This is a genomic window from Bacillus cereus group sp. MYBK227-1 (assembly GCF_051916325.1).
GTDB lineage: Bacteria > Bacillota > Bacilli > Bacillales > Bacillaceae_G > Bacillus_A > Bacillus_A cereus.
Genome location: NZ_JBQAGK010000003.1, coordinates 115344 through 173014, shown reverse-complemented (window position 1 = coordinate 173014; position 57671 = coordinate 115344). Strand labels below are relative to the sequence as shown.

The window sequence follows — 57671 nt, the reverse complement described above, 5'->3', positions numbered from 1 at the left end:
GCTACCTAAACCGTCTTGTACAATTTCATCCGCATATTTGCTTAATTCTTGTTTCATAAAACGGCGTACATCATGTTCAAAACCTGATGCACCTTGTAATTCTGTTAACGTACGAAATAATTGTAATGTCTCTTTATTCACGAAGTCCCCTTCTTTCAAACCTTAGTAGAATACCTCTTTTATTGTAACGAAATTTTCGAAATGTTTCTAGTTTCTTCTTTTTTAGCTGTATTTGCTTTATAATTATTATCGGTACACTATTTTTATTTTATAGAATTGAGGTGAATATATGAGCTGGAAAGGTTTAGTAGCAGGTCTTGGCGTTGGGTTCGCAGCTGGTTATCTCGTTGCAAACAAAGTACAAGAACAATCCCATATTTCTTCAGAAAAAGCATTGAAAATGGTGAAACAAGCATTAAGTCATAAAGGTGAAATTACTGGCTCTTGGGTACATATGGTTCCAGAGACATTTGAAAAATATGATGTCGCATATGAAGTTTATCGCGGCGGTCTTACAACGATGTTAAATGATATACAAGAACGATTTGAATTTTTAGTTGATGCTAAAACAGGTACTGTTTTAGAGGTTATAGCAGCATAAAACGGAGGGTTCCCATTAGGTGAACCTCTTATTTTTTTGAAATTGCGGGTATTGATTAAAATTATATCAGCGATTTTTTAAATATATCGACTTACCGACAAAACCCGACAATAAAAAAGAAGCTGCTCCAATAAATATGATGGAACAACCTCCTATTTTTATGCTTCTATACTCGTTTTCCGTTCTATTTTTTCTACGATATGACCTTCCTCATTCCACTTCACAGCTCGATAATATGCGTCATGGTAAAACGTAAACCATGCCTCTTTTTCAGCACCATACTTCATCCACTTTTGCTTATTTTCAATCGAGGTCATCGGATAATCATCGTATGCCATTACCCATAATACATTTTGATGCGCGTGCGTCGGCAAGAGATCTGCTAAATGTAGCATCGTTTCCCCTTGACTCTCCAAAATGATGACTGCATGTCCATCACTATGCCCACCCGTATGTGCCATCTTGATTTCATCTGTAATTTCTATTTCTTGCTGGAACGTAACAACTTGATCTACAATTGGCTCCCAATTTTCCTTCCAATATGTATTACGTGATCTAATATTTGGACTTCTCATTTCATTCCATTCTGTTTCACTTACGTAAACTTTCGCATTTGGAAATGCCGGTACAAGGTGATCATCTTCCCATTTTGTTAGACCAGATGCATGATCAAAATGAAGATGTGTCATCAAGACGTAGTCGATATCTTCAGGCTTTAATCCTAATTTTTCTAATGATTCATAAACCGATGATTCTTCTGTTACACCTTGATTGCGTTTCATCTTCTCATTCAACTTACCGTTTCCTATCCCGGAATCAATGAGCATATTTCCATCTTTTGTTTGCAAAAGTAACGGATCTGTTCGTAAATAAATATGATTTGTATCATTATGTTTATATTTACGTGACCAAAGTACTTTCGGCACGACTCCAAACATTGCTCCTCCATCTAAATGTGTATTCCCGCCTTTTAACCACGTTACTTTTATATCTCCAATTTGTAACTGTTCCATTACACATCCCCCTTTTTAATTAATCTTAGCATAAAATTCTGATTATTTTAGGTGTAAAAAAACCTACGCATTACTGCATAGGCTCTGTACGATATTTTGCTTCAACTCGGTAAATACGATGACCTTTACTAGAGAATTTCTCTTCGTATTCAGTCATGATGTTACCTTCAAAGTCGCTGTTATGAAGATCTAAGCTTAAGTACGTTAGTAACATACCATACTCAGCCATACTCATAAGAGAATATTCAAATAAACCTTGGTTATCTGTTTTGAAATGAATTTCTCCGCCTTCTACTAACACTTCTTCGTAATTACGTAAAAATGTTTTATACGTTAAACGACGCTTCGTATGACGTTTCTTTGGCCATGGATCTGAGAAGTTTAAATAAACGCGATCAATTTCACCTTTCGCAAAGAAAACTGTTAAATCTTCAGCATCTTTATTAATTAACTTTAAGTTTGGTAATTCTTCTTCAATTAATTTATCAAGTGCATCTACAACAACACTTGTGAATTTTTCAATTCCAATATAATTAATATGTGGATTCGCTTTCGCCATATCATACATGAAGCGGCCACGACCTGTACCTACTTCAATGTGAATTGGTTGTTCGTTTCCAAATACTTCTTTCCAGCTACCAGCGCGCTCCTCTGGGTTTCCGATTACGATATGTGAATATTCATTAATTCGATCCATTGCATACGGTTTATGTCTTAAACGCATAGATGTTTCCCTCTCTTTACATAGCTATTTTAAAGGAATAATTCCTTCTTTCTTTTCTAATCAATCTACCAAACAAAAAACCAAGTACGTACGAGCACTCGGTCCGTTTCTTTCAAGTATAAGATGTACCATTTTGATAAAAACTACATACAGCATTAAACATTCCATGACGAAACAGCTTTTTCTCTTACATTTGAAGAGAAAAACAATCGAAAGGATGATCCGTTCATGCCAATTAATCAACAACATCAATTAGAAGTGCTGAAAGATATTTTAGTCAACCACCAAAGTGATTGCTGCGGGACAGTTTCAGAATGCGAGCAATTAGAGCGCCTCATTCAATCGTTACTCGCAAACGATAATATAAGTAGTGACGCTAAAACAATGCTAAACGATGTATATTCTTATAGTCAATCGGGTAAATCTTCCTCTAATTTGGACAACCATATTTCCAATAATCAAGAACAACTTACTCAGTGGATTGCTGGAATGGACAATTTTTCTTAAGTATCATTCTGAAGCAAGTAGTTGCTGTAAATATTGATGCCAATATTCAGCTTCTGCTTGCTGTTTTTTTGTTGTATGCCATTGAATAGACAAAATCGTTTGTGCTATCACATACCATCTCATACGCCTAAGCAGCGATTCATCCATTTCAATATCATAGTAACCGAGCCACTCACTCCATTCCTGGCGCGGAATGTACCAATATAATAACATACCGAGGTCTAGAGCTGGGTCAGCAATTACAGCTCCATCCCAATCAATTAAAAACAATTCATCTTCATCCGACAATAGCCAGTTGTTATGATTTACATCACAATGGCATACAACGAATTCATTGTATTCAATAGCTTTTAATGAATCCATTAAATATTGAAGGCCTTGCTGAATTGTTTCATCATCCCTTATATCTCCTCTTAAAACGAGTTGCAGTTGTTGTAATAACTCTTGTGCGTGAAGCGGCTGCTTCCCAAGTCTTTGAATCATCTGTACAAGCGCTTTAGAGGAGTGTATTTTCTTCAAAAGTTTCGCAACACGTTCTAGTTTCATATCCTCTGGCTCTAGCTTCTGTCCCGGAAGCCATTTTTGAGCAGAAATTACATCACCATTCGTTACCCTTCTTGTCCAAAGTAATTTTGGAACAATTCCTTCTGCTGACAATACCGCTAAAAAGGGCGATGTATTCCGCTTTAAAAATAACTTCTGTTGTCCGTTTTGCGCAATATATGCATCGCCCGTTACTCCACCAGCCGGTACAAGACTCCACTCTTTTCCTAATAATTGTTCCAACCATTCCATATTCATTACCCGTTAACAAATCCTTATCTTTTATAGTTATGAAAAGAAAAACCGCAACATTTCTACACATGTTGTGGATTCATATATTTTACTGTAAATGAAAAGAAAAATTAGCCTAAGCCAAAAATCCTCTATTTTATTTTACAAAACCTGTCATAGAATGACAACTTATCAAAATCGTCACCTTTGTCAATTCTACATTTATTACATTCTCATCGTCAAGTAGCGATTTGTCACATTATCGTCAATATATACGTGCTAATTGGAGCGAGCTTAAGTTCCTTTCCTCTAAATGAAGAAATTGGCTCTATTTTCGCTTCGTTTTCGTTTACTAACACATGCCACGTTGCTTCTTTCGGAAGTTGCACAGTTTTAGCTTCTAAACCGCTATTAAATAAGACGATAATCTCTTTCCATGGCCCAAACGTTTCTACATGCTCTAGGTGATATGCAAGTACTTCTGTAGATGTTTGTAAAAAAGTCATATGTTTTTTTATAAGGTCTGCGCTTTGTAATCGGAATGCCCCATGCTCTTTACGAATCGCAATTAAACCTTTTATATAGTTAACAGTCTCTATCTCTTTCTCTTTTTGATCCCAATCTAATTGATTGATCTCATCATTTGCATTATAACTATTTTCATTTCCTTTCTTCGTACGATAAAACTCTTGCCCTGCGTGTAAGAAAGGGATGCCTTGTGAAAGAATAACCATTGCGCTCGCTAACAGGTGACGTTTTTTCAAAATCGTTTCTGATTCTTCATTACTGCGCACTAGTTTATCCCACATCGTCATATTATCATGACATTCTACATAGTTAATGCTTTGCGCTGGCTCTAGAAACAGCCCTGTTTCTTTCATACTTAAAAGACTTCCTGCTGCAATATACTGCAAATGATTACAGTCTACATGCCCACCAAATGCAAAACCACGCTTATTTATATGAAATGTACTCCCTTTTATCCCATCACGAAATTGATCATTAAACTGCGCGATATGTGGCATTTTCTTCGCATTATTTAACGTTGCTTTTTCTTTGGCAGGAAGCGGTGTTTGTAAATCCCATCCTTCTCCTAATAACAAAGCATCTCGTTTTATGTTTCGCACTTCTTTTTCTATCATATTCATTGTATCAACATCTAAAATTCCCATTAAGTCGAATCGGAATCCATCGACATTGTATTCAGTAAGCCAATATAAAATAGACTCTACAATGAATTTCCTCATCATTTTCCGTTCAGACGCTATATCATTTCCGACTCCCGTCCCATTAGAAGGCATACCATCTTCACCATGACGAAAATAGTATCCTGGAACAAGCTTTTCAAATGATGATAGCTCTCTTTCATAAACATGATTATAGACAACATCTATAATCACCCTAATACCTTGTTCATGAAATGTTTCAATTAGTTGTTTGCACTCAACTATCCTGTTATACGGATCAGAGGGGTTTGTAGCATAATATCCTGTTGGTGCATTGTAATATAATGGATTATATCCCCAATTATAGGCGGACGAAGGATTCGCCTCATCTACACCACCGAAACAATATAAAGGTAATAGTTCAACATGTGTAACACCTAAATCTTTTATATGAGACAACCCTGTTAATGTCCCATTCCGTCCTGTTGTTCCCTCTTCCATCAATCCTTTATATGTTCCCTTTTGAATTACTCCACTATTTGGATGTATAGTCGCATCACGAATATGCAGTTCATACAATATGGCATCTGTCATTGATTGTAATGTTGGTAATCCCTCTCGTCTTGTTACATTGGTTTTTTCTAAATTGATAACAACACCATGTTTTCCATTTACCGTCACCGACTTTGCATAAGGATCCACAGCTTCGTTCCATATTAAATTAATACAAACAAGAAATGTATAGCGTGCTCCGTCTAAATCACCTTGTAATGTTTGAATCCAAACTCCGTTTTCTCCCCTGTACATTTCATGATCGGTATATTCTTTATCGCTCTTATAAATTCTTACTTTCGCAAGCCTTGCAGTTGGGGCCCATACTTTAAATGTCGTTTCTTCTTTTTGATAAACAGCACCTAAATCTGTACCTTCGTAATAATACTTTTCATCGAAACTTTTTGTTCGAATAACAGCACCTATTTGTAAATCAGTTTCTTCATTCCGTTCATCTCGTACTGTATAATACTTCCCCACATCTAGCGGCTCTTCTATAAAGCACTCATACTTCGTTGCATCTGGAAGCGCAATAGTATGAGCAATCGGTAAATCTTTCACATTACTTCCTTCTTGCAAACGAAATGTCCGACTTGTTCCATACGCATGTGGGAGCAAAATTGTAATTTTATTCATTTCATCTAAATAGGCATCAAATGGACGTTTTACTTTCAACATAAAAAAATCACCATCATTCTCAAAGTTAAAATAAAGTGAAACTTTAATGAGCGAGAAAATTTCTCCATCCTCACTTATTATTAGCCTTCACCAATTAGGCGAGATAAAATGAGCTGCAAATGATAAGGCTTTTCTTATCAACAAGACTCTATACAGTAACTCCATTCTTCTCTATAGTATATTCACCTGCATAAAAAACGTTTTCAACATTCTATTTTTGTAATTTTATTTCAGCAATCGATTTATACTTCGGGGTTTCTTTCACGTGGGATTCGTATAAAGTAATTGTATCTGCTTGAAATGATATTTCAGGCACTTCTTTTATACTTTCTAAACGAAACTTTTCTTCTCCTATCCATTTACGAGCAACGGTAATATGCGGGTGATATGGGCGTGTTTCTAGAGAAAATCCATTTTCTTCACAAATGGCATGTATTTGCTTTTGCAACTGAAACAAATCGTGATTCTCACTTACCTTCGCCCAAAAAATACGAGGCTGATCTTCCCTACCAAACGTTGAAAAACCTTGTAATGTGAACGATAGTTCTTTTGTTTCTGCAATTGTTTTTAATCCATTCTTTATTCCCTCTAATTGTTCCCCCGTTGCACTCCCTAAAAATGAAAGGGTAATATGATAGTCTTCTTTATGTACCCATGAACGAAATTGTAATTCCTCTTGCATATCCTCTTTATAGTTAGACAGCATTTCTTTTATATGATTCGGTAACGTAATTGCGACAAAATAATGCAGTTCCATGTACATCTTCTCCTTCTTTTCTATTGTTGCTTTTCTTTCTTATCTCATTCAGGTAAAAAGAAGCCGCTCTCCAAAATAGAGAGCGGACATTATTTATATATCCATTACTTCGCTAATTCATGAATTGCTTGCGCGTAAATTGCTGTTGCTTTCAATAAGTCTTCAATTTCGATATACTCATCTTTTTGATGCGCAAGTTCTTCTTTTCCAGGGAATAGCGGGCCAAATGCCACACCAGCTTTTAATGAACGAGCATAAGTACCGCCGCCGATTGCTAATAGTTCTGCTTTTTCACCTGTTTGTTCTTCATACACACGTTGTAACGTACGGATTAATACGTGATCTTTATCGACGTGATGTGGGCGAGAATTAGAATAGTCAGCCACTTCAAAACCATGCGTACCAACATATTCTTTCAACTTCACAATTGTTTCTTCAAAGTTAGTTGTAACTGGGTAACGTACGTTTAGCCCTAAGTTACCACCGTTTTCTTTCGTATAAGAAATGCGACCGACATTCACTGTTAACGGACCGCTAATTTCATCTTTGTAAGCAATAGTAGCTTTTTCACCAAAAATATCACCAGTAAATGTTTCTGTTGCAAATGTCGCAAATGCAGTTGCTTTTCCATCAAGTGAAACTGTAGTTAAGAAGTTTGCTAATAATAAACCTGCATTTTCTCCTTTTTCAGGAGTAGATCCGTGCGCTGAAATTCCTTCTATTTGCAACGTCACTGTATTTCCTTCTATAGTCGATTTCCCTATTTTTTTAGCAGTTTGTAAATACTCTTCATATGCTACTGTAAGTGCATTTACATCTTCTCCTGTGATAACTGCTTCTGCAAAATCAGGAACCATATTTAAACGGCGCCCTGAATCAAATGAAACAAGTTCATATGTACCTTTTTTCTCTTCACTACCATTTTGCACAACTTGTATATCAGAAATTCCTTTTTCTGCATTAATAATTGGAAAGTCTGCATCCGGTGCAAAACCAATTGTTGGCATTTCTTCATTTTTAAAGTAGTGATCTACACATTTCCAATTGCTTTCCTCATCTGTTCCTATAATCATACGAACACGTTTTGAAAGAGGTAAGCCTAATTCTTTCACAATTTTCATTGCATAATATGCTGCCATCGTTGGGCCTTTATCGTCAATTGCACCACGTGCAAAAATCTTTCCATCGCGAATATTCGCACTATATGCGGGAGTCGTCCAGCCATCTCCTTCTGGTACAACGTCAACGTGACAAAGAATACCTACTAATTCTTCTCCTTGTCCCATTTCAAGATGACCTGCATATCCTTCTAAATTTTTAGAAGCAAAACCTTCAGCTTCTCCTTTATGTAACATGAAAGATAGAGCTTTTTCTACACCTTCACCGAATGGTGCGCCCTCTTTCGCAGATTCTTCTTCCCATACACTTTTAATTTGTAAAAATTGTTGTGTATCACGAATTAAATCATCTTTTCGTTTTGCAACTTCTTCTGTCCAATTAATCGCTGACATCACGCATCCATCCTTCACTATATTGTTTCTTTCATCATAACAAACAGAAATCTCTTATGCCATACACGAAAACTAAATACCGAACAATTGTAATATTTCAGATATTTCTTATTAGTTTTTCTTTTGTTTTTCCAAAAAATTTGCAGGAATTTGGCGTTTTACGTAGAATTTTATGTGTTAGTTGACTGACCATATATACAATGTCAACTACCAATATTTTTCTATATGAATATTTGTTAAATTTCTGTAAAATTTAAGTAGATTAAAGCATGAATTTTATCATGTAGAGTACAATGGTAGTAACGACCTTCTTTCCTGAATGGGGTCAAAAAAACTAGTAGAGGAGTGGTTTTCTCTTGAAACCTACAACTACTCGTATGCTAACACGCATTAAATCAATTTATATGTACATCAATGAAAACGGAACGGTAACGACGAAAGACCTTGTAGATGAGTTCGGGATCACACCGCGAACGATACAACGTGATCTAAATGTGTTGCAGTTTAATGAACTCGTGTATAGCCCTTGCCGCGGTAAGTGGACAACAACAGGAAAGAAAGTGAGAATGACCTCATAACGAAAAATAATTGTATGGTAAATAAATACATACCCCTTTCTAATAATTAGAAAGGGGTCTTTTCTGCGCCTATAAAGGTACTACTTTTCAGTATCTACTTGATATGTTTTTAACATTTCTACTTCTTCATCTGTTAGCTCTCGGTATTGTCCAAGTTCTAGTTCTTCATCTAATACTAACGGACCCATCTCTGTTCTCTTTAGGTAGACTACTTTTTTTCCTACCGCTTCAAACATACGCTTCACTTGATGGAATTTCCCTTCCGTAATCACAAGCTCAATTTCAGAAATATCATCGCTTTTCAATATTGTAAGTGCACCTGGCTTTGTTTCATAGCCATCGTCTAAAATAACACCTTTAGCAAATTCTTTTACATCCTCTTCTGTTACTACTCCTGCAACGTGTGCATAATATTTTTTCGGCACATGCTTTTTCGGAGATAATAATTGATGTGATAACTTCCCATCATTTGTTATCAATAAGAAGCCTTCCGTATCGATATCAAGTCGTCCAACTGGGAACGGATCAAAGATTGCATCTTCTAATTCTAATAAATCTATTACTGTTTCATGATTATCATCTTCCGTCGCTGAAATAACACCTTGTGGTTTATGCATCATTAAGTAAACAAATTCTTTGTATTCCACAACTTCACCGTGAATCATAACTTCTTGCTCTTCTACATTTACATGAACTTTCGCATCTTTTACTGGCGTTCCATCAATTTTCACAACGCCATCTTTCAATAATTTCTTTACTTCTTTTCTACTTCCATATCCCATATTTGCTAATAATTTATCTAATCTCACGTTTTTCACCTTCTTTATTTATCATAGAAAAGGGGACGTAATTACGCCCCTCTTGATTTCAACTTTATTTTAAATCTACTACCAAGTTTACGTTGAATTTTATCTAATGCTTCTCCACCAAATACTCTTTCAAGTACTCCTGTGCGAATTGCTAACAATCCGTAAACAAGACCGCCAATACCTGCACAAATCGCAACTGTTATAAGAGCACCAATACGGCCATCAGGCGAAATCATGAAGGATAGAATCCATTGTGATAGTTTTACAGCAACGACCATTATAAGTGTCAGTACTGCAATTTGGAATGTTCTTTTATATACAACACCGAATGAATAGTGTGCGTATTTTTTAATTTGTTGATTTGTGTACCAAACAGAAGCTAAGAAACCAACTGCTGTCGCTAGAATTGCTCCTACTGTACCGAAATAACGAATAAAGATTACGTTACATACAAATTTCAAAATAACGCCCATTATAAGCGCAATAATCGCATGCTTCTGCTGGTTAATACCTTGCAGGATTGCTGCTGTTACTGTAAATAAAGCGAATAACAACGCAACTGGTGCATACCACATTAATACTTGTCCACCTAGTGGATCTGAATCGTAAAACGCAGTATAAATTGGATATGCAAGTGAAGAAATACCGACAACTGCTGGCAATGTTAAAAACATATTTGCCTGGAATGTTTGTGTAATTTGTAATTTCAAATAGCGGTATTGTTTTTCAGTAAATGATTTTGTGATTGCTGGTACAAGCGTTAAACTAAACGCTGTTGCAAGTGATACAGGAATCATAATTAACTTATGCGTCCACATTGTGAAAATACCGAGAGCTCGCTCTGCGATATCACCTTGACCAATCGCCTGCATAATTGAGTTAAATGTCAATGTATCAATTTGTTGATATAAAGGAATTGTTAACCCAATTACAACGTAAGGAATCGCATATGCAAATAACTCTTTAAACAATTGAACGGTGCTTACTGTTGATTCTGGTACAGTTTGTTCAATTAAATATTGATCCAAATATTTTTTACGTTTTAGCCAGTACCAAATTAACACACCGAGTGCTCCAACCGCTGAAACGAACGCAGCAAATGTCGCTACTCCAACTGCTGTTGCAACTGTACCGCCAAGTACTTTAATAACGATAAAACTACCTGCTAATAAAAAGACGATACGAATAATTTGTTCAATAATTTGTGAAACGGTAGTTGGTCCCATAGACTGGTGACCTTGGAAATAACCACGAATTAAACTCGCTGCTGGTACAACAATAAGCGCGAAGCTTACAAGACGAATGATCGTCGTAACTTCTCCTACATTATTGTGTATACTTTGTTTACCAAGCATCGCTTCTGCAAACAATGGCGCCGTCATGTACAGTACTAGGAACGAAAGAACTCCTGTTACTATCATCATAACCATTCCCGAGCGGAACATTCTCCGGCTCGTTTTATAATCGCCAAGCGCATTATATTTGGAAACAAATTTTGAAACAGCAAGTGGCACACCTGCCGTTGCGATACTTAAAAAGATTGTATATGGAATGTATCCATATGTATAGAGCGTTCCGCCTTCTGTTCCTACTAATGCATGAAACGGAAAGACGTAAATCATGCCTAAGAACTTTACTAAAAATGTCCCTAGCGTAACAATAAGCGTTCCGCGCAGAAATTTCGAATCGGACATACAAAAATCCTCCTACATCTACATAAAGTGAAACTATAATTAGTTGGAGACTTCTCTCCTACTCCTTATTAGTTGAACCATTCGAGCATTTACAGGCTAACAGACTCCCTATTTACTTCTCCTAAATCTTGAGGTTTTAGTCTTATCGCCTACAAATGGCAGGATAGTGCTGAACTCTAACTTTTGTATTGTACCACAATTCTCTCATTAAGCAGTACTTCACTCTATTTTTCTTTTAAGGGAAAACATGCTATTCTTTTAGGCAGGAAATGTAGAAAATGAGGTCGATATATTATGCATTATGATGTTATTGTCATCGGCGGCGGTCCTTCTGGGCTAATGGCTGCAATTGGTGCTGCAGAAGAAGGCGCAAATGTCTTACTTCTTGATAAAGGAAATAAACTTGGGCGTAAACTTGCAATTTCTGGTGGCGGACGCTGTAACGTAACGAACCGTCTACCACTTGATGAAATTGTTAAACATATACCAGGAAACGGTCGCTTCTTATACAGCGCTTTTTCTATTTTTAATAATGAAGATATTATTACATTCTTCGAAAATCTCGGTGTTAAATTGAAAGAAGAAGACCACGGTCGCATGTTCCCTGTGTCAAACAAAGCACAATCTGTTGTAGACGCACTTTTAACACGATTAAAAGACTTAGGTGTAAAAATTCGTACAAATACGCCTGTTGAAACAATTGAATATGAAAATGGTCAAACAAAAGCAGTTATACTGCAAACAGGCGAAGTGTTAGAAACAAATCACGTCGTTATCGCTGTTGGCGGAAAATCAGTTCCTCAAACTGGATCTACTGGAGACGGATATGCTTGGGCTGAAAAAGCGGGTCATACAATCACAGAATTATTCCCAACAGAAGTACCTATCCTTTCAAACGAGCCGTTTATACGTGACCGCTCATTACAAGGTCTTGCTTTACGTGATATAAACTTAAGTGTATTAAATCCGAAAGGAAAAGCTATCATTTCTCACAAAATGGACATGCTCTTCACTCATTTCGGCCTATCTGGACCTGCTGCTCTTCGCTGTAGCCAATTCGTCGTGAAAGCACTGAAAAAGTTTAAAACGAATACAATACAAATGAGTATTGATGCATTGCCAGAGGAACATAGTGAACAACTATTTCAGCGCATGCTGAAACAAATGAAAGAAGATCCGAAAAAAGGAATTAAAAACGTTTTAAAAGGTTATGTTCCTGAACGTTACTTCCTATTCTTATTAGAAAAAAATGAAATTGACGGCAGCGAACAAGCTGGACAAGTTTCTCACGAAAAGATTCGTGCACTTGTGAAAGACTTTAAAGAGTTTACTGTGAATGTAAATGGTACGCAGTCAATTGAAAAAGCATTCGTTACTGGCGGCGGTGTATCCGTGAAAGAAATTAATCCGAAAGAAATGTCTTCTAAATTTACGAACGGCTTATATTTCTGCGGAGAAGTTCTTGATATTCATGGTTATACTGGTGGCTATAATATTACATCAGCCCTTGTTACTGGTAGAATTGCCGGAACGACAGCTGGAGAAAACGCGAAAATGCAGTATTAAAAAAAGAAACAGGGATTCCTGTTTCTTTTTTTATAGGTACATGAAATTATATGAGCGATTCCACAAATATATCAGCGATTCCGCAACTTATATCGGCTATTTTCCAAATTTATCAGCGATTCTGCAACTTATATCGACTTACCGACAAGAAACGACAAATATAGGCTCCACTTAACTTCCCATTGCTTTTTTGTTGCTTTATATACCTTAGTACCTTTATATTTTATATTGTTGAATATTTAAAAAAGGGTAAGGGGAAAACAAATGAGAAAAAAAGTCATGATGTCTTTAATGTTAATGACGTTTCTTTCTGCGGTAGAAGGAACGATTGTTAGTACAGCAATCCCTCGTATAACGAGTGATTTGTCAGGCGTCGAACTTGTTAGTTGGGTATATGCAATTTATATGCTTGCAACAGCTGTTTCGACTCCAATATACGGAAAGCTCGCTGATTTATTTGGCCGTAAAAAAGTTTTACTGATCGGAGCTACAATCTTTTTAGTCGGTTCTGCACTTTGCGGAGTCGTTACATCGATGGAACAATTAATCTTCTTCCGCGCGCTTCAAGGTATCGGTGCTGGTGCTGTTATGCCAATCACAATGACGATTATTGGAGACTTATATAGCGAAGCGAAAGACCGCGCGAAAGCACAAGGTTGGATGAGTGCCGTTTGGGGTGTATCCGGTGTTATCGGACCGTTAGTAGGTGGATTTTTAGTTGATTCCCTTTCTTGGCGTTATATTTTCTTCCTAAACGTTCCATTCGGAATTATCGCTTGCTTAATGATTGCAATTTACTACAAAGAATCTATTAAACCTGCTAAGCATCATATCGATTATCTTGGTGCAACAGTCTTCTCATTAAGTACAATCGCTCTACTATATGCATTATTAACAGGTAGCAGTAAGCAAAACTGGGGAGACATGACAATTATCGGCCTATTAATCTTTGCCGCTATTTCATTTATTATTTTCTTATTCATCGAGAAGAAATCTCCGGAACCATTAATTCCGCTAGCACTTTTCTCTAACCGTACATTATCTACGATAAATATATTAACTCTTATTGCTGGCGCAATGATTATTAGTATTACAATGTACCTTCCAATTTGGAGCCAAGGTGTATTAGGGAAAAACGCTACAGAAGCTGGACTTATTTTAATGCCAATTCCTGTTATGTGGACATTTGGCGCTATTTTCTCTGGTAACTTAGTAGGCAAATTAAAAACGAAACAAATCATTTTACTTGGAGCTAGCATTTTATCAGTCGCTACGTTCTTATTATTTACACTATCAACAAATTCACCATCGTTCCTTATTTATGTAGCAGTCGGATTATTCGGCTTAGGAATGGGGCTTGTGACACCGATTTACATGGTAACAATTCAAGCAGCTGTACCAGCTCATACACGCGGAACAGCTGTTGGTTTAAACACATTTATTAATACATTTAGTCAAACGTTAGGTGCTGCAATATTCGGTACAATCTTCAATACGATGATTCACGCACGTGGTATTAAAAACCTTGATCTTGTATCTGGCGGACACGGCAGTACTACAGCAAACGTAGTAACCGAATCGCAATCTGCATTAGCATCAAGCGTACACGTCATTTATATGAGCACTTTCGTATTAGCAGTATTTACATTAATTATCGCTTGGCTCTTATTAAAGCCAGCTACACAAACAAGTGAGCAACAATAAAAGGATGACCATTTTGGTCATCCTTTTTATTCTTCATTCTCCACAATATGTTTCAGCATGGATAATTTATTATCCCAAAAACGTTCATAATACGAGAGCCATTGTTGTAATTCTTCTAATGGTTCTGGATGCAAACGATATATCTTCTCTCTTCCGCTTTTTCTTCCACTTACTAAATTCGCTTCTGAAAGAATATGAAGGTGCTTTACAACCGCAGTACGACTCATCGGAAAATGATCCGTTATTTTGGAAATCGGTAACTCTTTGTCACTTAATAACCGTATTACTTCTCGGCGGGTTGGATCAGCAATTGCTTGAAATACATCATATTTCGCTGCTGACGAGGACACTTAGCCTTCGACAACCTTTTTCAGTTTTTCATTTACAATCGCTACCCAACCACCGCTCATTCTATCGCGAATAATAGAGCTCTTCGCATTTGCTTTCGGAAGAATTTCATCAGGATGTTTCCAGCCGCCGTGAATTAACATAAATTCTGTTTTGTTATCTCCTAAGTCTTTCAAATCAAATGAAACAACCCAGCCATCTGTATCCCATGAGAAAGATAAATGGTTTGGTTCATCAATTTCTAATACTTTACATGGTGATGGCCCAAATGGTGATTGCACATGAAATTCATGTCCTACCTCTAATACAAAATCATTTGGCATAAACCATGACGCAATCCCTTCTGCAGTTGATACTACACTCCATACCTTTTGAATAGACGCGTTAAAAACGATTGTTTGTTTAATATCATTTAATGTATCTTGTTGTTCCATTTTCATTCTCCTTTACTCGGCGTTACAACATAACACCTTTTGGTTATACTTTGATAATATAACACCTTTTAGTTTCATGTCAACGCTAATTCTTTTACTGTTGAGAAATTCTCAACATTTTTTCAACAGGACAAACACCCTCTTAGCATTTCCTCATAATATACTCACAAAGGCAATACAAAATAAAAACTTCTCTCAACATGAAACTCCATCATTCATATTGAAAGAAGCGCCTTACTTATATCATGCGTACTTCGTCTCTCCTCCTTCCCTCAAGGGACAATACGCGAGATATGACAAATCAGAAGGAATATGCCCACCATTTGAGTAGGTAGTTATTTCTCTTCTCCTCAACATTTCCTTAGGAGCGAAATGACTACCGACTCACTTTTTTCAAACAAAATAAAAAGGGGTTGAACGCTATGTTCTATTGCATTAACTGCTCTGATATTCACCATGAAAAACATCCAAATGATAAAGTATTCAAAAACGGTTTTTATATTGATCCATTTTTAGGTGATCGTTATCACCTTGGTATGTGTAAAGATGCCCAAAACCATGAAACAGGGGAGCCTCTTTTAACGACAAAGAAATTAGGCACAACCCAATCTATTATGAACGTATTACCGACACATGTTGTCCCAACATAAAACATAAAAGAGAGCTGGGTGAGCCAGCTCTTTTTTATGCTTTATAAACGATCATTGCTGAAAAACAATAAATTTGGTTTTCATCGTCGTTAATAGAAACACCAACTTGATACTTAATATCTACAAAGTTGCTATCATCAATCTTTTTCAAAAACACATTCACAGCGTCTTCTAAGTCTTTTTCGTGACTTTCATCAAATACTTTCACACGAATCATGTTAACACCGTCCTAGATCGCAGCCCTCGGCCGCTTGATTATTGCCACGGTGCGTATCTATGATGCGATAAAACTTTCCATTCTCATATATATATCCGTCTTCTAACACATATTCTTTATCTTCAGTATAGACATAAAACTTACCTATCATAAATTTACTCGTATATAATTCCAAATAATTTTGTCTAAATTTAGCTACAACTTTATTTGTAATATCAATTTTTATTGTGCGCCCCACCTTCTCTCCCTCCTTTGCAAAGAACGGATTTAGGTATATTGTATTAGCGCTTTTACATTTTATGCTTAAAAATAAGTGGATATGCCTTCTTTCTTCACCTGTACTATTTTTCTAAAAAAATCACGATAAATAAGGTCCAAAAAAAAAAACATAAAAAAGCACTTCATCTTATTGACTCGAATATAAATATTATGTTATTATATAAAATTTGACATTTTTAAATACGTATGCTATCATTAAAAGTGGTTACCACATATGGAGGTGGATGATTTGTTTCAAATTGGTGATAAAATCGTTTATCCAATGCACGGTGCAGGAATCATCGAAGCAATTGAAGAGAAAGAAATATTAGGTACTTCACGTCAATATTGTGTGATACGCATCATTAGTAAAGATATGCAAGTAATGCTTCCGATGGATCAATTAAAAAAATCAGGTATTCGTTATATCGTTGATCGAGGTACGTTAGATGATATACTTCTTGAATTTCAAAACGGGGAGTCAGACACATCACTCTCATGGAAACAAAGATATACAATGAATATGGAAAAAATGAAAAACGGCAATTTACAAGATAGCGCAGAAGTTGTTCGGGATTTACTTCGCCGCAATAAAGAGAGAACTTTAAATGCGAGTGAAAAACAAATGCTAGATAACGCCCGAAAAATGATGATCAGTGAAGTTGCACTCGTACAAAATGTTTCTGAACATCAAGCAACAGAATTTCTTCAAGATACAATTAATCACTAAATTTAAAATAGCTGGCCGCTATTTTTTTTTGTAAAAAAAGGACGAAGAGTTTTATCTCTTCGTCCTTTTTTATTACCCACGCCCAGCTTGAAACGATGGATATAACGTCATTCCACCATCTGCAAATAGCGTAATGCCCGTTACATAACTCGCCTCTGAAGAAGCGAGCCAAGTTGCTACTGCTGCAATTTCTTCAGGGTTTCCAATATAGCCCATCGGTATCATACTTTCTACGTCAGCACGTTTTTTAGGATCAGCAAACTTTTCTGCATTAATCGGCGTATTAATTGCACCTGGTCCAATATTATTTACTCGAATACCTTTTGGCGCATATTCTAGCGCTAACGTTTCTGTCATCAGTTTAATACCACCCTTACTCGCTGCATAGTGCACAAATAGTGGCCACGGAATTTTCTCATGAACACTAGACATATTAATGACAGAACCTTTAATATCATGTTCTACAAAATATTTAATCGCTTCACGACTTCCTAAAAAAGCACCTGTTAAATTTGTATTAATTACCCTATTCCAATCTTCAAGCGGCATTTCATGCGACGGTACCGCGTTTTCTATCCCTGCATTATTAATCATAACGTCAAGCGTACCAAACTCTTTCACAGCAGATTGAATGAGATTCACAACATCTGATTCGACGGTTACATCACCTTTTACAGCAATCGCTTCGCCGCCTACTTTTTTAATTTCTTCTAACACATCATTCGCTTCTGATTCTCGTGAGCGATAATTAATAACCACTTTCGCTTTTTCCTTAGCAAACCTCACTCCCATCGCTCTTCCAAGACCAGTTGCTGATCCTGTAATAACGACAACTTTCCCTGCTAAATCACTATACATTTCCATACCTCCTTTAACTTTTGGCTATACCTAACATAATTCCGGCTGCGATAATAAAAACGATACCGACAACGATACCCGTTAATTGACGTTTCGTTTTCTTTTCCCCTAATATAAGGATCCCACCAAGCGTGGAAATAATAATTCCCATTTGCGATAGCGAGAAACTTGTTGCGACTCCAACACGCGGCTGCGAAATGAATAAAAACATATTTCCAGCTGCCCAAATTAATCCTGGAATAATATTTCGGATTGCATATTTATTAAATGGATGATGTTTAAAGGTAAGCAAAATCCCACCTAACACCATACCAACTGCTTGTGGCAACAAAGCTGACCAACCATCTACGTTAAATAGTCTAATCACTACTACGTAAACTAAATAGCCGACTGTTGAAATTAATAAAATTACGATACCTCTTTTAAAGTTTGCTGCTTGCTCTGCATTCTTTTCTTCTTCACTTTGAAGCGATGTTAAAATAACACCGATAATAATACAAACGAGCGCTAAAATCCCAAGGACGACCGATATTGTCGTGGACCATTCATGAAATACGATAACGCCAAATAAAGTCGTCGCGACTAATTGAAGTCCTGTTGAAATTGGCATCGTCCTCGAAACACCCATTAAATCAATACTTTTCAATTGATTTGCCTGACCAAGCGCCCAAAATAAACCTGACACAACTCCAACTCCGATAACGGTAGGTGTTAATACTGGCTTCATAAAAATATAAACAACAATTGAGAAAATAAGTGCTCCAAACGTTGTTCCGAGCGTTTGACTATACGGTCCCCCGCCCAGTTTTACGTTAAATAGCACAATACTTCCCCAAAATATAGCTGGTAAAATCGCTAAAAATATATCCATCACTCATTACCTTTCTTTACTAAATGCATAGGTTATCACTCTAAGTCATTAGAGTGAGCTTTTATTTTTTCTTTTTCCCGTTCACAAACTTTTTCTGCAATAGCGTCAGAAACATTCTTTTCTCGCTCCACTTTCTTTATCTTTACGTGATCTAAATGGTCTTCCAAAGTAAGCGTAACTTTATCGTTCGGGGGATTATGCGCTCCTTGAAATGTAAGAAATTGTAGCTTCACTTCATACCTAGGAACAAATTCATCTTTCTTGCCGAGACGCTTTATATTTATAACTGAAGCACATTCATATTGATCTTCTGTCACTTGTCTAATAACTGAATAGTACCTATTTGATAATGCACTCTCTAAAAGCTGTTCTCTTGATTCTTTCGCGAAAGAATCACTTGGAGAAGAGAAAAAAGACGCACATAGCATTGTCATAACTACACATATTTTTTTCATAATTCCCTCCTTGTTCTATAGATTAGTGTTCTCAAAACTGCCATAAAAAAACGACTTTCCCTATATAGGAAAGTCGTTTTAATGAATCCAATATTAACCACCGCTCACTGGTGGGATTAGTGCAACAACATCACCAGATTGGACCCTGTCATCTTCATTTGCATATTCTTCATTAATCGCAACCATAATTGGCTCTGAAACTGGTACATTATATTCGTTCGCAACAACATCTTTTAACTGTGCAACCGTAATATTTTCTTTCTCTATTTGTAATTCACTTGTCCCTGCTTCTTCTTGCAAGTGCGCAAATAACAATACTCGAATCATACTTATAGCTCCTTCCCAGGCTCTCCCGCCGGATATGGTGTTTTTTCTAATTGATCACCAATCCATGAGTCACCATCTTCCCAAAACTCCTTTTTCCAAATCGGAACAATTTGTTTTATGCGTTCCATAATATATTCGTTCGCTTCATAAGCCGCTTTACGGTGTGGTGTTGAAACAGCAACAACAACCGCTATATCAGAAATTTGCAACGTACCGATGCGATGTGTAATCGCAACGTGTGTACCTGGCCATTTCTCTTTCACTTCTAATCCGATTTTCTCTAGCATCTTTTCTGCCATCGTTTTATAAGCGACATATTCTAAGTATAATGTACGACGCCCTTTCGTAAACTCTCTAACCGTTCCAATAAATGTTGTAACAGCACCGCATTCACGTCGAATTACTTTCTTCGTTACCTCTTCAATCGAGATTTCTGTATCAATTACTTCATAATATGTATTTGTCATTTCGCACTCCTAACCGTTTGTAAAAACCAGTCTATGTACAACTCTTCTTCTGTTATATGAAATACTTTATATTCTTCTCGTATATTTACTGGGACATCATACCACGTAATAACCGCCACTATATTTTCTACTTTATGTAAAAGCTCAGCATCTTCCGCAGAACGAAGTAACACTACTTTCGGGTAGTTCTCTTTTTTATAGCCCTCTATTAAAATTGTATCCACTTTAAAAAACTCATATAAGCGAATAATTTCTTGCAAGGACCATTTCTTTCTTAGTGAAGAAAGTGAAAGTAATCCAGCACCTTCTACACTACTTACGACAGCACCAGCTTTACGGTGTCTTTCGCTATCTTTTTGCGCTACTTCTGGAAAACCTCCGTGCCCGTGATGTTTAATTGTAGCAACTTTCATTTCGCTTTCGGCTAATGCATGCACAATTTTCTCTACAAGTGTCGTTTTGCCGCTATTTTGATACCCTACTATTTGTAAGATTGAAGGGGCTTCGCCCATGGCCACTCACATCCCTCAGAGTGCTCTAACAATAATACGGATACTTTCATTCCGGTCTCAAATCCTCTCGTTCCTCCGGGTAACACGATAAAAGCATTCGCATCTGCAAGTGAAGATACCGCACTCGATTTATCTAAACCAACCGGCATCGCTTGTAACGCCCCATCCACAATTGTTACGTTCGCTCTTACGAAACGAGTAAATGGATTTGGCTTCGGAAAATCTTTTTGTAAAATAGCATCCGCTCTATATACGTGAGGTTCCTTCGTATACAAATACGTTTTTATAGTTGGATGCACAAATAATTCAAAGCCTACATAACAAGCAGACGGATTTCCTGATAAACCAAAGAGTAACTTTCCATCAACTTCAGCTACTGTCGTTACACTTCCGGGCCTCATGGCTATCTTATTAAAGAGTACATTTGCCTGTAATCTTTCATAAATAGCTGGTAAGTAGTCATAATCTCCTACTGATACACCGCCTGTTGTAATTAAAATGTCGACCTCATTCATCGCTGATTGAACAGCTGTAAAACATGCATCTAACTCATCCGCGAGTTGACCATAATAACGAACTTTCCCGCCAGCTTTCATAATTTGAGCTGCGATCATATACGAGTTACTATTTCTAATTTTCCCCGGTTCTAACGGCTCATGTACTTCTAATAATTCACTTCCTGTCGTTACAATACCGACAACAGGCTGTTTTACAACTTTCACCGTGCTATATCCAAACGTTGCTAGTAAGGCCGCAACACCTGGATTAATTGCAACACCTTTCTTAACGAGAACTTGATTTTGTTTTATATCTTCTCCTTTAAACGACACATTGTCACCGTTATTAAAAGGGCGTTTTAACTTCATATATGTTTTCCCGTTCTTCTCAAACCCTTCTGTCAGCTCTAGCATTACGACTGCATTGCAATCTTCTGGAATAGCTGCTCCTGTCATAATGCGAATTGCTTCAAAAGCTCCTACTTCCTCTAAAAAAACGGAACCCGCCCCGATTTCTCCTATTACTTCAAATTCAACTGGATTCTCTTGAGTTGCTTCTTTCGTATCTTCTGCTCGAATGGCGAAACCATCGTAAGGGGAACGATCAAAATGAGGAACGTCATGATCTGAGACAACATCTTCCCCGAGAATTCTCCCGTAACTTTCCGTAATAGAAATTTCTTCTACTTCACCATGCTTCGCATATTTCATTACCCGTTCTACTGCCTCAGCAACTTGAATTGGAATTCGTTTTTCTACCATCGTTTCTCACCTCATATTTGCAATTTTTTTTATCTCGATTAAACTTTATATATTCAATAGAAATTACTTCAAGGAGGAATTCCATGTCTTCATTTACACATTTCAATGACCAAGGACGCGCAAAAATGGTTGATATAAGCGAAAAAAAAGCAACCGTTCGAACAGCAATTGCGTGCTCTAGCATTGTCGTTACGAAAGAAATTTACGATAAAATCTCTCACAATGAAATTGGGAAAGGTGACGTATTAGCAGTTGCGCAAATCGCAGGCATTATGGCTGCGAAACGTACTTCTGATATTATCCCAATGTGCCACCCTTTATTATTAAAAGGTGTTGACGTTTCTTTCGATTGGAAACAATCAGAAGAACAATATCGTTTACTCATTGAAGTAAAAGTTAAAACAGAAGGTAGCACCGGTGTTGAAATGGAAGCTTTAACAGCTGCTTCCGCTACCGCTCTTACTGTGTATGATATGTGTAAAGCTGTCGATAAAGGTATGATTATCGGTGAAACGTACTTACTTGAAAAAACAGGTGGAAAAAGTGGAGATTATACGAGAAATTCATAATCCTCTCTCCGTTGAGCCTAAAGGGTTTCCTTTAGGTTCAACCTATATATCTTGCATATAAACTTTTCGCTACATTCATATCATTCGTCCCATGAATGAACGCCCTGCCATCTGTAAATAAAACAAAACGATATTCTTCTACCGGAAATGATAATAAATAAGGTGTCGCCTTTATCTCTACGCTTCTTTGTAAGCGTTTTTTAATTTCTTCTAAATTAAAATTCTTCCGCACACCCGGGCGAATTTGTACTGTATTCCGCCCACATAACACTTCTGTTTTCGTTTGTCCTTCAAATGTTAAACTCGGATATGTACGTAACCTTCCGCAAGATAAACAAGTATCTTTTTTCTGCCTATTCACTTTAAATGCCATCTGTTGATTATTCCAAAGATCAAACGATAACATCGTTTCACGAAGCGCACCAAAGTCTTCTACTAATATTTTCAGCGCTTCCGTAATTTGATGCGCAACTACTAATTGTACTGCCGGTTGTATAATACCAGCTGTGTCACATGTTGCACCGCTCGCTGGATGCTCCATTAAACAGCGAAAACACGGTGTTTTCCCTGGTAAAATTGTATACGTTACTCCGTAGCTTCCGACACACCCACCATATATCCACGGAATATTATACTTTTGTGAAATATCATTAATAAGAAGACGCGTTTCAAAATTATCTGTCGCATCTAATATTAAATCTACATCATTCACTAATTCTTCCATTTCTTGCACCGTTACATCCATCACAACCGGATTTATTTCCACCTCAGAATTAATCGCTTTTAAATGTTCTGCAGCCGCTATCGCCTTCGGTTTATACTGCTTTGCATCTTCTTCTGTATATAGTTGTTGCCTTTGTAAATTACTCCACTCTACATAATCACGATCAGCAATCGTTACTTTTCCAACACCTGCTCTAACAATCGCTTCTGCATTTGCCGCACCGAGAGCACCAGCACCAATAATAAGCACATGCTTCTCTCTTATTTTTCTCTGTCCTTCTTCTCCAACACCAGAAAATAATATTTGTCTTGAATATCGCTCCTGCATGCGATAGCCCCCTTTCTTATCCTCCTATATAAGACATTTCGATTTTCGGACGATTTTTTGCACTTTCTTCTGTTCGTTCATCCGAATACCTATCTTTTCTATTCATCCATACATCTTGTATAACACTTAATAACTCCTCATCCGAAAGATTTCCTCTAAGAAGTTCTCTTACATCCAAACCCTCTGTCGCAAATAAGCACGTATAAAACTTTCCATCTGCCGAAATTCTCGCCCTCGTACAAGAGACACAAAATGACTCAGAAACAGATGTAATAAAACCAACTTCAACATTTGTTCCAACGTACCGATATCGCTTCGCAACTTCACCAAAGTAATGCGCTTCAGCTGGCTCAAGTGGATCCATCTTATGAATCATCTCAATCAATTCTCGTTTTGTAACGACTTGATCAAAATTCCACCCATTTGTACTACCAACATCCATAAACTCAATAAACCGAAGCGTGATTCCTTGCTCTTTAAAATACGCAGCCATCGGAAGTACTTGATGATCGTTCATCCCTTTTTTCACAACCATATTTACCTTTACTTCCAGCCCCGCCTCTTTAGCTGCTATAATTCCCTTAATTACCGGTTTCGTATTAATATTTCGACCATTAATATTCTTAAATATGTCGTCATCTATTGCATCTAAACTAACATTCACTCTATGTAATCCAGCTTCTTTTAATGCCTTCGCTTGTTTCGTTAAATGTACGGCATTTGTCGTTAACCCTATATCTATTAGCCCATCAATTTTCACAAGACGTGCAATAAGTTTTGTTAAATCTTTACGAAGTAGTGGCTCACCGCCAGTAATTCTAATTTTTCGTACACCAATGTTAACAAATAATTTTGCCAAACGCTCAATTTCATCAAAAGTTAGTAAAAACTCATCTTTCAAAAAAGCATAATCTGACCCAAATATTTCCGCTGGCATACAATATGTACATCTAAAATTGCAACGATCAATGACAGATATACGCAAATCTTGAAGTGGGCGTCCAAAAAAATCTTTAACCATCTCCTGCATCGCCACCCTCCCTTTCTGCCAAATTTCTTTCTTTTCATTCTATTATAATATATTTTCGAACTGCGATGTTTTTGCTCAAGAGAATAATGTGAAACTTTAAATAATTAGAGGGGATCCACTCCCCTGGTTAACGAGGTTTACTTACAAATACAAAGATAAAAAAACCTTGAAACATAAAAGTTTCAAGGTTTTCTGCTTATTAACTTAATCTAATAATAGTTAGGGTAGCCCCTGGCGTTGCTGTAGATAATGTAGCTACTGCAACTACTCCAAATAACTGTAAGCTAACAGCGGCTCCAGCAGGCAAGTTAGCGATTATTGTTGCACTAAATGAACCAGTAGCCACTGTCGGGGCATTTATCGTTCCCGCAAGCGGACTGCCATTTACAGTTATACGAGAACTTACAAGTAAACCTGCCGTTAAATTAATTGTATAGGCTATATAATAGTTTCCTGCATTCGCAACTGTAAATACAGTATTTCCACCACTAACGGTTATTCCTGGGCCAATATTTTGATTGTTCGGTAACGGTACGTTCGTACCCCCTAATAAAACGGAAATAGCGGTTCCTGATGTATTATTCGCAAACGCATACGTTGCAGTTGTACTAACTCCAGTCGCCCCGGTCGCTCCAGTGGCTCCAGCTCCGGTTGGACCTGTATCTCCAGTTGGACCTTGTGAACCGGTTGCTCCTGTAGCCCCCGTTGGACCTTGGATTCCTTGGGGACCTTGAATCCCTTGTGGACCTGTCGCTCCGGTTGCTCCTGTAGCTCCCGTTGGACCTTGAATTCCTTGCGGGCCTTGAATTCCTTGTGGGCCTTGAATTCCTTGTGGACCTGTCGCTCCGGTTGCTCCTGTAACTCCCGTTGGACCTTGAATTCCTTGCGGGCCTTGAATTCCTTGGGGACCTTGAATCCCTTGTGGACCTGTCGCTCCAGTTGCTCCTGTAGCTCCCGTTGGACCTTGAATTCCTTGCGGGCCTTGAATTCCTTGTGGGCCTTGTGGGCCGGTCGGACCTATCTCTCCTTGCGGACCTTGGATTCCCTGTGGGCCTTGTGCCCCGGTTGCCCCTGTCGCTCCTTGGATTCCTTGAGGACCTTGTGGACCTTGAATTCCTTGGGAGCCGGTTGGACCTATGTCGCCTTGTGGGCCTTGAATTCCTTGGGGACCTTGTGCTCCGGTTGCCCCCGTTACTCCTTGGATTCCTTGGGGACCTTGAATACCCTGTGGACCGGTTGGACCTATCTCTCCTTGAACACCTTGGATTCCTTGCGGGCCCTGTAAACCCGTCACTCCGGTTGCTCCCGTTGCTCCTGTTGCTCCTGTCACTCCAGTTGAGCCTGTCGCCCCGGTATCTCCTGTTACTCCTGTCGCACCTGTTGCTCCTGTCGGGCCAGGTGGTCCACCTGATGGACCTGTCACTCCTGCCGGACCTGATGGCCCCGTTGGGCCGGTCGGTCCTGCTGGTCCTCCTGACGGGCCAGTCACCCCTGTTGGACCGGTTACTCCTGTTGGACCGGTAGTTCCTTCTCCCGTCGCTCCGGTTGCCCCCGTATCTCCTGTTGCTCCCGTCGGACCTTGCACTCCTTGAATTCCTTGTGGTCCTTGCACTCCTTGTGCACCTGTTGCTCCTTGAATCCCTTGTATTCCCTGTACTCCTTGTGCGCCCATCGGACCGGTTGGACCAATCGCCCCTTGTATTCCTTGCACTCCTTGGGGCCCCTCTAGACCGGTTGCTCCTATTTCCCCTTGTATCCCTTGAATTCCAGTTGCTCCTTGTGCTCCAGTTGCTCCCGTTATCCCTTGCACACCTTGTATTCCCTGTATTCCTTGTGGACCTTGTGGGCCGGTTGCTCCTTGCACTCCTTGAATGCCTTGTATTCCCTGAGGACCCTCTGGACCCGTTGCTCCAACTGGCCCTTGAACACCTTGTATTCCTTGCGGGCCCTGCAGTCCCTCTGGGCCTTCTGGGCCGGTTGGACCTATCTCTCCTTGTATCCCTTGGATTCCAGTTGGACCTTGTGACCCAGTCGGACCTATGTCACCTTGCGGACCTTGGATTCCCTGTGGGCCTTGTGCTCCTGTTCCCCCTGTCGCTCCTTGGATTCCTTGAGAACCTTGTGGGCCTTGAATTCCTTGTGGGCCAGTTGGACCTATGTCGCCTTGTGGGCCTTGAATCCCTTGCGGACCTTGATCTCCTGCGGCCCCCGTTACTCCTTGAATTCCTTGGGGACCTTGAACACCTTGTGGCCCTGTTGGACCTATCTCTCCCTGCACACCTTGGATTCCTTGCGGACCCTGTAAACCCGTCACTCCGGTTGCTCCCGTTTCTCCTGTCGCTCCTGTCACTCCAGTTGAGCCTGTCGCCCCAGTATCTCCTGTTACTCCTGTCGCCCCGGTTGCTCCTGTCGGGCCAGGTGGTCCACCAGATGGACCAGTTACTCCCGCCGGACCTGATGGCCCCGTTGGGCCGGTCGGTCCTGCTGGTCCTCCAGACGGGCCTGTTACCCCTGTTGGACCAGTTACTCCTGTTGGGCCTGTAGTGCCTTCCCCTGTCGCCCCAGTTGCTCCCATATCTCCTGTTGCCCCCGTCGGACCTTGGATTCCTTGAATTCCTTGTGGACCTTGCACTCCTTGTGCACCCGTCGCTCCTTGAATTCCTTGTACTCCTTGCACTCCTTGTGGCCCCATCGGACCGGTTGGACCAATCGCCCCTTGAGCACCTTGCACTCCTTGTGGCCCCTCTGGACCCGTTGCTCCTATTTCCCCTTGTATCCCTTGAATTCCAGTTGCTCCTTGTACTCCTGTTGCTCCCGTTATCCCTTGCACACCTTGTATTCCCTGAATTCCTTGTGGGCCTTGTGGGCCTGTTGCTCCTACCGGTCCTTGAATGCCTTGTATCCCCTGTGGACCCTCTGGACCCGTCGCTCCAACTGGCCCTGGCACACCTTGTATTCCTTGCGGGCCCTGCAGTCCCTCTGGGCCTTCTGGACCTGTTGGTCCTATATCACCCATCGGACCTTGTATCCCTTGAACTCCCTGTGGCCCTGTTTCTCCTGATGGCCCTGGTACTCCTTGTATACCTTGTGGACCTTGATCTCCTGTGGCCCCTGTTACCCCTTGTGGCCCTATAACCCCCTGTACACCTTGTGGACCTTGATCTCCTGTTGCTCCCGTTGCCCCTTGAATACCTTGAACTCCTTGTATTCCTTGTTCACCAGTTACTCCCGTCGGACCAGGAATACCTTGAATACCCTGCGAACCTTCTGGACCTGTTGGCCCAATTGGTCCTTGAATCCCTTGGATTCCTTGCAAGCCCTGTGCTCCCGTACTTCCAGTCGGACCTGTACTTCCCGTTGCTCCTGTTACCCCTGTACTTCCTGTAGCCCCAGTATTCCCCGTTGCTCCAGTCGCACCTGTACTTCCACTCGGTCCACCACCTGGACCTGTCGCACCAGTCGGCCCCGTCGGACCAGGAGGTCCTCCAGATGGTCCAGTTATTCCAGTTGGACCTGTTATTCCAGTCGGGCCTGTTATCCCCTGACCAGTTGCTCCAGTCGCTCCGGTTGCACCTGTATTTCCACTCGGTCCTGGTGTTCCTTGTATCCCTTGTGCTCCTTGTATTCCTTGTGGACCAGTTGCACCCGGTAACCCTTGGACGCCTTGAATTCCTTGAGATCCCTCAGGTCCCGTCGCTCCAATTGGCCCCTGTAATCCCTGTATCCCTTGTATACCTTGTGCCCCAGTCGCTCCCGTTGGACCAATCGGACCTTGTAGCCCTTGCACACCCCCCGGTCCTGTCGCTCCAGTTTCTCCTTGTGGTCCTCTCAATCCTTGTGGCCCCTGCTGTCCTTCTGGTCCAGTTGCACCTATTGGACCAACTGATCCTTGTATCCCTTGCACACCTTGAGGTCCTGTCGGGCCCATCTCCCCCATCGGACCTTGTAATCCTCTTGGTCCTTGAGGTCCTGTTGGGCCTTGTGGACCGGTTGGACCAGTAATCCCTATACCTGTAAATCCAGTTGGAACAGGGGGGAAAGTAGGCCCAATAAGTTCTGGTGGAATTCTAAAATTAGAGCTTAACGAATTTTGCTTCCGATTATTATCACGATTCTTCACACTTTCACCACCTACAAACCGTCTTTTTCATAATAAATAAGCCTCTTCTTAATCTATTTACAAAAATAATTTCCAAGACTATTTTTATTTTAAATAATAAAAACTCCCTTAATTCCTTAAGGGAGTCCTGCAATTGAATCCATATTATCTGTATTAGGGACAGCTTGTGCTATACCCGATGTATTTACACTTTGCCCCATATTTGTTCCTGTTACAGTACCAGCAGGAGTACCTCTTGTATATGTTGTCGTCACCGAATCACCTGGCTGTAAACAAAGCTTCGTCTCCGTCCCTATTACTGTAACAACATCAATCCAAGTGCACCCCATTGAACCACTATATGATTTCGAAGCAGTAAATGAAGTATCACTCAAATTATCACCGGTAAATATATTCCCAGTGTTATTCACAATAACAAATTCTTTTATATGAGCAGGCATAATTACACTCTACCTTTCCTCTATGAACCTAATGTACGTGTACTTGTTGCTAACGGCGGAAGAAACACTGATGTTCTAATGACTGCTTCTGGCTGTCTTTTCCCATTTAAAAAAATAGCCGCACTCGACCCTCCAGCACCTGCATATACTTTTGCTACAGCTAAAGGCGAGATATCATAACAGTCGCCGACATTAACAGCTCCTGTATTATTCATAATTTTTACTTTACGCAAATTAATCCCCATTTACCCCTCCTCCTTTTTATACTGTATGCAAAAGAAAAAAACTTGAAACAGACTCGTTTCAAGTTTTTAACTATTAACTATTTCGTTTCACCTTCATATTGAAGCATACCGCCAACCATATTCACTGTTTTAAATCCTTGCTCATTTAAATAATGACATACATTTTCACTGCGCATTCCTGAACGACAAATAAAGATATATTCATTCTCTTTATTAAAGAAATCTACTTTATGTGGGATATCGCCCATTTTAATATGTACAGCTTCTGGAATCTTTCCTGCCGCTACTTCTTCATCTTCTCTTACGTCTACTAAAAATAACGTTTCTCCATTTTCTAAACGCTCTTGTACCTCTTCTGTAGTAATTGTTTTAACTTCTGTCATATGTAGTTCCTCCTTATATACAATAAAACCTTTAGTTTCTTTTTCACAAACATTCTCTACCAATTTTAGCACGCAAAAGAAAGAACGCAAAGAATCGAAAAACTATTTCTCAATTTTCTCGCAAAACTTATTCTTTACAAACATAACTCTTGCATTGTATCCTCAATATACTTGTCTTATGAAAGGAGCCAATGAAAATGACACTTTCCCTTTTCATAATGGGCATCATTTTCTTAATCGCTGCAATTATTACTCTTAGTATGAAAAATACTAAAAAAATAAAATCCCCCCAAGAAATGTCATTCTTATTTCTATTGCTTAGTATCGCATTCTTCGGTATAGCAATTGCCACATATATTTTCCGTCTACAAATCATGTAAAAAAAGGTGCCTACTACAAACATTGCACCTTTTCCCCATCATTTGTCTTCTAAACAAAACTAGATACTTTCCGATTTAAAAATTCATAAACTTTCTTTTCAAATAAATGAATATCAAATGCTCCCGCCATATGCCCATTTATACTTTCTATCTCATACACTTCCGCATACTTCCCTTGTTTTTGCAAAATATCTACCATTTTATAGTTGTAACGAGACGGCTGAAGCAAATCTTGTTTACATGGAATCATAAGTACATTCGCTTCTATGTTAGAAAGAGATTCTTCTAATGAAGAAAAACCATGTGCAATATCATGCAATAAAACTGCCTTTGCAGTATACATCCATGAATTTGCATCTACTAACTCTATACTTCTATATGTCGCTTTATTTATCTCTTTTTCAAATGATGTTAGTGTAGAAAACTTTTCATAAGGTTCTATCTCTATACTATTACGAGGAAATGCCATTTCATAAAAATGCTCATCAAACGCGTTCATAAACATCATTCTATTTGCTAAATGAAGCCCCTTTATCGGCTGCTCTTCTCCATATTTTCCACCTTTCCAACTTGGATCCAGTTGAATTGCTTCAATCGCATTTTGCGCTACGTTTACTGACGTAATAATTGGATTTTGTGGGTTCGTAATAACGCCAATCATCCGCTCTACCATATGTGGATAGTGAACCGCCCATTGTTGTGCAATCATTCCCCCTGCCGACGGTCCAATTACAGCGTGTAACCTTGAAATTCCCATACCTTTTATTAACTCATATTGCATACGAGCTACATCAAGAAATGTAAAAACCGGAAAATCCATAGCATATTCTTCTCCAGTTTCTGGATTAATCGATTTCGGTCCTGTTGTAATCACATATGGATTTCTCACCTGCACATTACAAAGATTATCTGTACATATAACAAAATACTTATTTGTATCAATTGCTTTTCCAGGTCCAATGAGCCCATCCCACCAACCAGACTCCTCATCATGCACTGTATATTTTCCTGCCGCATGACTTGTTGCACTAAAATAATGACAAACCAAAATCACATTTGACCTTTCTCTATTTAACGTACCATATGTCTCGTATCCCATTTGAACAGGAATTTCCCTGCCATTTTCAAACGTAAACCCTTTTAAAACAAACTTCTCCTTTTTTACAATTTGCACAGATTCTCCCTCTTCCCGTTATAGTATGAACTGCTTACTAAAGATTTTTTTCCATGCAAACTAATCTCCTTCTTCTTTTCATAAATAAATGAATAATATACAAAATTAGCCACAAAATAGCACTATATTACAAGATTAAAGAGGGTATACACATGATTTGGAATTGGTTACGTAAGAAAAAAAAATCAAATAAACCAGAAGCAAACGAAACAGATAATCAGGAGCAGCATTCTAACAATGAAGAGGATGATAACAAAGAACAGACTAGAAGTATGAAACATAATAAAGGTAAAAATCACGAACAAAAAGATTCTTCTCAGGATACGCAACAAAGTGCTAAACAGGAGGACTCGTCTCAAGATAAACAACAAAGCGATAAACAAGAGGATTCCTCTCAAGGTAAGCAACAAAACGATAAACAAGAGGATCCCTCTCAGAATAAACAACAAAGCTCTAAACAAGAGGATTCCTCTCAGGATAAGCAACAAAGCGATAAACCAGAGGATTCTTCTCAGGATAAGCAACAAAGTGCTAAACAAGAGGATTCTTCTCAGGATAAGCAACAAAACTCTAAACAGGAGGATTCCTCTCAAGATAAGCAACAAAGTGCTAAACAAGAGGATTCCTCTCAGGATAAGCAACAAAACTCTAAACAAGATGACTCTTCTCAGGATAAGCAACAAAACTCTGAACAGGAGGATTCCTCTCAAGATAAGCAACAAAGTACTAAACAAGAGGATTCCTCTCAAGATAAACAACAAGGTGCTAAACAAGGTGATTCGTCTCAAGATAAACAACAAAACGCTAAGCAAGATGAACCTTCTCAAAGTAAGCAACAAAACTCTAAAGGTAATAGTATTTATGATTTTACGAAACCAGAAAAAGACCGTATCCATTCTTTACAAAATTTAATAGAGAAGCTGAAAAAGTCTAGTGATTTTGTGAATTATCATACATCCGACGATGAAACGATGCCTTATTGGATTTCTTACTATCGTCCTTCGCTTGATGGAGAGAAATTACAAAAATATTTAATGCCTACTCTTTTGGAACGACCTAATGCTTCACTAGAAGAGCTGAAAGAACATATTCCAATGAGCGGCATTACAATTACGAACGACTTACAAAAAATTGAGGATATGGTTTTAAAGGGGCATGCGATTATTCAATTGAATCAGCAAGATCAAAAATGTATGCTTGCAAACATTGCAATTGATAATTATCGTGCACCAACCCCTCCTTTAAACGAATCAACTGTTATTGGTCCGCAAGAAGGTTTCGTAGAGGATATTGATACAAACATTAATTTAGTTCGAAAACGTCTTCCTGTTTTAGATTTACAAACAAAAGAAATGATTATTGGCGAGTTTTCAAAAACAAAAGTTGTCATGATGTATTTAGACAACCTTGCTGAAAAAGATAATGTAGATTTTCTAGAAGAGTCATTACGCGCTCTTGAATATGATCAAATTAATGATAGTGCTTATTTACAAGAATTAATGGGTGAAAAATCGATTTTCCCTCTCTATATCAATACAGAACGTACTGATAGAGTTACAAAAGCACTAATTGATGGAAAAATCGCTATTTTCGTTGATGGTTCTCCAAGTGTTTTACTAACACCTGTATCCTATTTCGATTTTTTCATTTCACCAGAAGACTATAACGTCTCCTGGATGTACGCTACATTTTCAAGGATTTTAAGATTAATTGCCGTTCTATTTTCAATTTGCGCTACACCGTTATACGTTGCAGTTTTAAATTATCATTATGAACTTATTCCAAGTGATTTACTTGAAACTTTGATTTTATCAAGGGCACAAGTACCATTCCCACCTTTAATTGAAGCGCTCTTTTTAGAACTTGCAATTGATTTATTAAGAGAAGCCGGCGCAAGGTTACCGATGAAAGTTGGGCAAACACTCGGTATTGTAGGCGGTATCGTAATCGGGCAAGCATCTGTACAAGCTGGGTTAACGAGTAACATTTTATTAATTATCGTTGCACTATCGGCACTCGCTTCCTTTATTACACCTATTTATAAAATGGGGAACGCTGTTCGATTACTACGCTTTCCTTTTCTTATGTTTGCAGAAATAGGCGGATTGTTCGGGATTTCTCTTGGATTTATCTTTTTATTTACTCATCTCTTTAGACTTACTTCCTTACGTAAGCCGTACGCTTTGTTTTATCCGACAAGGCAACAATCAGTTAAAGATTCTTGGATTCGTTTTCCATTAACAATGATTGATACGAGAGATGTGCAAGCAAGACCACAACATGTAAAAAAAGCAGCGAAAGGAATTTCAACAAAACATAGATCAGATTTTGATGATTGAGAAATGAGGTGCATTGATGAGTAAAGTTCAAGAAAAATATCAAATATCTCCTATCTTTGTTTTCTTCTTAATTCACGGTGCACAGTTTGGTGCTGGAGTTCTCGGATTCGCTCGAATCATCGCAAAGGCCGCTGGATACGACGGATGGATGGGAGTTATAATCACAGGAATTTTCATCCATATTCTTATATGGATGATGTATGTCTTATTAAAAGAAACAAATGGGAATTTAGTTGATTTACATCGGCAAACATTTGGAAAATGGCTAGGAAATGGCATTAGCATCATCTTTATGGCTTATTTTTTAATCGTTAGTATTTCGGTCATCCGAACATATGTTGAAATTATTCAAGTATGGATGTTTCCTACCGCTTCCACCTTTATGTTAACACTCTTTTTATGCTTAGTTAGCTATTACATTATCTCTTCTGGATTTCGTGTAATTACCGGTATTTGCGTCATCTCTGTTGGTGGTACATTAGGATACTTATTTCTAAGCTTATTCGTTTTGAAATATTCACATTGGGATAATTTACTACCTATATTCACACATTCTTTTTCAGACATTTTAAAATCCGCTCAACTGTCAATCTACAGTATGACCGGTTTTGAAATTTACCTCATGGTGTATCCATTTGTGAAAAAGCCTATGCAATCTCATAAATACGCTCAGTTTGGAGCACTATTTTCAAATCTTCTATATTTATTTAGCACCCTTTTAGCCTTTGCATTTTTTAGTGAAAAACAATTGTTAAAAACGATATGGGCCCAACTTTCTATGACCCAAGTCATTCAATTACCATTTATAGAAAGACTCGAATATATTGCAATTTCAGGCTATGCACTCGTTATTATTTCAAGTTTCATCCTCCCTTTATGGGCGTCAATGAGAGGAACACATGAAATATTCCGTGTAAAACAAAGGGGTATTTTAATTGCTTTTATCTTTATCACTCTCATTGTTTCGCAACTTTTAACCAACAGACACGATATTAATAACTTTATTAGTAATGTATCAAAAGTTAGTTTTTGGCTCATTTATGTATACATCCCAATCCTATTTATTATTGTGTGGGTGAAAAGAAAATGGAAAAAATCAAAAGCACAAGCAAATTAATACTTATTTCTTGTATAACATTCTTCAGTCTAATTGGATGTTTACAAAAAAATATTATCGATGATGTACAACTTATTCAAGGAAGCGTTTTTGATGTCGCAAAAGATAATAAAGTAAAAGTGACATTCGTTTGTCCCATTCAGAAAAAAGGAAATAAAGTTCAAGTTTTTGAAGGCAGTGCAAATGCAGTAAAACAAGTAAAAGCAGACACATCTTTAGAGTCTTCTCAACCATTTGCTAGCGGACAAATGCGTGTCGCTCTATATACAATAAGGCTTGCCAAAACAGGAATGTCTACTTCATTCGATACATTACTTCGAGATGTGAATATAGGGAACGCTTTATATGCTGCTTTATTAGATGGGAATGGTACTGAACTTTTAAAGGGCAAATATTCGACTTCATACAACGTTGCAATTTATATAAAAAAATTGCTAGAACATAACATGGAGACCGGACCTTTACCAGCGGATAATCTACATATAGGAGCATTTCGCTATTATCAAGAAGGAAAAGACTACTATATTCCCATTCTAAAGAAGCATGGTGATAAAATAAAAATTACCGGAATTGGCCTTTTTAAAAAAGATAAATATATCGGTAAAATTGCGGAAAAAGATATGTTCATATTTAAAGGACTATTAGAGAAACATAAATTAGATTCACATGAATTTAAAACAGATTCTGCGTACGTAATGATTAATAATATTCGTTCTGTTCCAACTTACGATATAAAAATTAAAAACGGAAAGCCTTCTTTTTTCATTAACGTTCGTCTTGATGCACGTATTCAAGAACTATCAAAACAAATTAACTTAGAAAATAACAAGAACACAAAAAACATTGAAAAAGATGTCCAAAAACAATTAGATAAACAAGCTGCTAAGTTAATTAAGCAACTTAAATCTTTAGGCGTCGACCCTCTCGGGCTAGGTGCAAAGTATAAGCAACATTATCGCCCATTCAAATTAGAAGAATGGAGACAAATGTATAAAGATGTTCCGGTTCATATAAAATACACCGTAAATATTACAAATTCTGGTGTCATTGAATGAGAAATGATTGAACTCCTCTCTCCAGCATGATACAACGGAGAGAGGAGTTTTTTTATTATCAAATAGAGAGAGAAGATATTTATGGGGGAGCTTATGTCTAAAAAATTAGTAAAGCCTATTTTAAATGGTATTTTATTTCTCGGCGTCTTTTTATTTGCTCATACATACTTAAAAAATGTTTCCTTCACACGTTACTTGCTTGTCGTTATACCAATGTTACTGGTCGGTATTTTTGGCATCGATCTTATTTCATCCCTTTTAATAAAAAAAGAAGAATAACGAGCGAACATCTTATTTCGATAAGATGTTCTTTTCATTTCATAATCACCTTATGTTACAATAAACTTCGGCATAACGTAAGAAAGGATGAAACAACATGACAAACGAAAAAGGTTTAGATAAAGGATACGAACTTGTTGCGAAAATGCATGAAGTATTCGGACATCCTGTGACAAATACTCCAACAAAATTAACAGAAGAGCGTGCAAAAATCCGTGCAAGTTTTATGCAGGAAGAACTAGAAGAATTTCTAGAGGCAACGACTGTTGAAGATCAATACGATGCACTGATTGACCTTATTTACTTTGCATTCGGAACGTTTGCAGAAATGGGCGTACGTCCAGATAAAGGATTCGAAATTGTAAACAACGCCAACATGGCAAAACTATTCCCTGATGGGAAGCCTCGATTCCGTGAAGGTGACGGTAAAATTCTAAAACCTGAAGGCTGGCAAGCACCAGAACCACAACTTCGTGCTGAAATTGAACGTCAGCGTCAAGAAGCTGAAAAAAACTGCTAGGATTTCCTAGCAGTTTTTTATTATGTCTTTTTTTCTGGCAATCATTAATGACCCACGTGTCCCGCATGTCCTGCAGCTCCACTAATGCTAGCCGCTCCTGCTGCTGCCCCCGCTCCTCCTGCTCCAATTCCACCTGTCCAAGGAGAAGATTGTTGTTGTTGGTATTGTTGGTGTTGTTGATGTTGTTGGCCTTGGTAACCTTGATGACCATGTTGACCTTGGTGACCGTGGTGGCCTTGATGGCCGTGGTGATGTACTTGTTGTTGATGATGTCCATGATGACCGTGGTGACCTTGGTGGTGATGGTGGCCATGATGACCATGTTGACCTTGGTGGCCGTGGTGGCCATGGTGACCATGGTGATCTTGATGAATTTGATAAAGAACAGCCTGCGGATGTATATGATGGTGTCCGTGGTGATGTACTTGTTGTTGATGATGTCCATGATGACCGTGGTGACCTTGGTGGTGATGGTGGCCATGATGGCCATGGTGTCCTTGGTGGTGATGGTGGCCATGATGACCGTCGTGGTGGCCATGGTGACCGTAAAAACCTTGTGGATAACCACCTACTCCTCCAACGAAAGATGGGAATGTAGTTGGTACGCCTACTGGTACTCCTCCCGCTGCTCCGCCTACAAATGTTGGGATTCCTGTTTGCACTCCAGCTACTGATGATGGAAATCCTCCTGTTAATGTTGGAATTCCAGTTTGCGCTCCAGCTACTGATGTGGAAAATCCTCCAGGTGTTCCACCCATCCAGCTCGGAATTCCGCCATATCCTTGTTGTCCGCCTCCCATTAACATCATTTGTTCATAACTATCCGATCCACCTCCGAAAAAGCCATGTGGTGCATTATTGTCCATCCCTTTCATTCCTTTCACCTCTTCTACTCAATTTAGCCTACCTTTTTTATCATATTTCCTATAGAAAAATAGGTGTTTGTCTGTATTGGAATTCCGCTCTTTTATTTGTACGTATTGGAATAATTGAAAACTTAGACTAGGGTGATCCAGAGATTATTTTCTACACAAAAAAGCTCAGAGTATACATACTCTGAGCTTTTATTTAGAATAAATTAATTTGCAACAACATTAACAAGTTTTCCAGGAACAACAATTACTTTACGAACTGTTTTCCCTTCAATTTGGTCTTGAATTGCTTCAAGTGCAAGTTGTTCCATTTCTTCTTTTGATGCGTCTTTACTCATTGTTAGTTTTGCACGAACTTTACCCATAACTTGAACAACAATTTCAACTTCATCTTCTACAAGTTTAGACTCATCAAATGTTGGCCAGCTTGCATATGTGATTGTTTCATTGTATCCAAGTTTGCTCCATAGCTCTTCCCCGATATGAGGTGCAACTGGTGCAATCATTTTTACGAAACCTTCTACATATTCTCTCGGAAGTGTTTCAGCTTTGTATGCATCGTTGATGAATACCATCATTTGAGAAATCGCTGTGTTGAAGCGAAGCTCTGCATAGTCTTCTGTTACTTTCTTCACTGTTTGATGGTAAGCTTTTTCAAGCTCTTTATTTGGTGCGTCAGTAATTTTCTCACTTAATTCACCGTTATCTTGAACGAATAGACGCCATACGCGGTCTAGGAAACGACGAGCTCCGTCAAGACCATTTTCAGACCAAGCAATTGAAGCATCTAATGGTCCCATGAACATTTCGTATAGACGAAGTGTATCTGCACCGTGGCTTGCTACGATATCATCAGGATTTACAACGTTACCTTTTGATTTACTCATTTTCTCGTTGTTTTCACCTAGAATCATACCTTGGTTGAATAATTGTTGGAATGGCTCTTTCGTTGGAACTACACCGATATCGTATAATACTTTATGCCAGAAACGAGCATATAGTAAGTGAAGTACGGCATGTTCTGCACCACCGATATAAATATCAACTGGAAGCCATTGTTTTACTTTTTCAGGATCTACAAGTGCTTCGCTATTGTTTGGATCGATGTAACGTAGGTAGTACCAGCAGCTACCAGCCCATTGCGGCATTGTGTTCGTTTCACGACGACCTTTTTTACCAGTCTCAGGATCAACAACATTTACCCACTCGTCAATGTTAGCAAGTGGTGATTCACCTGTACCTGAAGGACGGATGTTTTCTGTTTTCGGAAGAACTAATGGTAATTCCTCTTCTTTCACAGCTGTCATTGTACCATCTTCCCAGTGAATTACTGGAATTGGTTCACCCCAGTAACGTTGACGGCTGAATAACCAGTCACGTAGACGGTACGTTACTTTTTGATTTCCTGCGCTCGTTGCTTCAAGCCATTCAATCATTTTTGCGATTGCTTCTTCTTTATTTAATCCATCAAGGAATGCTGAGTTTACGTGTGCACCATCACCTGTGTACACTTCTTTCGTAATATCTCCGCCTTTTACAACTTCCTTCATTGGAAGATTAAATACTGATGCGAATTCATAGTCACGCTCATCGTGAGCTGGAACTGCCATTACAGCACCTGTTCCGTAAGTTGCAAGAACATAGTCAGCGATCCAGATTGGTAATTTCTCACCGTTTACTGGGTTAACTGCGTAAGCACCAGTGAATACACCAGTTTTCTCTTTCGCAAGTTCTGTACGCTCTAGGTCACTCTTCATTTTTACAGCGTTAATGTAAGCTTCTACCGCTTCTTTTTGTTCTGCTGTTGTAATTTCTGCAACAAGTGCATGTTCTGGAGCTAGTACACAGTATGTTGCACCAAATAATGTATCAGGGCGCGTTGTGAAAACTGTGAATTTCTCGTCTGTACCATCGATGTTGAAGTGTACTTCTGCACCTTCAGAACGACCGATCCAGTTACGTTGCATATCTTTTAAGCTTTCAGGCCAATCAAGCTCATCTAGATCTTCTAATAGACGATCTCCGTAAGCTGTAATTTTTAACATCCACTGTCTCATCGGACGACGCTCAACTGGATGTCCACCACGCTCACTCTTACCGTCAATGATTTCTTCGTTTGCAAGTACTGTACCAAGTGCTGGGCACCAGTTTACAGGTACTTCATCAACGTAAGCTAAGCCTTTTTCAAATAGTTTTAGGAAGATCCATTGCGTCCACTTATAGTAGTTTGGATCTGTTGTATTTACTTCACGGTCCCAATCGTAAGAGAAACCTAATGATTTAATTTGGTTACGGAATGTATTAATATTATGCTCTGTAAATTCAGCTGGGCTGTTTCCAGTATCAAGTGCATATTGCTCTGCTGGAAGACCAAATGCATCCCATCCCATTGGATGCAGAACGTTATATCCTTGCATACGCTTCATACGAGATAAAATATCTGTCGCTGTATAACCTTCTGGATGTCCTACGTGTAAGCCTGCACCTGATGGATATGGGAACATATCTAGTGCATAAAATTTTGGTTTTTCTGTCTCATCTGGCGTACGGAATGTTTTATTCTCTTCCCAGTACCCTTGCCACTTCTTCTCAATTTCTTGATGATTAAAGCTCATGAGATACCCTCCTTGAAATTCTATTTATTTTCACCGCCCAAAATACAAAAAACCTCTCATCCCTAGAAAGGGACGAGAGGTTATAGATTCCCGCGGTACCACCCTAAATTAATGTACAAATATACATTCGCTTAGATCCGTAACGTGGATTAACGGCAATTGCTACTATTAGTTTCACAACTGCAACTCAAAGGCGAGTTCATAACGAAACGTGGATTGACTTGCACCGACCGTCAACTCTCTAAACCAGCTTCTATTACTACTACTCCTTCTCACTGTTATTACACATATAAGTTAAGTGAACTATCCTTCACCTAGTATCTCTTAAGAGCTTACTTAAAGCGAGGACTTCTCGGTTAATCGTTACTCTTAATAACTAACGAATTCATCTTAAGACAGCCGAGCTATCTCCCTTGTTCTAAAGGTTGTTTTATTTAAATATATTCTAAAACATGTTACATGTTCCGTCAAACTAAACTGCAATTTTTTCTTCAACTGTTTCTTCTACTTTTACTCGTTTATCATAAATGCTCGTTGCTATAAGCGCTACTACAAGCATTACCATGATTGCTATAAACAATACTTCCATATTGTATAAATCCACAATTGCTCCGCCAACGACCGGTCCGAACATTTTCCCTACAGTCGCCGCACTATTTACGACACCTTGATAAAATCCTAATTTATCTTTTGGTGCAAGTATATTTGCAATCGTTGGAACCGCAGGCCATACAAATAACTCACCAATTGTTAATGTTACCATCGCAACGAGGAACATCGTAAATTGCTGCGCTTGACTTAACACAATGAATGACGCCGCAAAAATGAAGATTCCAATCATAATTTGCTGTTTTAAAGAACGCTTCATCCAACGAATTAGCATACTAACAAGTGGTTGCGCACAAACAATCATCGCTCCGTTTATCGTCCATAGTAAACTATAGTGACGAAGGCTAATATTCAATTCTTGCATATGTGTTGCAATCGCTCCTTGCCACTGTACGTATGTAACCCAGCATAAAGCATATGCTACACACACGATAAGAAGTGCTTTAAATCCAGGTGTAAGTGACCACCCTTTTTTCGTTTCGACTTCTTTTTGCACTCCTGGCTCTTTCTTGTCTTCCATACCGCGGAATCCAATAAAAGCAATTAAAAAGAAAACAAAGTATAAAATAAAATTCGCTAAGAAAATATAATCAAAACGATACGATGCAACTAATCCACCACATGCTGTTCCGATCGCAATACCAACATTTTGTCCAACGTACATCGCATTAAATGCCCGTCTTCCGCCTTCTGGCCAAACCGTACCAACCATCGCATACATCGATGGGAAGACCATTCCAGAACCGAAGCCGATTAACGCTAGCCATACAACATATAACGGCCAACCGTGGAAGAACACAAGACCTAAAATCGATACAAGTGTAATCACAATCCCTACTAAAGTTGATTTATAACCGCCCCATTTATCAAATAAAACACCGCCGAGCAAGTTTCCGATTACACCAGTAAGCGAATTGATCATTAATACCATTCCGGCCACAGATAAAGATTTTCCTAGGTGATCATGCAAATAAATTGTATTAAAAGGCCATAAAAAAGAAGCACCCGTGACATTAATAATCATCCCAGCTACTAATAGCCATACTTTCCTTGGCATAGTTTCCCCTCCTATTCTATTTTTTTCGTTCATATATATAACAGTAAAATTGTAGTCGTTTTTAAATAGGAAGGCAACTGATTAATAGTTGATGAAATTCAGATAATGGTTCGACGGTAAATGAAATTATACTGTTTGCTTCTTGGATTATATCAGCGATTATTAAAATATATCGACTTACCGACAAAAAATGACAACAGTAACAATGTATAAAGAGGCTGTATGAACTTCATGCAGCCTCTTTATACTATCCAACTTCCTTTTCTCGCTTCGCACTTTCTTTAGCGCTCCATTTAAATATTTTATCTAATAAGGAATATATTCTCCCAGATTCTTTCGTTAACAAAGGTCCTAACGATGCTAATATTAAAACATACAAAGCTGAGAATGGTTTAATAGTTGCCATTAAGCCGCCCGCAATTCCAATATTCGCGACGATAATGGAAAATTCTCCGCGTGATACAAGTGTTAAACCGATATTCGTAGAAGCCTTATGCGATAACCCAGCTTTACGCCCCGCAACCATTCCAGCAGTAAAATTACCGATAAGAGTAATGAAAACTGCTCCTAATGCCAACCACACTGCTCCTCCAAGTGAAAATGGATCTATACTTAAACCGAAGCTGAAAAAAAATATAGCTCCAAAGAAATCACGAAACGGAACAACGAGCTGTTCAATTCGATCACTATGCTCTGTTTCAGAAAAGACGAGCCCCAATAATAATGCTCCAATCGCCTCCGCGACATGAATCGTTTCTGAAAATCCTGCTACAAAGAACAAAATAGCGAATATTACGATAATAAAAATTTCATTGGACGAAATATCTAACATTTTATTTAAAAATCGTGTAGCTTTTCTAGCAACTACAAAGAATAGTAGCATATACCCTACTGCGATTAAAATAGATGTAAGAGCCCCTACAAGTGACGTTGCCCCTCCGAGTACTAATCCTGAAATGACTGATAAATATACGGCTAAAAAGATATCATCAAACATAATGATTCCTAAAATTAGCTCCGTCTCTTTATTACCAGATCTTCTTAAATCAACAATTACTTTCGCAACAATTGCACTCGATGAAATTGTTATAATCCCAGCAATAATTAATGTTTCTAATAAGGGGAAACCCATTATATATCCGTAAAGTAAACCTAATATAAAATTAAGCGATATATGAACAGTTCCCCCAAAAGCAATTGATTTTCCTGATTTAATTAATTTTTTAATTGAGAATTCTAAGCCTAAATAGAATAAGAGGAATATAACGCCAACACGGCCGAGGAAGGAAATAACTTCTCCGCTTTCAATAAATCTTAAATCGATAAGCCCTAAATCTGGCGCATGTGGCCCCACTAGCATACCGAGTATAATGAGAAACGGAATAATCGAGAACTTTAACTTTGCAGCGAGAATAGCTGCAAAAGCGACTAATACTAACGCAGTCCCAACTTCAAAGATTAAAGTATCCATCGATTATGAATCCCCTCCTACTGAAAGCAACTCATTAATAATTCTTTTTACTTCATGTCTTTCACCTGATAGTACGAGCATATCGCCAGCTTCAATGATAGATTCTGGGCCTGGATTAAAGAACTTCTTCATATTCTTTTTCAAAATGGCAATAATCGTTACGTTATATGTGTTTCGGACATGTAAACTACCAATTGTTTTTTGTACGACTGGTGCATTATTTTCCACCTTAAACCACTCAATTGATAATCCTTCAAAGGCCATTTCAATCGTATCTAAAGCTTGTGGTCTATATACCATTCCGCCCAATATAGCTGCAATTTGTCTCGCTTCGGAATCACGAAGAGAGACGCTTGAAATACTCTCCTCATGATCAGCATCAAAATGGTACATTTCTCTTCGGCCATCATCATGAATAACGATAACCATCTTTTCATTACCTTTTGTAATCACTTCAAACTTACATCCAATACCCGGCAGTTCACTCTCTCTAATATTCATATTTTCCGCCTCCTAATTCTTTTAGTTACGGCTTTTATAAATCGACATCAATCTCCGTTTTAAAGGTCTCATCCTTTGAAATACCTAAATACTTTAGCGTCTCTGATGGAGTCGCGTGATGAAAATGTTTTTGCAACAGCGCAATCGCTATCCCTCTTTTGTACGCATGAAATCCGAACGTTTTTCGCATTGAATTCGTTCCGATCTTACCAACAACTCCAACTGCTTCTGCAGCATTATGAATTACACGATACGCTTGTTGGCGCGTAATTGAATTTGGCGTTTTATTAGATTGAAATACGTAATTTTCTCTTTTAACGCCAATAGATTGTACGTAATCTAAAAGCGCTTCTTTTACTTTTGTATTTAAATAAATATCTTGTTTAAATTTTTCATCTTTCACAGGAAGAGTATAAAACTCTTTAACAGTCCCATCTTCATTTAATACATCTTCAAATTTCATGCTAAGTAATTCTGTAATTTTTAATCCTGTGTTAATTCCAATAACAAATAAAAGATAATCTCGCTGGGAGTGCTCTTTTAAATATTTTTTCATAGCCTCAATTTGGCTTATATCTTTTAATGCCTCTACAACTTCCATACATGTATTCTCCTCATCTTATGAACGGTAATTTTCTCATTATGTTGTCCATTTTACCTTATCATGCTATGAGATTTCCATGTGTTATCCATTATTTTCACAATATACTCAGGTGGTTCTGAAAACTTTCAATGTGGAAACTTACGATTGTATAAATACGTTGCGGTAAAAAATGTGGGGATAAAAGTTCAGCTTCTTTCTACAGATTGGATTCCTCCTTTCCTTATACAGCTACTTCTACTTTTATATTACGTTACTTACTTGCATTATATTATATATATATCAGTAACATTAAAGTGTTTTTTCTGAAAATAATAAAAACCGAGCGTTTTTGCTCGGTTTTTATTATTAATCTTCTTTCGGAAGAACAATTCCTTTATACAATTGAACTGTAATGAAGTAATAAATCGCATAAATAACTACGAAAATTACGATTGGTACCCAAATACGGAAGTACGGATCGATTAAAATAAATCCGAAAATATTCATACCAACTAATACGTGAGCGATACCCACAATTGCTGGGAATAAGAATACTAAGAATAACTCTTTATAAATCGATTTCGTTAATAACTCACGGCGCACACCGATTTTACGGAGCATTTGATAACGCGTAATATCTTTTGATGCACCAGAAAGAATTTTAAACATAAGACAGCTTGCCATCATTGCTAAGAACGCAATTCCAAGGAAGAATCCCATAAACACTGTTCCGCTCGCAAAGCCGTAGAACATGTCATACATTTGATGTTTACTATTCATTTGTTCAGCTTTTACATTTTTATATTTATCTAGTTGCAACTCGTCAATTTTTTTCCATTCTTTTTCATATGTTAAGAAATCATCTACTTTTCCGATAAATGCTATACCTTCTTTACCATTTATCTCATCGTACATTTTTTGATTTACAATTTTAATTGCATGATCCTGATGTACATAGAATGGTTGGATTGTTCTGAAAGCCTCGTCCCATTCTTGTGGAAGTTCTTTCGCATTCGCATCTTTTTCATTCATTTCTCTAGCAACTGCACCTACTGGTAGTTCCTCTGAGACTTTTTTCGTTTTCACGCCATCCTTCATCGACTTCATATTTTCCATATCTCTTATTACAGGACGATTTTTCTCTAAATCCTCTTTTACATAGTAAACGTATTTATCATCGATTTTGTAACGATATTCATTTTTCTCTTTAAATGTAATACCATTTAAAATTTTCTTTTCTTCAGCCGTTGGATTAGGAACTACTGAATCATAAATTTCAAATCCATCAACCATTTTTATAACGTTATTTTTAAACGCCATACCGCCTGAAATTGCACCAGCTCCGAGCGCAACTAACATTGCTACCGTCGCAAGCACCTTCGTTAAACTATTAATACGGAAATTTAATTGTGCAAATGTAAAAGCGTTAAGTCCTTTTTCACTACGCTTTTTATTACTCTTTAACTTTTTAATAAAGACCGGGAGAAGTGATCCAAACAGCATGTAAGTACCAGCTGTCGTTGTAATTAATGCAATAATGATTCCCATTTCTCTTAGTTTTTCCATGTAAATCATTGATGCATAGCCCATTCCTAATAAAATAACCGCAAGGAATGCAACTACACCTGTCATTTTTCCTTTTACTGCAACACGTTCTGTTTGTGCGTCTGCATGTACAAGTTGCAGGACAGAAATACGTGATAATTTAATACTGTTCATAATTGCCGATAATACAAATAGTGCAAAGAAGAAGATGCACGTAACAGTCATAGATGGCAGATAAAATGCTTTATAGCCTTCACCAGCAAATTCTAATTGTTTCATTAATAATTGACCGATACCTTCTGCAAGTCCTACACCAACTGCAATTCCAATTGCAAGAGACGCGGCGCCTAATACAATTGTCTCAATAAACATAAGTAATGTAACTTTATGCTTTTTTGCTCCTAACATCATATACATACCAAACTCTTTTTGACGAAGAGATAGTAAGAAAGAGTTCGCATACAAAATATAGAAGAACGTTATAATAGCTAGTAAAAATGAACCTGCTTGGAATACAAATCCAATTTGACCAATAGTAGAATTTTCCTTAAGGAAGGCCTCGTTTAACGCTAATGTTTGAAACATATAAAAAATTGAAATGGACATGACAAGACCAACAAGTAAGACGATATAATCTTTCAGCTTACTTTTTAGCCCTGACATGGAAAGTTTAAATAACATGCTCTAGAACCTCCCTTCTTACGCTTTTTGTGTGCCTAAGTCCGCAAGCACATCTAAAATTTCTTTATAAAACTCTTCACGTGTACCGCCGCGGTGAATTTCTTTATATAGCTCACCATCTTGAATGAATAAAATACGCTGACAGTAACTTGCACTGTACGGATCATGTGTAACCATCATAATAGATACGCCTTGATCTTTATTTAAGTTTGTCATCGCATCAAGTAAACTCGTTGCATTTTTAGAATCAAGCGCTCCTGTTGGCTCGTCCCCTAAAATAATTGCCGGCTCATGCACTAAAGCACGCGCTGCTGCCGAACGTTGCTTTTGCCCACCAGATACTTCAGATGGGTACTTTTGAAGTATTTCTGTAATCCCTAACATATCCGCTACTTTCTCGACTTTTGGTCCAATGTTACGTGATGGAACACCTTGCAAGGAAAGTGGAAGTGCAATGTTTTCATAAATAGATAAGTTTTCTAACAAATTAAAATCTTGGAAGATGAATCCTAATTTTTGTGAACGGAAATCAGAAAGCTCACCTTGCTTCATTTTTGTAATATCCGTACCCGCAATTTCAACAACGCCGCCCGTTGCTTTATCTAATGTTGAAATTACATTTAATAATGTCGTTTTACCAGAACCAGATGGTCCCATAATTCCAACAAACTCACCCTCTTGAATTGAGAATGACACACCTTTTAACGCGTGTGATTGGTTCTCACCTTTTTTACCGTACACTTTTTGAACGTTTTTCACGTCTACAACTGGTTTCGTCATATATATCCTCCTACGCTTGTTTTTCCATTACCTATTCTGCGCCTTTTGGAGGTGAACTGCTATTTGTTAACATTACATTTACCTTACACTTTTGTAATATAAAGAAGGTGGGCGTGTAAGTTTGGCTTTTACTACTTTGAATATTAGTGACATATCGAATCGGTAAATGAAATTATATCGGCGATTTTTCAAATATATCGGCGCAACTACAAAAGCTGAAAATAAAAATAGGCTGCTCCACAAAAGGAACAGCCCACTTCTCTCTTTATTTCTTTAAAGGTGTTACCGTCCAATACGTAACAACTCGCCAAATCCATTCTAATGGACCCATTTTAAAGATTTTCATCCAAATTACACTAAACACAATTTGAATTGCATAAATTGCAATACATACATATAAAGTCTGCATGTAAGTTAAGTTACCTGCAAAGTTAAATACACTACCGGCAATTAAAATCATTGCCGTTTGTCCGATATAATTTGTTAAAGCCATACGACCATAGTATTTCAATGGTGCTAATAATGTTTGAACTGGTTTTAACTGAAGTAATAAAATTAATGCTCCTACATAGAAAGCTGAAATAATTGGTCCAACAGTAATACCAATTTTTAGAAACTGGCTTGCAGCATCCATTGTTCCGTCTTCATTCATCAATATCATATTTACAAATGGGCCAGCAGGCACGTGTCCATATTGATACCATACAGCTGCCACACTTAAAACAAACATAATGCCTGTAAAAATAGCGACTTGCTTTATGTTTTTTGAAAGATTTTCAAATACACGATATTGTCCTGCAGCAAGACCTAATAAAATTAAACCAAGTGGTAATAGTTCTTTAACACCCATTACACTAAAGGCTATTGTCAAAATAAGACCAATTACTAAGTTCACTTGTTTTTTCGCTTTATAAAACGGTAAAACGATTAATCCGCAAATTGCATATAACGTTAACGCTTCTCCAGGCTGAAACATGTAATGAATCAAACCAAAAATAAATAATGCAACTACGCGGCGGAAAAATAGAACATATCCATTTTTCCCTTTCGCAATCGCTCTTGAAATAAAGATATAGAATCCCACTCCAAATAAGAATGAGAAGATTGAGAAGAAACGCCCTTCTACAAATAAGTATAAAAATCTTTGATAGCTAGCATCCACTGTGCTAGGATCTGGAATTTTAATGTTAAGTAGTGCGAGAATATTTACTAAAATAATCCCTAGTAGTGCAAAGCCACGAATGTAATCTAACTCATCAATTCGCTTGTTTATAATATTGTTCCCCATAAAGCAACTCCTTGTATAAAACTTAATCCTTCCTTACTCTACTGGAGAAAGCTGCTCGCAACTATCGACAAACCTTACATAAATCTTACATTATTGTCATATAGCAAAATAAAACCAGGTCATATTGCGACCTGGTCTACTCTGATTGTTTCGATTTTTGAGGTTGTCCTTTTTTACTATTACGCTGTTTTACTTGAACAATCGGATCAAGTTCATTCGAAAACTCAGCGTTATGTCCATTTTGTGTTTTTTGTTCTGGGTTATTTTGATCTGAACGTTTCGCCATTACATTCACTCCTTATTAGTGCGGTGTAATAATCATTTGATGTTGCAATTGGCGAATTGCCATACGTGCTCTATTTAATTGCTCACGTTGCTCATCATTTGCATGTTGTTGCATCGTTTGTAAATCGTTATACGCTTGTTCTAATTGTAACTGCGCATCCGAATACTCCATCGTATTATAATGCTCTTGTCTCATACCTTGGTCTAATTGTTCTTTCGCATATTCCACCGCTTGTTCCGCTTGTGTAATATACGATTCAAGTGATTGACGCTCTGCCATAATTGTCCCTCCTTGCTTCAATTCCCCTTTAGTGTGTCCCTTCCTTATGAACCTTATGAGTATGTTATAATGGATTTTGTGTTATTTTGACTCGGCTTAGGAGGGAAAGTAATGAAGGTTCAAAACCCTTTTCCATATACAAACGACAATAAACGTTATCATACATGGAATTATCATTTACGAAATGAATTTGGTGAAAAAATCTTTAAAGTTTCATTAGATGCTGGCTTCGATTGCCCGAACCGTGACGGTACAGTTGCTTATGGCGGTTGTACATTTTGCAGTGCTGCTGGATCTGGTGACTTCGCTGGCGATCGCCGCGATGATGTTATAACGCAATATCATGAAATGAAAGAAAAAATGCGCTCAAAGTGGAAAGACGGAAAATGTATCGCTTATTTCCAGGCGTACACAAATACACATGCACCACTTGAAGTGTTAAAAGAAAAATTCGAACCGCTTCTAGTAGAAAAAGACGTTGTCGGTCTTTCTATTGCGACTCGTCCAGATTGTTTACCGGACGATGTTGTTGAATATTTAGCGGACTTAAATAAACGCACTTACCTTTGGGTTGAACTCGGACTACAAACCGTCCATGAACGTACTGCAAATCTTATTAATCGTGCTCACGATTATCCTTCTTACGTTGAAGGTGTAAATAAATTACGTAAGCACGGCATTAAAGTTTGTTCTCATATTATTAACGGCCTTCCACTTGAAGATTACGACATGATGATGGAAACAGCTCGTGAAGTAGCGAAGCTTGATGTACAAGGAATTAAAATCCACTTACTTCACTTATTAAAAGGAACGCCAATGGTGAAGCAATATGAAAAAGGACAACTCGAGTTCCTTTCTCTTGAGGATTACGTAAGTCTCGTTGTTGACCAACTTGAAATGATTCCAGAAGACGTAATTGTGCACCGCATCACAGGTGACGGTCCGCCTGATTTAATGATTGGTCCAATGTGGAGCTTAAATAAATGGGAAGTATTAAATTCCATTGATGCAGAATTTGTACGCCGCGGAAGCTGGCAAGGAAAATATGCAAATGAGGAGAAACAAAAATGAAATTAGAACGTGTATTACCGTTTGCTCGCACTCTCTTGCAAACAGCAGTAAAAGAAGGCGATTACGCTGTAGATGCAACTTTAGGAAACGGCCATGACACTTGCTTCCTAGCTGAAATCGTTGGAGATAACGGAAAAGTATTTGGATTTGATATTCAAAAAGAGGCAATTGAAAGCTCAACAACTCGTCTAAAAGAAAAAGAACTTTTCGAACGTACTGTTTTAGTTCACGATAGTCACGATACACTTCTATCCGTATTACCAGAAGATGCAAAAGGAAAAGTAACAGGCGCAATTTTCAACTTAGGTTACCTTCCAGGCGGAGACAAGCATATCGTTACAAAACCGAACTCAACAATCTCAGCGATCGAACAATTATTAGAAGTAATGGCACCTGAAGGTATCATCGTCCTTGTTATTTACCACGGACACCCAGAAGGACAAGTAGAACGGGACGCTGTTCTCAAATTTGCCGAAGAATTAGACCAAAAACAAGCACACGTACTGCGCTACGGCTTCATTAACCAACAAAATAACCCGCCATTTATTGTGGCGATTGAGAAGCGATAATATATCAACGATTTTTCAATTATATCTATCGTAACTCGGGATATATCAACGATTTTTTCGATATATCTATCATAACTTACAATATATCAACGATTTCTCAGATATATCGATTGTTCGACAAAACATAACAAAAAAAGACGTGCATACATTGCACGTCTTTTTGTTATTCTCCTATATAATGGATGTAAACATTCTTAAAGGAGACGAAACAATGATCGGAATACTAGCAGGAATGGGACCAAAATCAACTGGGCCATTCGTCGATACAGTTGTAGCAAGGTGCCAAACAATATACGGAGCAAAGTATGATATGGACTTTCCTCATATGATGATTTATTCGTGCCCAACACCGTTTTACATGGATCGCCCTATTGATCACGAAGCGATGAAAAAAGCAATTATTGAAGGAGCACAAAAACTTGAAAGTACTGGCGCAAGCTTTATCGCTATGCCGTGCAATACGGCGCATCTTTATTTCGAGGAATTACAGCATTCTCTGTCCATTCCGATTTTAAATATAGTCGATGAGACGTTACAAGCAATTCCTAAAAACATAAAAAGAGTCGCTCTTCTTGCAACGGAAGCAACTGTTCAAGCTGGGATTTACCAAGATGGGATTGCAAAACGGAATATAGAATACATTCATTATGAAAAATGGCAAACGATGATTAATCAAATTATTACGTATATTAAAAGCGGGGAAGTTGAAAAAGCTCGCAAATTATGGAGCGCGCTCGTTGTGCAGTTGAAGGATGAAGTAGATACCGTAATTATCGCATGTACTGATTTGAATGTGGTGGCGAGTGAGGATTTTGTTGATTCCTCTCAATGTCTTGCTAATGCGGTTGTTAGGATGTATCTATCAAATACAAAGAAATCTTCATAAACATAGAAAACATCCCTTTTGAAATGTGTTTTATGTTTTATGAAAATCATCCCCAAAACTTTTAACTTTCTTCACAATTCTTTCAAAGTAATCACACTTAATCCCGCTATATTAAATAAGTAGTTATTCATATAGGGAAGGTTAGGGGAACAAAGAGTATGAAAGTAAATCGTTCGCTTCATTACATTTTTTGGCGTTGGCATTTTTATGCTGGGCTTTTTATTACGCCGCTTCTTATTACGTTGTCACTGAGCGGAATTGGGTATTTATTTCGGGAGGAAGTTGAAGATTTCATCTATAAAGATTTATATTTTGGGAAGAGTGCTCAAACAGAATCTATTTCGATGTCTGATTCTATTTCCTTAACAGAGAAAAAATATCCACATTATAGCGTGGCGAAAATTAGTGAGTTTAATGGGGATTATAATACGAGACTTACCATTGCAAATGAGTATACTGGGCAACAAAAATATGTGTATTTAGACAGCAATAATCAAATTGTTGGGGATCAAAATGCAAGTGAAACGTTTGCCAATATAATGAGGGAATTACATAGTTCTCTTTTAGTTGGTGGCACTGTCGTAAACTATACTGTAGAACTCACGGCATGCTGGACAATCTTTTTAATCGTAACCGGATTGTACATGAGTATACGACAATTCAAAAACACACCATCATCCAATAAGCGAGAAAAAGCAAAAAGACGTCATTCTATTATCGGTATTATATTTACAATTCCTCTCTTTCTGCTAGTCGCATCTGGATTGCCATGGTCAGGATTTATGGGGAACCAAATTTATAAAATCGCATCGTCAAATGAATCACTCGGATATCCAAAATTGTACATGGCTCCGCCTGAATCAAAGGTAAAAGAATTGCCGTGGGCAACAAGAAAAGAAGCTCCGCCTGAATCAAATTCAAATGAACCGAAAGCAATTTCTGTCGATACATTACAAAAAGGAATTGAAATAAAGAAACCATATGTTATTTCACTACCAGCTGATCCAAAAGGTGTATTCACCGTTTCGAAATCAAGCGGTTCTGGTATTACAGGTATGCACGTCGCACCAAATGAAGAAATAACAGCTTACTTTGATCAATATAGCGGGGAGCTCATTTCAAAAACGGACTATCGTGATTATGGATTACTTGCACAATGGTTCACTTACGGTATCCCGCTTCATGAAGGACATTTATTCGGATGGCCAAATAAAATATTATGCTTACTAACGACATTATCTCTACTACTTCTCATTTATTACGGAATAAAAATGTGGTTAGCAAGAAAGCCGAAAGGAAAATTAGCAGCACCTCCAAAACAAAGAGATAAGAAAAGTATATTCGTTTTCTTTATCATGATGGTAATACTAGGCGCTGTCATGCCTTTATTTGGACTATCTGTTTTAGTTATTTTAGCGATTGAACTTCTTATATATGTATTTTCAAAAATACGATCATAATGAAAAAGCATTTGTACCATCGTGTACAAATGCTTTTTATTTACTGTTCTCTTTTTTTCTACCACTTATTAAAAAAACAATATCTACTATAATAATCAATGCAATGATAATTTGAGCTACATAATCCATCGTTGTAGGACCGCCGGTTTTATTCATCATCATATAACAAATGAAATGGAAAGTAGCACAAGTAATGTTACTTCAATATTGTCATATAGCTTTTGAAACAATCGCTTCATTTCCACCACCATCTTTACCATATTATAACAAAAAAACCACTCTATATGAGTGGTTTTCTTCATCACTGCGCTGTTTTCTTTCGGTACATCTTCCCGTTCCAATAGAAGAATCGTGAAGTGAGGCCTCCGTACTTTACAATGCGCCGTGCCATTTTGTGCATATTCTTTTGTGCTGATACTTTTTGATCTGATAAATAAATACCAAGTAATCCTCGGCTTATAAGGCGATGAAACTTCGCATGAGGCAAATCACCAATGCTCTTCTCTGCTTCTTCTACAAAGTGTTTCATCCGATCTAATATTGCTTGCTCGTTTTCATAATAACTACAGAAATTCAAATCTCCGCCTATACGGTCTTCTTCTTGATCAATGAAATAATCAAGTAAGATATGAAGTCCTTGTACGTAAGGGAAGTACCCTTGTCTAATTTTCGCAATATCTTCATCATGTAATTCATCATGAAATGCATATGCTACAAGACAGAAAATTCCAAGTGTAGAACCGGCACATGCTGAAAATTCAAACCAACTCATCTCAGGTAAGTTTTCTTTATGTGCTTCAAACCAAGTTTTCAGGCGCGGCTCTCTTTCTTCTAACTTCACGTGTTTATGAATTTGCAAATCACAATAATAACAAGCCAGTTCATGAAGAACAGGAGCAATTTTGTCATAGTGCTTCGTTTTCTTTAAAACATCTTGGCATGTTTCAACAAGTTCATCTAAATAACCACCATCATCTTGATCATCACGATAACGATAATAATTACCGCCGCCTTCTACTTCAGGTGATAATGCCATTAACATCGATTCATGCAGTGCGGCAAAATCATTTGGATCAAGTGATGTACTGCGATCACATAAATTATCTAAATAGTCGCTGATCGTTTGATACGCTACGATAAAACGAATACATTCTTCTCGGTGTTCATTTGCTAATAGCGCTAAAATGCCACCGCCCTCACAATGAAACGTTTTATGCTCAATACTTGCGATTGCCTGACTATGAAGCTCATCATTCGGAATATGGTAGGCACGCTCTTTCCACATCGCTAGCTCATGGTGTACAACCGGAAACACATCACGGTATACTTTCGCCATGAGCGTTATGGGATTACTCGGTACGTTCACTTCTTCCTTCATCTCCTCTATTAAATGTACAAATAATGATTTATTTGTTTGTTTTTACTATATTATTGACATGCATTTCAGTAAATGACTGAATATAACTCAAAATTTCATCACGCTCATACTCATTTAATAACTCGTGATAACAATTCGGCCATTCTTTAAAAGCCTTATCACTTATTTTAACATTATCAAACCAAGTGCGGACACGTGTTTTATCTACAAGTTTATCCTCACAAGCTTGCATTAGCAAGAGCGGAACATCTGGAAAATCATCTATTTTTTTATGAGCAATTTCGATAGACTTAATCAATTCACTATACCAACGTACTGATACTTTGCGCAAGAACAAAGAATCATTCTCCATTGCATCTCTCACCTCGTGGTTACGTGTTGACATTTCCACCGTAAGATTCGTTGCAAATTGCAATTTTGGAGCCACAACATTTAATATTTTTGAAGCAAATTGAAGCGGAGCAGAGGGTCCAGTCACTACCCCTAAACAAGGCGAACTCAAAATAATACCCTCTACATCTTCTCTCTTCGTTTCTTGCATCATACGAATGACAATAAGACCACCCATACTATGACCGAATAGAAAAATAGGTAACCTATACTTTCTTGCTTCTTTCACCCATAGTTTAACTTCCTCTATGTATTCATCAAATGAATCAATATGTCCTCTATTTCTTGAAGTCGTTCCATGTGACGGAAGATCCCCCATCACGACGTGGTAGCCGATATGATTCCACATTTCCGCAACGGCTTCGTAACGTCCGTGATATTCCATTGCGCCGTGCACAATAACAATGACAGCCTTTGCTTCCTCCGCTTCCTCCGCTTCATAATTCCACATACGGCTCTCCTCCATTTCACTCTTTCTCATAATTTGATACACTAAAACTAGTCTCTAGGAAAGGAAGACTTTACATGATATATCCTTACAAAGAAAAAAAACCGAAAATTGCGAGTAGTGCTTTTATCGCTGACTATGTTACGATTACAGGCGATGTTTACGTTGGCGAGGAATCAAGTATTTGGTTTAATACAGTCATCCGTGGTGATGTGTCACCAACGATCATTGGAGACCGAGTAAATGTACAAGACCAATGTACACTCCACCAAAGCCCTCAGTATCCTCTTATCTTAGAAGATGATGTTACAGTTGGGCATCAAGTTATTTTACATAGTTGTCATATTAAAAAAGATGCTTTAATTGGAATGGGATCCATTATATTAGATGGTGCTGAAATTGGCGAAGGAGCTTTTATCGGCGCTGGAAGCCTCGTTTCACAAGGAAAGAAAATTCCACCAAACACGTTAGCTTTCGGTCGTCCCGCGAAAGTCATTCGTGAATTAACAGCAGAAGACCGTAAAGATATGGAGCGTATTCGCACGCAATACGTTGAAAAAGGTCAATATTATAAATCATTACAGAAGTAAATTTCCGCTGCCATAAGATTGGCAGCTTTTTTTATATAAAATCTAACTTTTTCTTTACAAAACATTATTACTCCCTCAACAAAATCTTATTAAAATAAAAGCTAATATCTCCATATATATGTAAACGAGGGAGGAGAATTTTCATGAAGGTCAGTGGATTATATAAAATAGAATGTTACATTTTCAAAGGAATTAATCGCTACTTTGATCAAAAAACATTAAATATCTTTTTCAGCAATATTACTCATATCGGTGGCGCGACTTTCTCCATCGCACTCACACTTTTCTTTTTAATTTTTGCAAAAGGTACTTTACATCAAGCAGCAATTGCAACTGCTATTTCTTTAGCAATTAGCCATATTCCTGTACAAATATTAAAAAGATGGTATCCACGAAAACGTCCTTATTTAACAATTCAGGATGCAAAATATCCAGTCCATCCATTAAAAGACCACTCTTTCCCGTCTGGTCATACAACAGCCGTTTTCTCTGTCTTCATTCCATTTATTTGCTATAATCCAAGCTTACTTGCTTTCCTATTACCGTTAGCATTATGCGTTGGTATTTCACGTATTTATTTAGGACTTCACTATCCGTCAGATGTATTCGTCGGTATGTGCCTTGGCACTTGCTCTGGCATCATCTCTTTTTATCAATTCATCCCACTTTTCACATAAAGGAGTGATATGATGAGAGTCGCCATTTTTACCGATACTTTTACGCCACAAGTTAACGGGGTTGCGAAAACGTTAGAGCGATTAACACGATATTTTCAGAAAGAACAGATCGCCTATTCTGTTTTCGCCCCTCAGCATACAGCTGAAGATAATTTTGTAGCGAATGTGAATAAGATGAGAAGTATCCCGTTAACAATATTATATCCAGAATGTCGTTTTTCTTTTCCTACTCCGCGCATTAAACGGGAACTACTTTCCTTTAAACCTGACATTATTCACATTGCCACACCTTTCAACATGGGACTTTGTGGATTGTATTATGCAAAAAAGTTAAACATCCCAGTTGTCGGTTCTTATCATACTGATTTCGATGCCTATTTACGTTATTACAAAATCGAATTCCTCTCCAATATGCTGTGGAACTATTTAAAATGGTTTCATAGTCATATGCAAAAAAATTTTGTACCCTCTCCTGAAACATTACATCAATTAAAACATAAAGGCTTTCAGGCCCTCTCTATTTGGGGACGTGGTGTAGATTGCAATCTCTTTCATCCATCTTACAATACAGACCTATTCCGAAAAAAATATAATATTACAGCGAAGTACGTCCTTTCCTATGTTGGACGGATTGCTCCTGAGAAAGATATTGATACGTTGCAAAATCTTATCGTTAAATCAGCACATACTCGAAGCGACATTCATTGGCTTATAGCAGGAGACGGTCCTCTAGCAACAAGTTTACGTGAAGCTGTTCCGAAAACAAATATCACTTTTACTGGCTATTTACAAAGTGCAGATTTAGCTGAAGCATATGCTTGTTCTAACATAATGGTATTTCCATCAGCTACTGAAACATTCGGAAATGTCGTACTTGAATCACTCGCATGCGGTACACCTGTTATTGGTGCAA

61 protein-coding genes, 1 pseudogene and 1 other annotated feature (2 of these 63 cut by a window edge) are annotated in these 57671 nt (G+C 38.0%); of the genes and pseudogenes, 21 read left to right on the top strand and 41 right to left on the bottom strand.

Features of this window, described 5'->3' with window-relative positions:
• A protein-coding gene (locus tag ACTFRM_RS14140; protein ID WP_001031514.1) for a M42 family metallopeptidase crosses the window boundary here: on the bottom strand, nt 1-141 show its beginning. It extends 933 nt beyond the left edge of the window; the window shows 141 of its 1074 coding nt (coding positions 1-141); the start codon lies at nt 139-141; the stop codon falls past the left edge of the window.
• A 148-nt stretch (nt 142-289) separates the two neighbouring features.
• On the opposite strand from ACTFRM_RS14140, the gene ACTFRM_RS14135 reads away from it, so the two are divergent.
• Nucleotides 290-601 (top strand): PepSY domain-containing protein, encoded by a 312-nt coding sequence (locus ACTFRM_RS14135; protein WP_000118543.1) that lies wholly within the window; start codon nt 290-292, stop codon nt 599-601.
• Between the two features lie 158 nt (nt 602-759).
• On the opposite strand, the gene ACTFRM_RS14130 is transcribed toward ACTFRM_RS14135, so the two are convergent.
• Together ACTFRM_RS14130 and trmB are read right to left on the bottom strand one after the other, a co-directional pair.
• Complete coding sequence (locus ACTFRM_RS14130) at nt 760-1614, bottom strand: YtnP family quorum-quenching lactonase (protein ID WP_000436852.1); 855 nt, start codon at nt 1612-1614, stop codon at nt 760-762.
• A gap of 70 nt (nt 1615-1684) precedes the next feature.
• Nucleotides 1685-2338 carry a tRNA (guanosine(46)-N7)-methyltransferase TrmB gene (trmB, locus tag ACTFRM_RS14125; protein ID WP_001239385.1) on the bottom strand — a complete coding sequence of 218 codons (654 nt, stop codon included), beginning with the start codon at nt 2336-2338 and terminating at the stop codon, nt 1685-1687.
• 228 nt (nt 2339-2566) lie between these two features.
• On the opposite strand from trmB, the gene ACTFRM_RS14120 reads away from it, so the two are divergent.
• Nucleotides 2567-2845 (top strand): YtzH-like family protein, encoded by a 279-nt coding sequence (locus tag ACTFRM_RS14120; protein WP_001122235.1) that lies wholly within the window; start codon nt 2567-2569, stop codon nt 2843-2845.
• A gap of 3 nt (nt 2846-2848) precedes the next feature.
• Here the strand turns inward: ACTFRM_RS14120 and ACTFRM_RS14115 are convergent, their stop codons facing one another.
• The 4 genes from ACTFRM_RS14115 to pepV all read right to left on the bottom strand — a co-directional run bounded on the left by ACTFRM_RS14115 (nt 2849) and on the right by pepV (nt 8283).
• The gene (locus ACTFRM_RS14115) at nt 2849-3646 is read right to left on the bottom strand and encodes a phosphotransferase family protein (protein ID WP_001986674.1); all 798 of its coding nucleotides are present in this window, start codon (nt 3644-3646) and stop codon (nt 2849-2851) included.
• A gap of 227 nt (nt 3647-3873) precedes the next feature.
• Nucleotides 3874-6015 (bottom strand): type I pullulanase, encoded by a 2142-nt coding sequence (gene pulA / locus ACTFRM_RS14110; protein WP_000921751.1) that lies wholly within the window; start codon nt 6013-6015, stop codon nt 3874-3876.
• A 211-nt stretch (nt 6016-6226) separates the two neighbouring features.
• A complete protein-coding gene (thpR, locus tag ACTFRM_RS14105; protein WP_000418986.1) occupies nt 6227-6772 on the bottom strand; it encodes an RNA 2',3'-cyclic phosphodiesterase in 546 nt (181 codons plus the stop codon).
• Nucleotides 6773-6876: 104 nt separating this feature from the next.
• Entirely contained in the window at nt 6877-8283 is a 1407-nt protein-coding gene (gene pepV, locus ACTFRM_RS14100) for a dipeptidase PepV (protein WP_017656274.1), read from the bottom strand.
• A 356-nt stretch (nt 8284-8639) separates the two neighbouring features.
• Here pepV and ACTFRM_RS14095 point away from each other — a divergent pair, with 356 nt between their 5' ends.
• Nucleotides 8640-8861 (top strand): DeoR family transcriptional regulator, encoded by a 222-nt coding sequence (locus ACTFRM_RS14095; RefSeq protein WP_000805512.1) that lies wholly within the window; start codon nt 8640-8642, stop codon nt 8859-8861.
• A gap of 80 nt (nt 8862-8941) precedes the next feature.
• Here the strand turns inward: ACTFRM_RS14095 and ACTFRM_RS14090 are convergent, their stop codons facing one another.
• Together ACTFRM_RS14090 and ACTFRM_RS14085 are read right to left on the bottom strand one after the other, a co-directional pair.
• Complete coding sequence (locus tag ACTFRM_RS14090; protein WP_001234947.1) at nt 8942-9670, bottom strand: pseudouridine synthase; 729 nt, start codon at nt 9668-9670, stop codon at nt 8942-8944.
• Nucleotides 9671-9711: 41 nt separating this feature from the next.
• Nucleotides 9712-11364: a putative polysaccharide biosynthesis protein gene (locus ACTFRM_RS14085; protein ID WP_001284028.1), complete on the bottom strand. Its 1653-nt coding sequence runs from the start codon at nt 11362-11364 to the stop codon at nt 9712-9714.
• Between the two features lie 294 nt (nt 11365-11658).
• Between ACTFRM_RS14085 and ACTFRM_RS14080 the strand changes: the two genes are divergently transcribed.
• Nucleotides 11659-12930, top strand: a complete 1272-nt coding sequence (locus ACTFRM_RS14080) for an NAD(P)/FAD-dependent oxidoreductase (RefSeq protein WP_440043416.1) — start codon at nt 11659-11661, stop codon at nt 12928-12930.
• A gap of 264 nt (nt 12931-13194) precedes the next feature.
• Nucleotides 13195-14634, top strand: a complete 1440-nt coding sequence (locus ACTFRM_RS14075; protein WP_322372331.1) for an MDR family MFS transporter — start codon at nt 13195-13197, stop codon at nt 14632-14634.
• 26 nt (nt 14635-14660) lie between these two features.
• Here ACTFRM_RS14075 and ACTFRM_RS14070 read toward each other — a convergent pair whose 3' ends face one another.
• Nucleotides 14661-14984 carry an ArsR/SmtB family transcription factor gene (locus ACTFRM_RS14070; protein ID WP_000098837.1) on the bottom strand — a complete coding sequence of 108 codons (324 nt, stop codon included), beginning with the start codon at nt 14982-14984 and terminating at the stop codon, nt 14661-14663.
• Entirely contained in the window at nt 14985-15416 is a 432-nt protein-coding gene (locus ACTFRM_RS14065) for an SRPBCC family protein (protein WP_322372330.1), read from the bottom strand.
• A 422-nt stretch (nt 15417-15838) separates the two neighbouring features.
• Between ACTFRM_RS14065 and ACTFRM_RS14060 the strand changes: the two genes are divergently transcribed.
• Nucleotides 15839-16066 carry a DUF3973 domain-containing protein gene (locus tag ACTFRM_RS14060; RefSeq protein WP_000498989.1) on the top strand — a complete coding sequence of 76 codons (228 nt, stop codon included), beginning with the start codon at nt 15839-15841 and terminating at the stop codon, nt 16064-16066.
• Between the two features lie 34 nt (nt 16067-16100).
• Here the strand turns inward: ACTFRM_RS14060 and ACTFRM_RS14055 are convergent, their stop codons facing one another.
• Entirely contained in the window at nt 16101-16283 is a 183-nt protein-coding gene (locus ACTFRM_RS14055; RefSeq protein WP_000621751.1) for a sporulation protein Cse60, read from the bottom strand.
• A 1-nt stretch (nt 16284) separates the two neighbouring features.
• The gene (locus ACTFRM_RS14050) at nt 16285-16521 is read right to left on the bottom strand and encodes a DUF2553 family protein (RefSeq protein WP_000533806.1); all 237 of its coding nucleotides are present in this window, start codon (nt 16519-16521) and stop codon (nt 16285-16287) included.
• Between the two features lie 255 nt (nt 16522-16776).
• Between ACTFRM_RS14050 and ACTFRM_RS14045 the strand changes: the two genes are divergently transcribed.
• A complete protein-coding gene (locus tag ACTFRM_RS14045) occupies nt 16777-17271 on the top strand; it encodes a CarD family transcriptional regulator (RefSeq protein WP_000451445.1) in 495 nt (164 codons plus the stop codon).
• Between the two features lie 72 nt (nt 17272-17343).
• Here ACTFRM_RS14045 and ACTFRM_RS14040 read toward each other — a convergent pair whose 3' ends face one another.
• The 7 genes from ACTFRM_RS14040 to ACTFRM_RS14010 all read right to left on the bottom strand — a co-directional run bounded on the left by ACTFRM_RS14040 (nt 17344) and on the right by ACTFRM_RS14010 (nt 22020).
• Nucleotides 17344-18129, bottom strand: a complete 786-nt coding sequence (locus ACTFRM_RS14040; protein WP_000286674.1) for a glucose 1-dehydrogenase — start codon at nt 18127-18129, stop codon at nt 17344-17346.
• Between the two features lie 13 nt (nt 18130-18142).
• Entirely contained in the window at nt 18143-19000 is an 858-nt protein-coding gene (gene glcU, locus ACTFRM_RS14035; protein ID WP_000350861.1) for a glucose uptake protein GlcU, read from the bottom strand.
• A gap of 35 nt (nt 19001-19035) precedes the next feature.
• On the bottom strand, nt 19036-19455 hold the full coding sequence (locus tag ACTFRM_RS14030) for a DUF3888 domain-containing protein (RefSeq protein ID WP_000717684.1): 420 nt from the start codon (nt 19453-19455) through the stop codon (nt 19036-19038).
• A gap of 93 nt (nt 19456-19548) precedes the next feature.
• A complete protein-coding gene (moaD, locus tag ACTFRM_RS14025) occupies nt 19549-19782 on the bottom strand; it encodes a molybdopterin converting factor subunit 1 (RefSeq protein WP_000621778.1) in 234 nt (77 codons plus the stop codon).
• A gap of 2 nt (nt 19783-19784) precedes the next feature.
• On the bottom strand, nt 19785-20249 hold the full coding sequence (moaE, locus tag ACTFRM_RS14020) for a molybdopterin synthase catalytic subunit MoaE (protein WP_000185942.1): 465 nt from the start codon (nt 20247-20249) through the stop codon (nt 19785-19787).
• A complete protein-coding gene (gene mobB, locus ACTFRM_RS14015; RefSeq protein ID WP_000503325.1) occupies nt 20246-20761 on the bottom strand; it encodes a molybdopterin-guanine dinucleotide biosynthesis protein B in 516 nt (171 codons plus the stop codon). Before mobB ends, moaE begins: the two co-directional genes overlap by 4 nt.
• Nucleotides 20731-22020 (bottom strand): molybdopterin molybdotransferase MoeA, encoded by a 1290-nt coding sequence (locus ACTFRM_RS14010; RefSeq protein ID WP_440043414.1) that lies wholly within the window; start codon nt 22018-22020, stop codon nt 20731-20733. The genes mobB and ACTFRM_RS14010 overlap by 31 nt, the downstream gene beginning before the upstream one ends.
• An 83-nt stretch (nt 22021-22103) precedes the next feature.
• Here ACTFRM_RS14010 and moaC point away from each other — a divergent pair, with 83 nt between their 5' ends.
• Nucleotides 22104-22589 (top strand): cyclic pyranopterin monophosphate synthase MoaC, encoded by a 486-nt coding sequence (moaC, locus tag ACTFRM_RS14005; protein ID WP_000094159.1) that lies wholly within the window; start codon nt 22104-22106, stop codon nt 22587-22589.
• 37 nt (nt 22590-22626) lie between these two features.
• On the opposite strand, the gene ACTFRM_RS14000 is transcribed toward moaC, so the two are convergent.
• The 6 genes from ACTFRM_RS14000 to ACTFRM_RS13975 form a co-directional block, all read right to left on the bottom strand.
• Complete coding sequence (locus ACTFRM_RS14000; RefSeq protein WP_440043412.1) at nt 22627-23640, bottom strand: molybdopterin-synthase adenylyltransferase MoeB; 1014 nt, start codon at nt 23638-23640, stop codon at nt 22627-22629.
• 16 nt (nt 23641-23656) lie between these two features.
• Nucleotides 23657-24670: a GTP 3',8-cyclase MoaA gene (gene moaA, locus ACTFRM_RS13995; RefSeq protein WP_001157119.1), complete on the bottom strand. Its 1014-nt coding sequence runs from the start codon at nt 24668-24670 to the stop codon at nt 23657-23659.
• A 199-nt stretch (nt 24671-24869) separates the two neighbouring features.
• Nucleotides 24870-28790 (bottom strand): BclA-related collagen-like exosporium protein, encoded by a 3921-nt coding sequence (locus ACTFRM_RS13990; protein WP_440043410.1) that lies wholly within the window; start codon nt 28788-28790, stop codon nt 24870-24872.
• A gap of 116 nt (nt 28791-28906) precedes the next feature.
• Nucleotides 28907-29230: a hypothetical protein gene (locus tag ACTFRM_RS13985; RefSeq protein WP_001110855.1), complete on the bottom strand. Its 324-nt coding sequence runs from the start codon at nt 29228-29230 to the stop codon at nt 28907-28909.
• 20 nt (nt 29231-29250) lie between these two features.
• Nucleotides 29251-29475 (bottom strand): spore germination protein, encoded by a 225-nt coding sequence (locus ACTFRM_RS13980; RefSeq protein WP_000512468.1) that lies wholly within the window; start codon nt 29473-29475, stop codon nt 29251-29253.
• Between the two features lie 77 nt (nt 29476-29552).
• Entirely contained in the window at nt 29553-29858 is a 306-nt protein-coding gene (locus ACTFRM_RS13975; RefSeq protein ID WP_000141207.1) for a rhodanese-like domain-containing protein, read from the bottom strand.
• Nucleotides 29859-30055: 197 nt separating this feature from the next.
• On the opposite strand from ACTFRM_RS13975, the gene ACTFRM_RS13970 reads away from it, so the two are divergent.
• On the top strand, nt 30056-30238 hold the full coding sequence (locus tag ACTFRM_RS13970) for a hypothetical protein (RefSeq protein ID WP_000175905.1): 183 nt from the start codon (nt 30056-30058) through the stop codon (nt 30236-30238).
• Nucleotides 30239-30287: 49 nt separating this feature from the next.
• On the opposite strand, the gene ACTFRM_RS13965 is transcribed toward ACTFRM_RS13970, so the two are convergent.
• Nucleotides 30288-31412, bottom strand: a complete 1125-nt coding sequence (locus ACTFRM_RS13965) for an alpha/beta fold hydrolase (protein ID WP_001167639.1) — start codon at nt 31410-31412, stop codon at nt 30288-30290.
• A gap of 152 nt (nt 31413-31564) precedes the next feature.
• Here ACTFRM_RS13965 and ACTFRM_RS13960 point away from each other — a divergent pair, with 152 nt between their 5' ends.
• The 5 genes from ACTFRM_RS13960 (at nt 31565) to ACTFRM_RS13940 (ending at nt 36722) form a co-directional block, all read left to right on the top strand.
• Nucleotides 31565-33751 (top strand): spore germination protein, encoded by a 2187-nt coding sequence (locus tag ACTFRM_RS13960; RefSeq protein ID WP_440043408.1) that lies wholly within the window; start codon nt 31565-31567, stop codon nt 33749-33751.
• 16 nt (nt 33752-33767) lie between these two features.
• Complete coding sequence (locus ACTFRM_RS13955; protein WP_000049053.1) at nt 33768-34868, top strand: spore germination protein; 1101 nt, start codon at nt 33768-33770, stop codon at nt 34866-34868.
• Entirely contained in the window at nt 34838-35923 is a 1086-nt protein-coding gene (gerHC, locus tag ACTFRM_RS13950) for a spore germination protein GerHC (RefSeq protein WP_000411389.1), read from the top strand. Before ACTFRM_RS13955 ends, gerHC begins: the two co-directional genes overlap by 31 nt.
• A 93-nt stretch (nt 35924-36016) precedes the next feature.
• Entirely contained in the window at nt 36017-36202 is a 186-nt protein-coding gene (locus tag ACTFRM_RS13945) for a hypothetical protein (protein WP_000038781.1), read from the top strand.
• Nucleotides 36203-36299: 97 nt separating this feature from the next.
• On the top strand, nt 36300-36722 hold the full coding sequence (locus tag ACTFRM_RS13940; RefSeq protein ID WP_000180554.1) for a hypothetical protein: 423 nt from the start codon (nt 36300-36302) through the stop codon (nt 36720-36722).
• A gap of 44 nt (nt 36723-36766) precedes the next feature.
• Here the strand turns inward: ACTFRM_RS13940 and ACTFRM_RS13935 are convergent, their stop codons facing one another.
• The 11 genes from ACTFRM_RS13935 to ACTFRM_RS13885 form a co-directional block, all read right to left on the bottom strand.
• Nucleotides 36767-37597 (bottom strand): hypothetical protein, encoded by an 831-nt coding sequence (locus ACTFRM_RS13935; RefSeq protein WP_440043407.1) that lies wholly within the window; start codon nt 37595-37597, stop codon nt 36767-36769.
• A gap of 203 nt (nt 37598-37800) precedes the next feature.
• Nucleotides 37801-40209, bottom strand: coding sequence for a leucine--tRNA ligase (gene leuS / locus ACTFRM_RS13930; protein WP_000009461.1), 2409 nt, complete (start codon nt 40207-40209; stop codon nt 37801-37803).
• Between the two features lie 65 nt (nt 40210-40274).
• Nucleotides 40275-40494 (bottom strand) — a binding site (T-box leader).
• 187 nt (nt 40495-40681) lie between these two features.
• Entirely contained in the window at nt 40682-41875 is a 1194-nt protein-coding gene (locus ACTFRM_RS13925) for an MDR family MFS transporter (protein WP_001137561.1), read from the bottom strand.
• A 247-nt stretch (nt 41876-42122) separates the two neighbouring features.
• Entirely contained in the window at nt 42123-43346 is a 1224-nt protein-coding gene (locus ACTFRM_RS13920) for a cation:proton antiporter domain-containing protein (RefSeq protein ID WP_025687328.1), read from the bottom strand.
• Nucleotides 43347-43349: 3 nt separating this feature from the next.
• Complete coding sequence (locus ACTFRM_RS13915; RefSeq protein ID WP_088322437.1) at nt 43350-43847, bottom strand: cation:proton antiporter regulatory subunit; 498 nt, start codon at nt 43845-43847, stop codon at nt 43350-43352.
• 34 nt (nt 43848-43881) lie between these two features.
• Nucleotides 43882-44448 carry a tyrosine-type recombinase/integrase gene (locus ACTFRM_RS13910; protein WP_000454210.1) on the bottom strand — a complete coding sequence of 189 codons (567 nt, stop codon included), beginning with the start codon at nt 44446-44448 and terminating at the stop codon, nt 43882-43884.
• Between the two features lie 348 nt (nt 44449-44796).
• The gene (locus ACTFRM_RS13905) at nt 44797-46656 is read right to left on the bottom strand and encodes an FtsX-like permease family protein (RefSeq protein ID WP_440043406.1); all 1860 of its coding nucleotides are present in this window, start codon (nt 46654-46656) and stop codon (nt 44797-44799) included.
• A gap of 18 nt (nt 46657-46674) precedes the next feature.
• Nucleotides 46675-47436 carry an ABC transporter ATP-binding protein gene (locus ACTFRM_RS13900; protein WP_000165844.1) on the bottom strand — a complete coding sequence of 254 codons (762 nt, stop codon included), beginning with the start codon at nt 47434-47436 and terminating at the stop codon, nt 46675-46677.
• 265 nt (nt 47437-47701) lie between these two features.
• Complete coding sequence (locus ACTFRM_RS13895; protein ID WP_088322438.1) at nt 47702-48724, bottom strand: DUF418 domain-containing protein; 1023 nt, start codon at nt 48722-48724, stop codon at nt 47702-47704.
• 136 nt (nt 48725-48860) lie between these two features.
• The gene (locus ACTFRM_RS13890; protein ID WP_001129340.1) at nt 48861-49010 is read right to left on the bottom strand and encodes a hypothetical protein; all 150 of its coding nucleotides are present in this window, start codon (nt 49008-49010) and stop codon (nt 48861-48863) included.
• 15 nt (nt 49011-49025) lie between these two features.
• A complete protein-coding gene (locus ACTFRM_RS13885) occupies nt 49026-49289 on the bottom strand; it encodes a YtzC family protein (RefSeq protein WP_000840869.1) in 264 nt (87 codons plus the stop codon).
• A gap of 111 nt (nt 49290-49400) precedes the next feature.
• Here ACTFRM_RS13885 and ACTFRM_RS13880 point away from each other — a divergent pair, with 111 nt between their 5' ends.
• The 4 genes from ACTFRM_RS13880 to ACTFRM_RS13865 all read left to right on the top strand — a co-directional run bounded on the left by ACTFRM_RS13880 (nt 49401) and on the right by ACTFRM_RS13865 (nt 53275).
• Nucleotides 49401-50360: a TIGR01212 family radical SAM protein gene (locus tag ACTFRM_RS13880; protein ID WP_000868039.1), complete on the top strand. Its 960-nt coding sequence runs from the start codon at nt 49401-49403 to the stop codon at nt 50358-50360.
• Nucleotides 50357-50929 (top strand): class I SAM-dependent methyltransferase, encoded by a 573-nt coding sequence (locus ACTFRM_RS13875; protein WP_000764489.1) that lies wholly within the window; start codon nt 50357-50359, stop codon nt 50927-50929. The genes ACTFRM_RS13880 and ACTFRM_RS13875 overlap by 4 nt, the downstream gene beginning before the upstream one ends.
• A 211-nt stretch (nt 50930-51140) precedes the next feature.
• Nucleotides 51141-51815, top strand: a complete 675-nt coding sequence (locus tag ACTFRM_RS13870) for an aspartate/glutamate racemase family protein (RefSeq protein ID WP_000579351.1) — start codon at nt 51141-51143, stop codon at nt 51813-51815.
• Between the two features lie 158 nt (nt 51816-51973).
• Complete coding sequence (locus tag ACTFRM_RS13865; protein WP_088322439.1) at nt 51974-53275, top strand: PepSY-associated TM helix domain-containing protein; 1302 nt, start codon at nt 51974-51976, stop codon at nt 53273-53275.
• 36 nt (nt 53276-53311) lie between these two features.
• On the opposite strand, the pseudogene ACTFRM_RS13860 reads toward ACTFRM_RS13865, so the two are convergent.
• From ACTFRM_RS13860 to ACTFRM_RS13850, 3 genes and pseudogenes are all read right to left on the bottom strand, one after another.
• Nucleotides 53312-53514: pseudogene (locus ACTFRM_RS13860) on the bottom strand (hypothetical protein).
• Nucleotides 53515-53576: 62 nt separating this feature from the next.
• Nucleotides 53577-54641: a tetraprenyl-beta-curcumene synthase family protein gene (locus tag ACTFRM_RS13855; RefSeq protein WP_001102464.1), complete on the bottom strand. Its 1065-nt coding sequence runs from the start codon at nt 54639-54641 to the stop codon at nt 53577-53579.
• Nucleotides 54642-54681: 40 nt separating this feature from the next.
• Complete coding sequence (locus ACTFRM_RS13850) at nt 54682-55494, bottom strand: alpha/beta hydrolase (RefSeq protein ID WP_000267402.1); 813 nt, start codon at nt 55492-55494, stop codon at nt 54682-54684.
• Between the two features lie 74 nt (nt 55495-55568).
• Here ACTFRM_RS13850 and ACTFRM_RS13845 point away from each other — a divergent pair, with 74 nt between their 5' ends.
• From ACTFRM_RS13845 to ACTFRM_RS13835, 3 genes are all read left to right on the top strand, one after another.
• Entirely contained in the window at nt 55569-56081 is a 513-nt protein-coding gene (locus ACTFRM_RS13845; RefSeq protein WP_000640188.1) for a gamma carbonic anhydrase, read from the top strand.
• Nucleotides 56082-56224: 143 nt separating this feature from the next.
• A complete protein-coding gene (locus ACTFRM_RS13840; RefSeq protein WP_000868582.1) occupies nt 56225-56758 on the top strand; it encodes a phosphatase PAP2 family protein in 534 nt (177 codons plus the stop codon).
• Nucleotides 56759-56770: 12 nt separating this feature from the next.
• Nucleotides 56771-57671, top strand: the 5' portion of a protein-coding gene (locus ACTFRM_RS13835; protein ID WP_001261646.1) for a glycosyltransferase family 4 protein. Its footprint extends 242 nt past the window's final position; only the first 901 of its 1143 coding nucleotides appear in the window; it begins with the start codon at nt 56771-56773; its stop codon lies beyond the right edge, outside the window.

Excerpts from the sequence above, each read along its gene's own strand:
- ACTFRM_RS13840 (WP_000868582.1), top strand. The coding sequence starts at position 56,225 with ATGAAGGTCAGTGGATTATATAAAATAGAATGTTACATTTTCAAAGGA.
- ACTFRM_RS13895 (WP_088322438.1), bottom strand. The coding sequence starts at position 48,724 with ATGGGGAACAATATTATAAACAAGCGAATTGATGAGTTAGATTACATT.
- ACTFRM_RS13885 (WP_000840869.1), bottom strand. The coding sequence starts at position 49,289 with ATGGCAGAGCGTCAATCACTTGAATCGTATATTACACAAGCGGAACAA.
- ACTFRM_RS14115 (WP_001986674.1), bottom strand. The coding sequence starts at position 3,646 with ATGAATATGGAATGGTTGGAACAATTATTAGGAAAAGAGTGGAGTCTT.
- pepV (WP_017656274.1), bottom strand. The coding sequence starts at position 8,283 with ATGTCAGCGATTAATTGGACAGAAGAAGTTGCAAAACGAAAAGATGAT.
- moaA (WP_001157119.1), bottom strand. The coding sequence starts at position 24,670 with ATGCAGGAGATGGTTAAAGATTTTTTTGGACGCCCACTTCAAGATTTG.
- ACTFRM_RS13975 (WP_000141207.1), bottom strand. The coding sequence starts at position 29,858 with ATGACAGAAGTTAAAACAATTACTACAGAAGAGGTACAAGAGCGTTTA.
- moaE (WP_000185942.1), bottom strand. The coding sequence starts at position 20,249 with ATGACAAATACATATTATGAAGTAATTGATACAGAAATCTCGATTGAA.
- mobB (WP_000503325.1), bottom strand. The coding sequence starts at position 20,761 with ATGGGCGAAGCCCCTTCAATCTTACAAATAGTAGGGTATCAAAATAGC.
- ACTFRM_RS13880 (WP_000868039.1), top strand. The coding sequence starts at position 49,401 with ATGAAGGTTCAAAACCCTTTTCCATATACAAACGACAATAAACGTTAT.
- ACTFRM_RS14080 (WP_440043416.1), top strand. The coding sequence starts at position 11,659 with ATGCATTATGATGTTATTGTCATCGGCGGCGGTCCTTCTGGGCTAATG.
- ACTFRM_RS14120 (WP_001122235.1), top strand. The coding sequence starts at position 2,567 with ATGCCAATTAATCAACAACATCAATTAGAAGTGCTGAAAGATATTTTA.
- ACTFRM_RS13920 (WP_025687328.1), bottom strand. The coding sequence starts at position 43,346 with ATGGATACTTTAATCTTTGAAGTTGGGACTGCGTTAGTATTAGTCGCT.
- ACTFRM_RS14065 (WP_322372330.1), bottom strand. The coding sequence starts at position 15,416 with ATGGAACAACAAGATACATTAAATGATATTAAACAAACAATCGTTTTT.
- ACTFRM_RS13940 (WP_000180554.1), top strand. The coding sequence starts at position 36,300 with ATGACAAACGAAAAAGGTTTAGATAAAGGATACGAACTTGTTGCGAAA.
- ACTFRM_RS13870 (WP_000579351.1), top strand. The coding sequence starts at position 51,141 with ATGATCGGAATACTAGCAGGAATGGGACCAAAATCAACTGGGCCATTC.
- ACTFRM_RS13865 (WP_088322439.1), top strand. The coding sequence starts at position 51,974 with ATGAAAGTAAATCGTTCGCTTCATTACATTTTTTGGCGTTGGCATTTT.
- ACTFRM_RS14045 (WP_000451445.1), top strand. The coding sequence starts at position 16,777 with ATGGAGGTGGATGATTTGTTTCAAATTGGTGATAAAATCGTTTATCCA.
- ACTFRM_RS14075 (WP_322372331.1), top strand. The coding sequence starts at position 13,195 with ATGAGAAAAAAAGTCATGATGTCTTTAATGTTAATGACGTTTCTTTCT.
- ACTFRM_RS13925 (WP_001137561.1), bottom strand. The coding sequence starts at position 41,875 with ATGCCAAGGAAAGTATGGCTATTAGTAGCTGGGATGATTATTAATGTC.
- ACTFRM_RS13945 (WP_000038781.1), top strand. The coding sequence starts at position 36,017 with ATGTCTAAAAAATTAGTAAAGCCTATTTTAAATGGTATTTTATTTCTC.
- ACTFRM_RS13875 (WP_000764489.1), top strand. The coding sequence starts at position 50,357 with ATGAAATTAGAACGTGTATTACCGTTTGCTCGCACTCTCTTGCAAACA.
- gerHC (WP_000411389.1), top strand. The coding sequence starts at position 34,838 with ATGGAAAAAATCAAAAGCACAAGCAAATTAATACTTATTTCTTGTATA.
- ACTFRM_RS14060 (WP_000498989.1), top strand. The coding sequence starts at position 15,839 with ATGTTCTATTGCATTAACTGCTCTGATATTCACCATGAAAAACATCCA.
- ACTFRM_RS14010 (WP_440043414.1), bottom strand. The coding sequence starts at position 22,020 with ATGGTAGAAAAACGAATTCCAATTCAAGTTGCTGAGGCAGTAGAACGG.
- ACTFRM_RS14085 (WP_001284028.1), bottom strand. The coding sequence starts at position 11,364 with ATGTCCGATTCGAAATTTCTGCGCGGAACGCTTATTGTTACGCTAGGG.
- ACTFRM_RS13900 (WP_000165844.1), bottom strand. The coding sequence starts at position 47,436 with ATGACGAAACCAGTTGTAGACGTGAAAAACGTTCAAAAAGTGTACGGT.
- ACTFRM_RS13850 (WP_000267402.1), bottom strand. The coding sequence starts at position 55,494 with ATGTGGAATTATGAAGCGGAGGAAGCGGAGGAAGCAAAGGCTGTCATT.
- pulA (WP_000921751.1), bottom strand. The coding sequence starts at position 6,015 with ATGTTGAAAGTAAAACGTCCATTTGATGCCTATTTAGATGAAATGAAT.
- ACTFRM_RS13935 (WP_440043407.1), bottom strand. The coding sequence starts at position 37,597 with ATGAAAGGGATGGACAATAATGCACCACATGGCTTTTTCGGAGGTGGA.
- thpR (WP_000418986.1), bottom strand. The coding sequence starts at position 6,772 with ATGGAACTGCATTATTTTGTCGCAATTACGTTACCGAATCATATAAAA.
- glcU (WP_000350861.1), bottom strand. The coding sequence starts at position 19,000 with ATGGATATATTTTTAGCGATTTTACCAGCTATATTTTGGGGAAGTATT.
- moaC (WP_000094159.1), top strand. The coding sequence starts at position 22,104 with ATGTCTTCATTTACACATTTCAATGACCAAGGACGCGCAAAAATGGTT.
- trmB (WP_001239385.1), bottom strand. The coding sequence starts at position 2,338 with ATGCGTTTAAGACATAAACCGTATGCAATGGATCGAATTAATGAATAT.
- ACTFRM_RS14055 (WP_000621751.1), bottom strand. The coding sequence starts at position 16,283 with ATGATTCGTGTGAAAGTATTTGATGAAAGTCACGAAAAAGACTTAGAA.
- ACTFRM_RS14040 (WP_000286674.1), bottom strand. The coding sequence starts at position 18,129 with ATGTATAGTGATTTAGCAGGGAAAGTTGTCGTTATTACAGGATCAGCA.
- moaD (WP_000621778.1), bottom strand. The coding sequence starts at position 19,782 with ATGATTCGAGTATTGTTATTTGCGCACTTGCAAGAAGAAGCAGGGACA.
- ACTFRM_RS13845 (WP_000640188.1), top strand. The coding sequence starts at position 55,569 with ATGATATATCCTTACAAAGAAAAAAAACCGAAAATTGCGAGTAGTGCT.
- ACTFRM_RS13985 (WP_001110855.1), bottom strand. The coding sequence starts at position 29,230 with ATGCCTGCTCATATAAAAGAATTTGTTATTGTGAATAACACTGGGAAT.
- leuS (WP_000009461.1), bottom strand. The coding sequence starts at position 40,209 with ATGAGCTTTAATCATCAAGAAATTGAGAAGAAGTGGCAAGGGTACTGG.
- ACTFRM_RS13970 (WP_000175905.1), top strand. The coding sequence starts at position 30,056 with ATGACACTTTCCCTTTTCATAATGGGCATCATTTTCTTAATCGCTGCA.
- ACTFRM_RS14030 (WP_000717684.1), bottom strand. The coding sequence starts at position 19,455 with ATGAAAAAAATATGTGTAGTTATGACAATGCTATGTGCGTCTTTTTTC.
- ACTFRM_RS13955 (WP_000049053.1), top strand. The coding sequence starts at position 33,768 with ATGAGTAAAGTTCAAGAAAAATATCAAATATCTCCTATCTTTGTTTTC.
- ACTFRM_RS13890 (WP_001129340.1), bottom strand. The coding sequence starts at position 49,010 with ATGGCGAAACGTTCAGATCAAAATAACCCAGAACAAAAAACACAAAAT.
- ACTFRM_RS14130 (WP_000436852.1), bottom strand. The coding sequence starts at position 1,614 with ATGGAACAGTTACAAATTGGAGATATAAAAGTAACGTGGTTAAAAGGC.
- ACTFRM_RS14135 (WP_000118543.1), top strand. The coding sequence starts at position 290 with ATGAGCTGGAAAGGTTTAGTAGCAGGTCTTGGCGTTGGGTTCGCAGCT.
- ACTFRM_RS13980 (WP_000512468.1), bottom strand. The coding sequence starts at position 29,475 with ATGGGGATTAATTTGCGTAAAGTAAAAATTATGAATAATACAGGAGCT.
- ACTFRM_RS13915 (WP_088322437.1), bottom strand. The coding sequence starts at position 43,847 with ATGAATATTAGAGAGAGTGAACTGCCGGGTATTGGATGTAAGTTTGAA.
- ACTFRM_RS13960 (WP_440043408.1), top strand. The coding sequence starts at position 31,565 with ATGATTTGGAATTGGTTACGTAAGAAAAAAAAATCAAATAAACCAGAA.
- ACTFRM_RS13910 (WP_000454210.1), bottom strand. The coding sequence starts at position 44,448 with ATGGAAGTTGTAGAGGCATTAAAAGATATAAGCCAAATTGAGGCTATG.
- ACTFRM_RS14000 (WP_440043412.1), bottom strand. The coding sequence starts at position 23,640 with ATGCAGGAGCGATATTCAAGACAAATATTATTTTCTGGTGTTGGAGAA.
- ACTFRM_RS13905 (WP_440043406.1), bottom strand. The coding sequence starts at position 46,656 with ATGTTATTTAAACTTTCCATGTCAGGGCTAAAAAGTAAGCTGAAAGAT.